Source organism: Pedobacter cryoconitis (assembly GCF_014207135.1).
Taxonomy (GTDB): Bacteria; Bacteroidota; Bacteroidia; order Sphingobacteriales; family Sphingobacteriaceae; genus Pedobacter; species Pedobacter cryoconitis_D.
Genome location: NZ_JACHCC010000001.1, coordinates 288,358 through 346,028 on the forward strand (window position 1 = coordinate 288,358; position 57,671 = coordinate 346,028).

Annotated in this window: 39 protein-coding genes (2 of these 39 only partly in view); 19 read left to right on the plus strand and 20 right to left on the minus strand. The window is 39.1% G+C overall.

Annotation, left to right across the window (positions count from 1 at the left end):
* Window positions 1-200: the 3' portion of a glycosyltransferase family 4 protein gene (locus tag HDF25_RS01115; protein WP_184621908.1), read on the plus strand. 967 nt of this gene lie to the left of the window's left edge; only the last 200 of its 1,167 coding nucleotides appear in the window; the start codon falls outside the window, past its left edge; its stop codon occupies window positions 198-200.
* A gap of 3 nt (window positions 201-203) precedes the next feature.
* Here the strand turns inward: HDF25_RS01115 and HDF25_RS01120 are convergent, their stop codons facing one another.
* Entirely contained in the window at window positions 204-1,031 is an 828-nt protein-coding gene (locus HDF25_RS01120) for a glycosyltransferase (protein WP_184621910.1), read from the minus strand.
* Between the two features lie 198 nt (window positions 1,032-1,229).
* Between HDF25_RS01120 and HDF25_RS01125 the strand changes: the two genes are divergently transcribed.
* Together HDF25_RS01125 and HDF25_RS01130 are read left to right on the plus strand one after the other, a co-directional pair.
* Window positions 1,230-1,805, plus strand: coding sequence for a gluconate 2-dehydrogenase subunit 3 family protein (locus tag HDF25_RS01125; RefSeq protein ID WP_184621912.1), 576 nt, complete (start codon window positions 1,230-1,232; stop codon window positions 1,803-1,805).
* A gap of 7 nt (window positions 1,806-1,812) precedes the next feature.
* Window positions 1,813-3,504 carry a GMC oxidoreductase gene (locus HDF25_RS01130; protein WP_184621914.1) on the plus strand — a complete coding sequence of 564 codons (1,692 nt, stop codon included), beginning with the start codon at window positions 1,813-1,815 and terminating at the stop codon, window positions 3,502-3,504.
* Window positions 3,505-3,507: 3 nt separating this feature from the next.
* On the opposite strand, the gene HDF25_RS01135 is transcribed toward HDF25_RS01130, so the two are convergent.
* Genes HDF25_RS01135 through HDF25_RS01150 form a run of 4 tightly spaced genes read right to left on the minus strand, consistent with a single transcriptional unit; the run spans window position 3,508 to window position 7,081 of the window.
* Window positions 3,508-3,924: a hypothetical protein gene (locus HDF25_RS01135; RefSeq protein ID WP_184621916.1), complete on the minus strand. Its 417-nt coding sequence runs from the start codon at window positions 3,922-3,924 to the stop codon at window positions 3,508-3,510.
* Between the two features lie 4 nt (window positions 3,925-3,928).
* A complete protein-coding gene (locus HDF25_RS01140) occupies window positions 3,929-5,368 on the minus strand; it encodes a GMC oxidoreductase (RefSeq protein ID WP_184621918.1) in 1,440 nt (479 codons plus the stop codon).
* Window positions 5,369-5,412: 44 nt separating this feature from the next.
* Window positions 5,413-6,444 carry a UbiA prenyltransferase family protein gene (locus HDF25_RS01145; protein WP_184621920.1) on the minus strand — a complete coding sequence of 344 codons (1,032 nt, stop codon included), beginning with the start codon at window positions 6,442-6,444 and terminating at the stop codon, window positions 5,413-5,415.
* Window positions 6,392-7,081 (minus strand): HAD family hydrolase, encoded by a 690-nt coding sequence (locus HDF25_RS01150; RefSeq protein ID WP_184621922.1) that lies wholly within the window; start codon window positions 7,079-7,081, stop codon window positions 6,392-6,394. The genes HDF25_RS01145 and HDF25_RS01150 overlap by 53 nt, the downstream gene beginning before the upstream one ends.
* Window positions 7,082-7,255: 174 nt before the next feature.
* Between HDF25_RS01150 and HDF25_RS01155 the strand changes: the two genes are divergently transcribed.
* Both HDF25_RS01155 and HDF25_RS01160 read left to right on the plus strand, forming a co-directional pair.
* On the plus strand, window positions 7,256-8,758 hold the full coding sequence (locus HDF25_RS01155) for an ArnT family glycosyltransferase (RefSeq protein ID WP_184621924.1): 1,503 nt from the start codon (window positions 7,256-7,258) through the stop codon (window positions 8,756-8,758).
* Between the two features lie 224 nt (window positions 8,759-8,982).
* On the plus strand, window positions 8,983-9,852 hold the full coding sequence (locus tag HDF25_RS01160; RefSeq protein ID WP_184621926.1) for a beta-1,6-N-acetylglucosaminyltransferase: 870 nt from the start codon (window positions 8,983-8,985) through the stop codon (window positions 9,850-9,852).
* On the opposite strand, the gene HDF25_RS01165 is transcribed toward HDF25_RS01160, so the two are convergent.
* A complete protein-coding gene (locus tag HDF25_RS01165; protein WP_184621928.1) occupies window positions 9,832-10,920 on the minus strand; it encodes an acyltransferase family protein in 1,089 nt (362 codons plus the stop codon). The genes HDF25_RS01160 and HDF25_RS01165 overlap by 21 nt on opposite strands.
* A gap of 236 nt (window positions 10,921-11,156) precedes the next feature.
* Here HDF25_RS01165 and HDF25_RS01170 point away from each other — a divergent pair, with 236 nt between their 5' ends.
* Both HDF25_RS01170 and HDF25_RS01175 read left to right on the plus strand, forming a co-directional pair.
* Complete coding sequence (locus HDF25_RS01170; protein WP_184621930.1) at window positions 11,157-12,521, plus strand: oligosaccharide flippase family protein; 1,365 nt, start codon at window positions 11,157-11,159, stop codon at window positions 12,519-12,521.
* 18 nt (window positions 12,522-12,539) lie between these two features.
* A complete protein-coding gene (locus HDF25_RS01175) occupies window positions 12,540-13,424 on the plus strand; it encodes a glycosyltransferase family 8 protein (RefSeq protein ID WP_184621932.1) in 885 nt (294 codons plus the stop codon).
* A 212-nt stretch (window positions 13,425-13,636) separates the two neighbouring features.
* Here the strand turns inward: HDF25_RS01175 and HDF25_RS01180 are convergent, their stop codons facing one another.
* From HDF25_RS01180 to HDF25_RS01205, 6 genes are all read right to left on the minus strand, one after another.
* Window positions 13,637-14,911, minus strand: a complete 1,275-nt coding sequence (locus tag HDF25_RS01180) for a hypothetical protein (RefSeq protein ID WP_184621933.1) — start codon at window positions 14,909-14,911, stop codon at window positions 13,637-13,639.
* A 469-nt stretch (window positions 14,912-15,380) separates the two neighbouring features.
* The gene (locus HDF25_RS01185; protein ID WP_184621935.1) at window positions 15,381-16,370 is read right to left on the minus strand and encodes a UbiA family prenyltransferase; all 990 of its coding nucleotides are present in this window, start codon (window positions 16,368-16,370) and stop codon (window positions 15,381-15,383) included.
* The gene (locus tag HDF25_RS01190; protein ID WP_184621937.1) at window positions 16,360-17,433 is read right to left on the minus strand and encodes a hypothetical protein; all 1,074 of its coding nucleotides are present in this window, start codon (window positions 17,431-17,433) and stop codon (window positions 16,360-16,362) included. Before HDF25_RS01190 ends, HDF25_RS01185 begins: the two co-directional genes overlap by 11 nt.
* Before the next feature lie 13 nt (window positions 17,434-17,446).
* Entirely contained in the window at window positions 17,447-18,418 is a 972-nt protein-coding gene (locus tag HDF25_RS01195; protein ID WP_184621939.1) for a glycosyltransferase family 2 protein, read from the minus strand.
* Window positions 18,408-19,589, minus strand: coding sequence for a glycosyltransferase family 4 protein (locus tag HDF25_RS01200; RefSeq protein WP_184621941.1), 1,182 nt, complete (start codon window positions 19,587-19,589; stop codon window positions 18,408-18,410). Before HDF25_RS01200 ends, HDF25_RS01195 begins: the two co-directional genes overlap by 11 nt.
* A 9-nt stretch (window positions 19,590-19,598) precedes the next feature.
* Window positions 19,599-21,407, minus strand: a complete 1,809-nt coding sequence (locus tag HDF25_RS01205) for an ABC transporter ATP-binding protein (protein WP_184621943.1) — start codon at window positions 21,405-21,407, stop codon at window positions 19,599-19,601.
* A gap of 294 nt (window positions 21,408-21,701) precedes the next feature.
* Between HDF25_RS01205 and HDF25_RS01210 the strand changes: the two genes are divergently transcribed.
* Entirely contained in the window at window positions 21,702-23,309 is a 1,608-nt protein-coding gene (locus HDF25_RS01210; protein ID WP_184621945.1) for a hypothetical protein, read from the plus strand.
* A gap of 15 nt (window positions 23,310-23,324) precedes the next feature.
* On the opposite strand, the gene HDF25_RS01215 is transcribed toward HDF25_RS01210, so the two are convergent.
* The 5 genes from HDF25_RS01215 to HDF25_RS01235 all read right to left on the minus strand — a co-directional run bounded on the left by HDF25_RS01215 (window position 23,325) and on the right by HDF25_RS01235 (window position 28,141).
* A complete protein-coding gene (locus HDF25_RS01215) occupies window positions 23,325-24,140 on the minus strand; it encodes a methyltransferase, TIGR04325 family (RefSeq protein ID WP_184621947.1) in 816 nt (271 codons plus the stop codon).
* A gap of 10 nt (window positions 24,141-24,150) precedes the next feature.
* Window positions 24,151-25,257, minus strand: coding sequence for a DegT/DnrJ/EryC1/StrS family aminotransferase (locus tag HDF25_RS01220; RefSeq protein ID WP_221450828.1), 1,107 nt, complete (start codon window positions 25,255-25,257; stop codon window positions 24,151-24,153).
* The gene (locus HDF25_RS01225; protein ID WP_184621949.1) at window positions 25,235-25,606 is read right to left on the minus strand and encodes a sugar 3,4-ketoisomerase; all 372 of its coding nucleotides are present in this window, start codon (window positions 25,604-25,606) and stop codon (window positions 25,235-25,237) included. The genes HDF25_RS01220 and HDF25_RS01225 overlap by 23 nt, the downstream gene beginning before the upstream one ends.
* A complete protein-coding gene (locus tag HDF25_RS01230; RefSeq protein ID WP_184621951.1) occupies window positions 25,590-26,450 on the minus strand; it encodes a beta-1,6-N-acetylglucosaminyltransferase in 861 nt (286 codons plus the stop codon). The genes HDF25_RS01225 and HDF25_RS01230 overlap by 17 nt, the downstream gene beginning before the upstream one ends.
* A gap of 155 nt (window positions 26,451-26,605) precedes the next feature.
* Window positions 26,606-28,141, minus strand: a complete 1,536-nt coding sequence (locus HDF25_RS01235) for a hypothetical protein (protein WP_184621953.1) — start codon at window positions 28,139-28,141, stop codon at window positions 26,606-26,608.
* A gap of 107 nt (window positions 28,142-28,248) precedes the next feature.
* On the opposite strand from HDF25_RS01235, the gene HDF25_RS01240 reads away from it, so the two are divergent.
* Window positions 28,249-29,160: a glycosyltransferase family 2 protein gene (locus HDF25_RS01240; protein ID WP_184622600.1), complete on the plus strand. Its 912-nt coding sequence runs from the start codon at window positions 28,249-28,251 to the stop codon at window positions 29,158-29,160.
* 6 nt (window positions 29,161-29,166) lie between these two features.
* Window positions 29,167-30,336: a glycosyltransferase family 2 protein gene (locus HDF25_RS01245; protein WP_184621955.1), complete on the plus strand. Its 1,170-nt coding sequence runs from the start codon at window positions 29,167-29,169 to the stop codon at window positions 30,334-30,336.
* Here HDF25_RS01245 and HDF25_RS01250 read toward each other — a convergent pair.
* From HDF25_RS01250 to HDF25_RS01260, 3 genes are read right to left on the minus strand one after another with little or no spacing between them, the layout of a single operon-like run.
* Window positions 30,297-31,052 (minus strand): 4'-phosphopantetheinyl transferase family protein, encoded by a 756-nt coding sequence (locus tag HDF25_RS01250; protein WP_184621957.1) that lies wholly within the window; start codon window positions 31,050-31,052, stop codon window positions 30,297-30,299. The genes HDF25_RS01245 and HDF25_RS01250 overlap by 40 nt on opposite strands.
* Window positions 31,053-31,054: 2 nt before the next feature.
* Entirely contained in the window at window positions 31,055-35,119 is a 4,065-nt protein-coding gene (locus tag HDF25_RS01255; RefSeq protein WP_184621959.1) for a non-ribosomal peptide synthetase, read from the minus strand.
* A gap of 1 nt (window position 35,120) precedes the next feature.
* Window positions 35,121-41,630 carry a polyketide synthase gene (locus tag HDF25_RS01260; RefSeq protein WP_184621961.1) on the minus strand — a complete coding sequence of 2,170 codons (6,510 nt, stop codon included), beginning with the start codon at window positions 41,628-41,630 and terminating at the stop codon, window positions 35,121-35,123.
* A 776-nt stretch (window positions 41,631-42,406) separates the two neighbouring features.
* On the opposite strand from HDF25_RS01260, the gene HDF25_RS01265 reads away from it, so the two are divergent.
* From HDF25_RS01265 to HDF25_RS01305, 9 genes are all read left to right on the plus strand, one after another.
* Window positions 42,407-42,994 (plus strand): TetR/AcrR family transcriptional regulator, encoded by a 588-nt coding sequence (locus HDF25_RS01265; protein ID WP_184621963.1) that lies wholly within the window; start codon window positions 42,407-42,409, stop codon window positions 42,992-42,994.
* Between the two features lie 167 nt (window positions 42,995-43,161).
* Window positions 43,162-46,284, plus strand: a complete 3,123-nt coding sequence (locus HDF25_RS01270; RefSeq protein WP_184621965.1) for a hypothetical protein — start codon at window positions 43,162-43,164, stop codon at window positions 46,282-46,284.
* A 6-nt stretch (window positions 46,285-46,290) separates the two neighbouring features.
* The gene (locus HDF25_RS01275; protein ID WP_184621967.1) at window positions 46,291-49,725 is read left to right on the plus strand and encodes a DUF6443 domain-containing protein; all 3,435 of its coding nucleotides are present in this window, start codon (window positions 46,291-46,293) and stop codon (window positions 49,723-49,725) included.
* 12 nt (window positions 49,726-49,737) lie between these two features.
* Window positions 49,738-50,274, plus strand: coding sequence for a hypothetical protein (locus HDF25_RS01280; RefSeq protein WP_184621969.1), 537 nt, complete (start codon window positions 49,738-49,740; stop codon window positions 50,272-50,274).
* A 341-nt stretch (window positions 50,275-50,615) separates the two neighbouring features.
* Window positions 50,616-51,851 carry a Pycsar system effector family protein gene (locus tag HDF25_RS01285; RefSeq protein WP_184621971.1) on the plus strand — a complete coding sequence of 412 codons (1,236 nt, stop codon included), beginning with the start codon at window positions 50,616-50,618 and terminating at the stop codon, window positions 51,849-51,851.
* A gap of 7 nt (window positions 51,852-51,858) precedes the next feature.
* Complete coding sequence (gene ppk1 / locus HDF25_RS01290; RefSeq protein WP_184621976.1) at window positions 51,859-53,922, plus strand: polyphosphate kinase 1; 2,064 nt, start codon at window positions 51,859-51,861, stop codon at window positions 53,920-53,922.
* Complete coding sequence (locus tag HDF25_RS01295; RefSeq protein WP_184621978.1) at window positions 53,919-54,788, plus strand: SdiA-regulated domain-containing protein; 870 nt, start codon at window positions 53,919-53,921, stop codon at window positions 54,786-54,788. Before ppk1 ends, HDF25_RS01295 begins: the two co-directional genes overlap by 4 nt.
* 61 nt (window positions 54,789-54,849) lie before the next feature.
* Entirely contained in the window at window positions 54,850-57,213 is a 2,364-nt protein-coding gene (locus HDF25_RS01300; protein ID WP_184621980.1) for a GAF domain-containing protein, read from the plus strand.
* A gap of 4 nt (window positions 57,214-57,217) precedes the next feature.
* Window positions 57,218-57,671, plus strand: partial view of a BamA/TamA family outer membrane protein gene (locus HDF25_RS01305; RefSeq protein WP_184621982.1) — the 5' portion only. 2,138 nt of this gene lie beyond the right edge of the window; the window shows 454 of its 2,592 coding nt (coding positions 1-454); it begins with the start codon at window positions 57,218-57,220; the stop codon falls past the right edge of the window.

A 57,671-nucleotide genomic window follows, 5' to 3' on the forward strand; every position in this document is an offset into this window, starting at 1 on the left:
TTACAGATGGGAAAAACGGCTTGCTGATCCCGACTTCATCTCCGGATGCGATTGCAGAAGCCATCTTAAAATTAGCTTCAGATCATCAGTTACGTGAAGAACTGGGAAAGGAAGCAGGTGCTTTGATTAAAGCTCAGTTTGATATTGGTACCATGACCAGGAAAGTTGAAGCGGTTTACCAGAACGTACTTACGTTATAGTATTTAGCTTTTCTTTTTTACATGATCCAGGCTTATATTTTTGACCAGACGGTCATAAGTAGCTTTATATAGACCACCGTCCAGCTGAATTCTTCTGTCTGTAGTCCATACAATACTTTTGGTAGATGTTACCCAATGGAATCTGCCATATCCCTTCTCTCTTAATTTGATTGCCAGCCATCCATCTTCATTTGTTCCCGGAGGGTGATTAAAACCGTCTACACTCAGACATTGTAACCTGCGGCAGGCAGAATTAAAACCATATACATTTAAGGCTTCCTCTTTGAAATGTTTGCAGATTGTCCTGTTAAAATCGGCGGCATATTCGTAGAAGAAATAAACCAGTCTGGGAGTTCCGGCAATAGGTACAAAAGAAAATGTCCCATAAGTCAGACAGACCGTTGCGTCATTAATTAAAGGCGCTACCATATCATCAATCCAGGTTGCCGGGTAAATGGTATCTGCATCTGCATTTAATATATATTCACCTTTTGCTAGTTGAAGGCCTGCATTACGGGCATTCGTAATACCCTGTTTTTTCTCCGTGATACAATTGACCTGACAGGCATTGGCAAGTAACTCCGTATCATCTGCAGAATTATTATTGACTACAATAACTTCAATAGTGTGTTTCGTTACTGTCTGCGAAAGAGAGAAAAGCGTTTTTAAAATATTTTCTTCTTCATTATAGGCAGGAATGATAATTGAAATTAGAGGTTGTTCACTCTTTAGTCTGTTGAAATTTTGGGCGATACCCGGGATCTCGGCTGTCAGTGCATTTCTTCCTTTATTAAATTTCAGTATGTTTTCTGGAATGACTATTGGTCTCATGAAGTACTTGCAGCTATATGTTTTTTATCAATTGATGAAGGTAAAGATATAGACAATAAAAATACCAAAATTAAGGGCTTTTCCGATTAATTTAATTTGCGGATGGTTGGTTGAGAGTAAGTATTGCAAAAGTATTTTTTTGAAATTATGTTTTTATCTATATTTACAATGATATATTTAGCTTTTATGACTTATTAAATGGATAGAAGGACTACTATAAAAGGTCTGATTGTCTTTGTATCTCTAGGAATCTCCTCATTCTCATTTTATAAATGGACTGCTTTTAATGCAGTGGCAGATATCAGAGAGCTTCCTCAAAAACGTGCGCTCCTGGCAGAACTGGCAGAAGTGATTATTCCCAGAACTGATACCCCCGGAGCTAAAGATGCTAAAGTAGAGGAGTTTATTATCAAGATGATAGCTTCCTGTACTGATCCCAAAACGCAGCATAATTTTCTGAATGGTTTATCCGATCTGGAAACTTATACCCTGAAACATTATAACCAGGAATTTAAAAGCTGTTCTGCAAGTGAGAAGATAGCTATACTCACCTATTTTGAAGAGAAATCTTTGTACAAGGTGAACCTGCTCAATAAAATAAATTATAAGATTTTTGGGCTGCCTTTCTTTGTCAAACTCAAATTATTGACCGTAGAAGGGTATTGTACTTCTCAAATTGGGGCTACTCAGGGATTAGCCTATGATTATATTCCCCACACATTCTCTGCATGTATACCTTTAACAAAAAACCAGAAGTCCTGGGCAACTAAATAATAATCCCATGTATAAAACAGGAAATTCTGCCGCTAAATCTACTTTTGATGCCATTGTAATTGGTTCGGGCATTAGTGGGGGCTGGGCCGCAATGGATTTGTGTAAGAAAGGGATGAAGACTTTATTGCTGGAAAGAGGCAGAGATGTAAAACACATTGTGGATTATCCAACAGCTAATTTAAATCCATGGGATTTTGATTACCGTTTAAACTATACCATGAAACAGATTGAACGAAACCCGCGTCAGTCTGCTCATTCGAATGCTGGTGATGCGTTGTTTTATGTTGATGATACTGAACATCCTTATATTGAAAATACGCCTTTCAGCTGGATCAGAGGGTATCAGGTTGGAGGCAGATCTCTTACCTGGGGCCGTCAGTGTTATCGCCTCAGCGATCTGGACTTTGAAGCCAATTTAAAAGAAGGAATTGCAGTTGACTGGCCTTTACGCTATCGCGATATTTCGCCCTGGTATGATAGAGTTGAGCAGTTTATAGGGGTTAGTGGAAGTTATGAAAAACTGGCACAGTTACCTGATGGGCAATTCCTCCCGGCAATGGAATTGAACTGCATTGAAAACCATCTGGCAGATTCTATTCGTAAACACGACCACGACAGGTTGCTGACTATTGCAAGGGTAGCCAATTTAACTAAAGGGTGGGACAGCAGAGGACCTTGTCAGAACCGGAACCTGTGTTCCAGGGGATGTCCTTTCGGAGGTTATTTCAGTAGTAACAGTTCTACAATTCCAGCTGCTTTTCAAACGGGGAACCTGACCTTAAGACCTTATTCAACCGTTACCGAAATATTATATGATGAAACGAGCCAGAAGGCCAAAGGTGTGAGAATCATTGATACCCTGACTCATGAGAGTTTTGAATATTATGCAAAGATAATTTTTGTAAATGCTTCTACGATTGCTACTGCCGGATTGCTGTTAAATTCTAAATCACACCGGTTTCCGGATGGTTTTGGTAATGACAGTGGTGAATTAGGACATAATTTAATGGATCATCATTCCTCAGCGGGAGCAAGTGGCCTTCATGATGGTTTTCAGGATAGCTATTACAAGGGACGCCGGCCTTGTGGATTTCTGATTCCCAGATTCAGAAATCTCCGTTCAGAGGGCCTGGATTACCTGAGAGGTTACAATATTCAGGGAGATGGTGAAAGACAGGAGTGGAGAGACAAGACCCTTAATCCTGGTTTTGGAGCAGATTTTAAAAAACAGCTTACAACGCCCGGAAAATGGAGTATCTGGATGGCCGGCTGGGGAGAATGCCTGCCCTATCATGAAAACAAAGTGAGTCTTCATCCTACAGAAAAAGATAAATGGGGACAGCCCGTGATGACAATCGATTTCTCTTTCAGAGACAATGAAGAGAAGATGATGAAAGATATCAAAGAGACATCAGGTGAAATGTTGAGCGCCGCAGGATTTAAAGAAATTGATACTTTTAATTATCATAAACCAGGAGGTGCCACTATTCATGAAATGGGGACAGCCAGGATGGGCAGAGATCCCAGAACCTCAGTTCTCAATGGTTTTAATCAGGTTCATGCAGCCCGGAATGTTTTCATTACTGATGGAAGTTGTATGACATCTTCCGCTTGTCAGAATCCATCGCTTACCTACATGGCTTTGACTGCGAGAGCCTGTGATTTTGCAGCTGAAGAATTAAAGAAGGGCAACCTATAAGGTTTATATCTCCGGATACAATACAAAAGAGTAAGGATTGGGTACAGGACTTTTATAAGGGCTATACAGACCCAGATAGTTTACTATCCTACTTTCATCCATACGGTGAATAAAAAAATCAGTCGATAATAAATAATACTTAACCAATTCGAATATCTGATTGGAGTTTTCAGCTTTGATCCCTAAGTAATAATAAGATTTCCATTTCAGATTGGTCAGCATATTATTGGCCGAAGCATTAAAGTAATCTTCAATGTATTGTTCAACTCCTCCAGGAGCCAGTTTTAGATAATGAAACTCCTCTTTAATCAACTCTCCGGCATATTTTCTGAGAGAAGGAGAGCTGAGATATAAAATTGAGGGGAAAATTAATAATCCCGAGCCAACTCCTGCCAATGCAACAAATTTTCTCCTGTTCATAGCTTTAAAATGAATGATCCGCGGTATACAAAGACAGGGCAGCTAAAGTCAAAGTCGGATTTGAAGCACTGAATGTTGTAAATGCCCCACTTCCCAGTACGAAAACATTTCTGTACTGATGATGGATCAGGTGTTTATCTACTACACTATCTTTAGCATCATGTCCCATTCTGGTTCCACCCAAAATATGACCTTCATTAGGAAAAGGGTCCAGGTACTTTAGCTTTTCTACGGGAAGACAAGAGAGTAATCCGGGTAATTTATTTTTCATGTTTTCTATTCCTCTCCTGGTATAGTCGGATCTTCCGTTGAAATTGATAACCGGTACCAGTTTATCCGGCGAATTCGTTATATAATTTGACTCCATTGGTAAATCTTCAAAGATCATACGGAAAGAAGCCATATTCAGCCATTTCCCTCTTTCCAGCCTGATATAGTAAGGTGCATTATTCGTTTCAATCAGACAGGCTGCAAAATCTTTACGATGTACGCCATCATATAACATATATCCATTGGCATTAACCCATGTACTTCCTCCAATATTTTTCATCTGATCGAGATAGATGAGTACCTGCATTCCCAACTGTTCGCCGAATCCTTTCCCCGTTAGGGGATTATTATCCCCAGAATTTAACAGGATATTGGAATTGAAGATAGGGTTAGCGCCCAGTACAATAATTTCCCCTGCAATTTCATAATCTTTACCATCTTTTACATAATTCACTTTCTTAGCCAGATTACCCCTGGTTTCCAGGCTGAATACCTGTGCCCCATATATAATTTCAACCTGTTGGTCAGCATATACATCCATTCCGGAATTTTCTATAGTAAATTTTGCATTCACAGGGCAGACATCACAGGTTGAATTGGCCATGCAGGCATTTCTTCCATTTACCGCCCTGCTTGCCCTGGCCGTCGGCTGACTAATATATTGATTCCCGTAGGTCTGATGCATAAGGTGATCAACTGCCGTAAAACGATGCGGAGGAAGGGGATATTTTCCATTTCTGGGAAAAGGTGTTTCGTCGGGGCCAGAAACAGACATTAGTTTTTCCGTTTCCTCATAATAAGGTTCGAGATCAGTATAACTGACTGGCCAGTCCTTTTCAATTCCGAATAGCGTATTCATCTGAAAATCTGATGGCATAAATCTGGGTGTACAGCCCCACCAGCAACTCGATGAACCTCCGAATCCAGTTGTGAAAGGCCATTTCTTTTCCTGGTTTTTATTGACTACTGTATCCTCCCAATGCTCTTGTATCCCCTTGAAATTACTGATTTCCCCTCTTTTAATTTTAAGTCTTTCAGCATGTGGAAAGAATTGTCCACGTTCCAGCACAAGGATCTTTTTCTTGCCTTTATTCTTTTCCAGATACTTTTTTAAAAAGAAAGTAGAGGCAAAGCCAGTACCAGTGATAATTAAATCGTATTGGTCGTATTTCATCTGTTTAGATCTATTGTTTTTATTTGTCAGATCAACTATTTACGCTAATAATTATTGGCGTTTTTAAGGAACCAGTATAACCAAGGGATACGGATAAACATCAGCATACATAGCATAGTCGTGAAAAGAAACAGGTAAAGCATAAACCATTTTCTGGTATGCAATTTTTCTGAACCCTGCACAGGAGAGTCATTCAGTAAGCCGATTCTCAGATACCAGGAAAAGAGCAGTGCAAAAAACGGAAAGCTGAGTAATAGTTCTATTCTGTCCTTAATCAGGAATATTCCCATAAAAAAGGCACAGGTAATCGCATAGAAAAACATAGATACCAGCAGGCTGTTCTCTGTATAAAACTTGAAAGATCTGCGATACTGACCGGCAACCAAGGGGTCTCCGATTACCCGGTATTCTGCAAAACGTTTGGTTGCCATTAAAAAGGCACCTCCCATCCAGTAAGCGATTACAATGCTGGCAGGGGGAAAAGTATTGATCCAGTTCAGGTCCCATTTGCTATCCGGAATGCCCAGAGCAGGAGAAAATATAAACCAGCCCAGACAGAAACGGATAGGATTATTAATGGATTCAGTAAGTACATCAAGAAATACCCTTTCTTTACTTCTGAATGGCCTTACATTATAGATCACCCCCATAAACAGAAAAAAAGCTGATAATAGCGTAAATTTATAAGAGATCAGCGAAGCCAGAAACAAACCTGTCAGCGCCATTAATGTGTATTCAAGATAGATTAGTCTGGGATTTACCTGATGAACCACCAGTGACCTTTTCTTTTTTAAAGGATGGAATTTATCAAAATCTGCATCCAGGTATTCATTAATTACATAGTTTGAAGAGGCAATCAGACAGGCACTCGCCAGTCCCAGAATGATTTTAAGCAGTAAATGGATATTGAGAGGGGTATTGAAAACCGAAAGGGCAAATAGCATCCCCGGGAACATAAACACATTTTTTACCCAGTTATCCGGGCGTGCAATAGCAATATAATCTTTTAAGACAGCTGTTTTTTTAAGAGGGATGTCGTTTTTCTGAGTAATATTGATAAGGGTTTGATTGTTCACGATCTTTACAGTTTATGATGTTTTTTACATTTAAATAAGCTATGCCAGCATTAGCGGCACATTGACCATCTAGTTCATCTCTGTCCCCTATAAACAGACACTGCGAATTCAGTACTTTAAATGTTTGCATGATTTGAGAGAGAGCATTGGGATTTGGTTTCAGGCAGTTAACCTGGGGATCGGTAGAGGCGAGTACCAGATCTGCTTTGATTTTCAGCTGATCCAGCTTTTGCACCGCTTTGTAATCCGAATAAATAACAATCTTGATATTCTTCTCCTTTAACAACTCCAGAAACGGAGGTATTTCCTGATAATAGCAGCTTAATAAATACCGATTTGGAAATTCGAAGATCCATTTTTCAATAACCTTTTTAATTTTTTCTATAGGAACATTTACTTTCTCAACACACCACTGGTATTGTTCATTCTCTAAATCCGTGCCACAATAGCCAGCTTTCTTTTCACGTTCCGAGCGGAAATGATACAGTATTAAAAGGTCTTTGATTTGCCATGGCCTGAGAAGGTAATAACCTAATAAAGCGAAGCGCATTTTTTTTCTTAACTTGGATTGGTTATACAATGTACCATCCACATCCAGAATTAAAACTTTAAGATTTTCCCAGTTGATATTATTCACTCAGAACGATTTAAATATTATATAAATTTAATTATATTTTTACAGATGAAGGTTTTTGACAGGAATAAAGAAAGATCTGGTCATTTGAGTAGCACCATGTTATGGTGTTATCTTTTGATTAGCACTGGTATTTTGCTACGGTTATTCTTCTTTTTTTATAACCGGTCTTTGTGGATGGACGAAGTTTATCTTTCCAGCAGCCTGATTAAAATGAACTTTCAGGAGCTGGCTACCCAGACACTCGACTATCAGCAAAAGGCACCAATCGGTGTTTTATGGATAGTGAAACTACTGGTTAATCTTTGGGGTACAAATGAAATGGTGCTGCGTTTATTTCCATTGCTTTGTGGTATAGTTTCGCTCTTTGTGTTTCTTCCCGTAGTTAAATATTTCCTTCGGCCAATGGGTGTCATTGTAGCAATAGGTATCCTGGCTCTGGCACCTCCATTGATTTTTCATAGTGTTGAGATTAAGCAGTATGCAACCGAGTTACTAGCTACAATATTGCTATTTTATCTTTATATCCGTTACAAGGATAAAAATACCATTCCCGCTTTATTTTTATGGGGTTTTTGGATTGCTGTAATTATCTGGTTCTCTTACTCCGCTTTATTTATTTTTGCCGGAATGATGACCGGGCTGGGGTGTAAATATCTCATCCGGCGGAACTGGAATACTATGTTCAGGCTCATGATCCCTGTTTGCTTAGGATTGTTTAGTTTTTTATTGAATTATGTGCTGTTTACACATAGACATGCAGAATCAAAATGGATAGTCTACTGGTTTGATTTTTATCATAATTTCATGCCGTTCCCTCCCTTAAATAGGGGCGACTTACAATGGTATCCTGCTGCCCTTTATCATTTGATAGACTATCCGCTGGGCTTAACCTGGAAATTTTACACCGGTAATTCTGCGCTGCTGAAAATGATTTTTAAATTCCCCTGGATCCCAATTTTTTGTCTGTTCTATGGTTTATGGTTGTTTTATAAAGAGCGAAGAGATTTTTTGATTTTGTTATTTCCATTTCTCTTTGTTTTTCTGGCTTCTGCACTTAAATTATATCCGCTGAATGAAAGGTTCTGGGTCTTTATCAGTCCTCTGCTAATTATTTTCATTGCCAGGGCAGCAGATGAGAGCAGTTTATTCGCAGCAGGTTATAAGCTGCGAAACCTGGTGCCTGTATTACTGTTAGCCGGGCCACTTTACGGCAGTTTATTTTTCCTGATTCATCCCGATGAGTTTATCATTCATAAAAGATCTTTTGAGCGTGAGGCACTGAGTTTTGTAGACAGCAGATTCAGACCGGGCGATATCGTCTATGTTTACTGGAATAATCTGCCGGGTTATCGGTTTTACCACAATACCCACCCTTATAAATTTACAGCCATGGAGGGAAAGGATTATCGTTTGGTTTCTACTTCATATCCAGACTACCTCACTCATCTGGGGGAAGATTTTAATTCTTTTAAAGGAAAAAAGAGAGTCTGGTTGATCTATAATGATTTTTATCATACCGATATAGGCGATAAAATTGATCAGCCGGCCTGGTATTATCTGAAGGACAAGAATCCTACAGATAGATTGTTGACTTATTTCTCGAATTTGGGTGAGAATACCCCAGTTTATAATTCTTTCGATATAAAAGTTGTACTAGTTACATTAAAACCACATTAAAGTTGACAGATTATTGTTAACTTAATGGAAAATAAAACAACTTACAGGGGGTTCTAAATCTGATTTATCTTAAGTCTTAAAGTTAACCATCAGATTCTCAGGTAGAATAAATACCCTTAAAAAAACATTTACAGATTAATAATTATATAGGATTAAGATTATATTAGGGCGCTTTTTTGGATTATGATTTGATTATCCATACAGAGGAATTTTTTTTATTAAATATGCGTATAGCACATATTATTGTCGCTCATAAAAATCCAGCTCAGTTAGAAAAATTGATCAGGGCCATGTACCATCCGGATTTTGACTTTTATATCCATCTGGATAAGAAGGTTGATATTGGGCCTTTTGAATATTTAAAAGAGGTTCCGCGGGTACATTTTATTAAAGACAGAACGGTTTGTAACTGGGGTGGATTTAGTCTTGTTGAAGCTGTCATTAAATCTATCGACGAGATACGGAAGACAGGGATTGCTTATGACTTTGTCAACCTGATGAGTGGACAGGATTATCCGATAAAAAAAGTTGATGAAATTTATAATTTCTTTGATGAAAGGCTGGGGTATTCCTTTATTTCCTATGATAGTTCGAGAGAAACACAATGGTGGAAAGAGGCAGAGAAGCGTTATAAGACTTTCCATTTTACTGATATGGATTTCAAAGGAAAGTATGTCATTCAGCGAATAGCCAATAAAATCATTCCTAACAGAAAATTTCCCGTATCTCTTAACTTATACGGAGGAAACAGATCTTGCTGGTGGACAATTTCTTTTGAATGTGCACTTTACTTGTCAGCCTTTTTCAAGGCTAATCCTAAAATGATTAATTTCCTAAGACTGACCTGGGGTTGTGACGAATTTATCATAGCTACTATTCTGATGAACTCCCCTTATCAGGATAAGATAGTCAATGAAAACTACCGGTTTATAGACTGGTCAGCAGGCGAAGCACATCCTAAAGTTTTTACAGAAAGTGATTATGCCAATATCATAGATTCATCGATGTTATTTGCCCGGAAATTTGACCTGGATATTGATGCAAAAGTTATCGGACTTCTGGATGCTAATGTCTTAGCGGTGAAGCCTGACTGATAAAGATTTATAAGATCTGAGTACCCATGGCTGGAAGCTGATTTCCAGGAAATAGGAGAAGATGAAGATGATTATAAACTTGAACAGCGTAAGCAAATAAATATTCTCTATAAAAGGTACATTAAGTAACAGAATCGGGAAATGAATGACGTATAAGGCATAAGAAATAGGAGAGAACCTGGCAAACCATCCGAACAGAGAATTGAATTTATACAAATTAAATTTCCACCAGATCAAACCGAGAATCAGCAGGATAAAGGCTTCCACGAAATTATAAAGATAGACAGTAACAGGATAGTCTGCATTGACTTCTGCAAGTGTTTTATGATCAAAACATATTGCTTTAACGACAGGTAAGCCCATTACTAATGACATCACCAGTAAACTGATGAGGACTGGCTTCAGGTTATGGAAACTGAAATTGCCTTTTTCAAGATAGATCTCCGCACAATAGAATCCAGACCACCATAATAAGAAGAAATTCAAAATCAGCAGGAAGTGTGAGGGACTGTAAAGGAACCCTGTCCAGGATATGGCCGATAAGCCCAGCATCCAGTAAATATCTTTGATGATCAATTGTTTTTTGTACTTCCTGAACAGGAGATATAAAGGGAAGAAAAGCATATAAAACCACCATTCATAACCTAGTGACCAGAGCGGGAGATTCCCCAGGAAAGCCGGGACATTTACTGGTGGTTCGCCTTGAATCCTTTGTAGCTGAAAAATATTAGCCAGGAGCGATTTGAAGTCGGTATAGGAAAAGATATACCCATTCAGATAAAAAACTACAGCAGAAATCAGAAAGGTAACCAGAAGGATGGGGTAGATTCTTAAAAATCTTTTACTGAAATAGGTGTAAAAGTCCATTTCTTTATTCTTGGCCATTGCCAGACAGATCACAAATCCAGAAAGCAGAAAGAACACCAGGACTGCTTCTCTTCCAAAATAGAAAAAGAGGGTGACCGATGCTGGTGTTACCTGGTCAAGTGGAGTAAATAAAATAAAGTGATGGATCAGGATGTAAAGGGCTACAAAACCACGTATAGCCTCAAGTTTAAGAATTCTCATGCCGAGCGTAAAATTCGGGCTAAATTATATATAATTTGTTGTTAATTATTACCCTTTCGGGAGATTTGGTGCCTTTGGCTTGACTTTTGGTAAGAGGAGGTAGAATGATTTTAAATGAATTGGTTTTGTTGATTATTGAGGTTTCATCGAAAAGCGCTGGTCAAAGGTGGTTTTTCCTGAATTTTATCGCATCTTCACCCTTATATTAAAAAGCTTTGAGCAACCTGCAATAGTCTATGTCCTTTATAAAAAAAATATTATCCTCATTTAAGAATATACACTTTCAATCTTTGCTTGGGAATGGTGTAATGGCAATCTTTGGAATGGTTACCATTGCTATTCTGTACCGGGCGCTTTCAGTAAAGGATATTGGTGTGTACGTATTCTTTATGACCATACTGGGTTTAATTGATACCCTCAGGTCTGGGTTCTTAACCAATTCCTTTATCAAGTTCTACTCAGGCACCGAAAAAGACAGAGCCCAGGAAGTCGCAGGTTCGGCATGGGGGCTGGCTTTACTGATTACCGGGGGATCAATCCTGATTAATATTCCTACCTATATTTTCTCCAGTTATATCACTAATGAAGGAATGATCCTGTTCCTGAAATACTTTTCATTAATCTCACTGGCAACTTTACCTTCATTTATGGCCAATCTGGTCGTACAGGGAGATAAAAGATTTGACAGGTTGTTATGGCTGCGGTTAATTAACCAGTTTCTTTTTACAGGTATAGTGATTACCCTGACAGTATTAAAGCTTTCTACGCTTAAAACAATTATATTAACTTATATCTTCTCTAATCTTATTGCCAGTTTGGCCTCGATGTTCCTGGGATGGACAATGATTGGGACGATCACTAAGTTTACTAAAAAAACGTTTCTTGAGCTCTTTCATTTTGGAAAATATAGTGTGGGAACAAGTGTAAGCTCGAACCTTTTTAAGGTTACTGATACATTCTTTATCAATTTCTTTTTGGGCCCTGCCGCACTGGCAGTTTACAATTTAGGTGGAAGATTGCTTCAGATCATTGAAATCCCTCTTCTGAGTTTTGCGGCTTCAGGTATGCCAAGTTTATCGGGGTATTATAACAGGGGGCAGAAACAAGAAATGATGTATGTGATGCAGAAACTTGTAGGTATGCTTTCGGTAGCGATTTTTGTTATTGCAGTGGGCTCTATTATTTTTGCGGAGCCTATTATTCTGCTGATTGGTGGTGAGAAATACCTGCATACTGAAGCACCAAACCTGTTCAGGATATTTATGAGCATGGCGATTTTATATCCGGCGGACCGCTTCTTTGCGTTGACACTTGATGTCATTCATAAACCGAAAATAAACTTCTATAAAATATTGGTGATGCTGGTGGTTAACCTGTTGGGTGACTATTTCGGACTGATGATTTTCAAATCTGTTTATTCTATCGTGTTTGCTAATATTTTGCCTATTTTAGTTGCTATTATCATCGCTTATGTTCCATTGAACAAATACTCTAAATTTAACTTCTGGCACATCTATGTGGTTGGTTATAAGGAAGTAATTTTATTTGTTAAACAAATTTATACAACCCTGACGGGGAAAGAAAAACCTGTAAATAATTAAGAATTTATCATTCTTTATATGAATAAAAATAATAATATTTCCATAGTTGTAGCAAGTGATAATCATTATGCTATACTCATCGCGGCATTATTGAAATCAATTGATTTAAATCATAAAACTGAAGAACATATTGATTTTCATATTATCGATGACGGTATCTCTGCGAAGTTTAAAACTCAGCTGAATTCTATCGTTGATCCGGCGAGGATAACGATAAAATGGTTCAAGAGTAAGGAAATTATTCCGGCGGATATTGTTATTCCAGTGGATAGCTCTGCATTTCCGTTAACAGTTTATCTGCGTGTCTTCTCTCCTTATGTAGTTGACCAGGATGTAGATAAATTAATCTACCTTGATGTAGATACTATTGTTCAGGATGATATCTCTAAACTATGGCATACTTCTTTGGGAGACTATACTGTTGGAGCTATCCAGGATGTAGGTAAAACTGTAGATTGTCAATGGGGTGGGATTCCAAATCACCTTGAACTCGGGCTTGCGCCTGATACGAAATATTTCAATTCGGGAGTGCTGATGATTAATGCGAAAAAATGGCGTGAAGAGCAGATCTCTGGCCAGGTGATTAAAGCATTAAGTACTTACAAGGAACATGTAAGGTTAGCAGATCAGTATGGTTTGAACGTTGTCCTGGCCAATAAGTGGAAAGAACTGGATCCAAACTGGAACTGGTTCGCCTTTGCAGATAATGATAGTCCGTCTATTGTTCACTTTTTAGATATCAAGCCAATTTTTACGTCTTATAATTCTAAAGAAGTTTACAGACAGGAGTTCTTCAGATATCTTTCATTGACGCCCTGGAAGAACTTCAAACCAATCAGCGGTAATCAGCGACATTTCAGAAAAATATATAATAAGATTAAGAAAGTGTTCCTGAAAATGTAATTACTTCTTCTTATCGTTTTAAACAATATGGTATGCAGTAATATTGGCCGGGTAGCTTTGAAGGAAGCTACATGCCAAATTACTGCATATCATATTGTTTAAAATCACAGGATATAAAAAAGGCGGATCATTTTGATCCGCCTTTTTTAATATAAGATAGTCTGTCAGTAAAACTAGCTGTTTGAACGTTTTTAAACTCCTTACAACGATTTTTATGGCTGAATGGTTAAGTTGTTCTCATTTGATATTCCGGCAGCCTGTGCAGTCGCAAAGTATAAGTTATTGGTAAGTATAGGTACGGTTACCGATTGCTGATTAACGATATTACTTGTTGGATTAGGGGCAGGGAAATTAAATCCTGTATTGTTATATACCTCACATTTTCCACCAAATAGATTATAAACATCTACCACAACACCTACCCAGTCTTTACTCAGGTCAAGATCCCCGCAGATATTATTGTAAACCTTACAGTTTGAATAGGTTGTTTGTCCCGGAGCCATCTCATCTGCAAAGGACTGTGTTTCAAAAGCAGAATATTTCCTCGAATTAACAACTGTGTTGCTGTAGATTAATACATCTTTTGGTGTAGTGCCTAAACTTCTGGCCCAAGCTCTGATTGCATTTCCCTGATGATTAGTCACTAAATTATGATGGAATGATCCGCTTCCCTTAATAGTGAAGATACCATTGTGGTTATTGTTGTTCTTATTGATATTGGTTACCGTATTATGGTGGATATTGTAATTATCAGCGTTGCCGACAAAAATAACGTTACCGCAGTCAGAATTCTGGAAGTTCAGATAAGCAATCTCCAGATTTTTGATTACTCCGGTAACTACACCATTCGCAACACCTCCGTCCATCTGAAGAAATGGGGCAGTATTATTACAGTCTATATTCAGGAATTTAAGGTTATTGCAATAAGAAGTAGGATCTCCGGCATTATAGACTTGTTGTGAGTTGTTATAGAAAACTACATAGTCCCCAATGTTCTTGAAAGAGAAGTTCTGTATCGTCAGATCATGAACTACACCGGAAATGATAATTGACCTGTGTTGCGCGTTGTCCCTGGATACAAATCCTCTGGAAATCCCCGATGTTCCTGCTCCTGATATAGTCAGATTACTGACGTTAGTTAAAGTGATATGGTCATTACTGCCGGCAATCTCTACCAGACCATCATTCTGTATTGTCACAATCCCCGAAACATTGATGTTTCTGATATTGATACTGCTGTAGACACCGCTTTTGATCTTAATAAGATCATTTGTTTTTACCCCCAGGGTACTTCCATCAACAGTCAGGTCCCCAGACCCTGTCCCGAGATTCAATACCCGGCTACCGATTACTGGTGGTGTCGTCGTCGTGTCTCCTGGCTTAGGTACTGGTGGTACCGTGGTTGTTCCTCCATCAGTTTTTTTACAAGCGGTAAAAATGATTAAGAATAAAATTGGGAGCGTGAGTAATTTTAAAGTTTTCTTCATTTTATAGGGCTGTAGTTTGGGGCTCTTAAATTTCTTATTTTGATAAAAAGTTTTTTATATAACTAGTTTTCAGGTGTTTAAAAAATGAATTTGGAGCCTTAAAAAGCGTTTTCCAATGATAATAAAAAAAACTGATTTAAAAATGCGTTTTTAAAATTGAGTAAAAAATATAATACATAATGGGCAATAATGGGGATTATTATGCACACAAACCTAATTGAATTAGATTTTGATCTTTGTTCGGCTGATTTCAATAATAATGCCAGATAGTGCCTTTATCCATTCGTGAAAGCTGTTTTCTGACCTTTTTGACACCTTCGTCAAAAAACAGGAAAATGTTAATGGAGAGTGGAGAACTCGTTTGCAATTTAGCTAAAAATGTCAGATCCGGTACCGTTCCCGGAATTTTTTGGTTTCTAAATGCACATTTTCCAGATTTAAGCATTAAGAAATCCAGAGATGCTATTTTTTACGTTTTTATCAGTTTTTTGAGAGAAATATAGACATCCTTTAAGACAAGGATCGTTTTACCAGGGAATAATACGAGATGGCAACAGAGGATAATCCAACTGTAAGGAGTGGTGCATACCGCTGTGAAAAGCAGGGCCAGTGGAAAAAATACCAGATAATAATCATTCGTCAATAACTGATGAGGTCTGGACTCAGGTGTAATAATTAAGCACAATTGATAATCTAACATAGCCTTCCGTATCCATATGACCAGAAAATATAATACAAGAGATAAAAATATCCAGCTATTCCAGATTAGGAAAAGCAATACTGAAAAAGAAACAGCTTCCAAACCAAAGATCAGTATTTCGGCTGTTATGAAGTTCTCTGGTTCGATCTTACTCGCAAAAGTCGTCGTACCCGACAGGAGATCATTTGATCTGTCATCAAACTGATGCCACAGAATCCCTCTGAGTCCATAAAATAAAGACCACAGACCGCCCGCAATAAACCAGGGCATATTTATTCCTGATGGGCCCGAGAGGCTGGATACTATGAACAGGGTAGGGAACAGATGTGCACCCATTGCATCACAAAGTAATCCCCAGATTCCTCTCTTTTTTAAACGTACTGGGGGGATAGAATACAAGCTGAAAACTATCCAGGCCATTAGATAGCAGAACAGGCTCAGATAATCGGGATAGATCATCCAGCCAAAAGCCACGCCAATAAGCAGACAAGAGCTTACTAAGATGATCCGCCATACAGGAGCTATTTTTGCCATTCTGTTCAGTTTCCCGGCAGCGGCATCTTCAGTGATATCGGTCAGATCATTGATGACACTGACATAGACAGCTCCAATAATAATGGCTGCCAATAACCATAGTAGTTTTAAGATAGTCTGGTAAAGTGATTCATGCTGAAGTAATAAGGTCGCATAACCTATAGAAAGCAGGGGAACCAATTTGTATTCCCACCATTCAGTTGCCCGGGTGAATTTAAATGACATCAGGAGCTTCGTTTTGTAATTTCCTGTAATCGGCCAGCGCTTCTATGCAATAGGCAGTAACTATTTCTTCTGATCCCCAGCCTACTGTTTTAGACGGACCGCTATAAAAGAATATATTTCTTTCCCAGTTGCCAGGTTTGCGCTGCGCTGATATAAGAAAATGAGCGGCCTGGTCAACAACAGGCTGATCCCTGTAATTAAAGTTCATTAATACGGATAAGGCAAGCGCAGTATCCAAAGCAGAATTCCCGAGGCTGCCATCGGTTTTGCCGGTTGAAAGTATACGATCTACAATGGATGCTTTTGCGGGTTCCAGCTCAGGTACTGCAGGATAGTTCCTGGCTAAAAAATAGTAGAAGGTAAATGGGTTTTTATACCATTTATCACATTCCTTCTCTTTGTTTTGTGCAATAATATCAAGCAGATAAGTGACCACAGGTTTTGTATGCTGGTTCAGGCCGAGATAAAATAAGATATTCGCATTGACTACACCATCGATATCATTTCTTTCACTCTCGTATTTTGACCAGAAAAGCAATGAACTAAAAGGACGTTTCAGCTCTCTGGCCATGACCTTCCAGCGCCTGATACTGGTGTTTATCTTTGGCCTTAAGACAAACCAGGTGTAAAATAACCCCTTATGGTCCCTGTTAGACAATAAAAGACTAATATTATCTTCAAATTCTACGCCGAGAGATTTCAATACCCAGGAAGCAAATACAGTATCGTCAGCATCTGGCGGGCTTAACTTGAAAAGCGGGTTCCATTTGGTGAAAAAATTCCATACTCCTCCACGCATTATCTGGTAGCTGAGGAAATTTGAAGCCAGTAGAAGTAACTGTGCAACTTTTGGCGTCTCTCTGAGTTGCAGCAGGCAGGATGAAATTAAAGCAGTAGGGAAAACCGTACTATCCGGGACACACCATTCCGTCATTTTATCATCCGGCGCATAATAGCAGCAGAACTCTCCGTTTGGTAGCTGATGTTCATGGAGATAACTGATCCCCATTTCAATACTATCATTTAGTGCTTCGATGTTGTTTTCAGGCCCAGGTATATTCATTGCAGCTTCAGTACTAAGTTACCTTTTCAGTAAATGCTTTATATTTTCTGTTTAGCCCAGCCAGTAAAATGTCAGGGATCATTTTCAGCGTAAAGGAAGTGTCTACAGCCATAGACTGTTTAATCAGGCGATAAGATTCTTTCAGGTTATATTCTCTGATCAGTTCATGTTTTGCCAGTTCAACCAGACTGGCAATATATCTCCTTTGCAGAAGGACCAGTTCCCCAGGTCTGAGCTGGTTATGAAACTTTTCCATAATGGTCTTGGTATCCGCGATAAACAGAAACTTAAGGACTTCACTTCTTTTTCTGCCGTCATAGATATTGATATTATCAATACGTTTCCTCCACAATTTATCTAAAGTGAAGGCCGCAAGACACTCTTTTGATAAAATAACATCCAGATACATACACCAGTCATCGCCGATATTGATCCGCTCATCCCAGCCCGATACTATAGAAGACTTTCTGATGACTACAGATGAAGAAGGAGAGGGGCAGGCTTCAATATAGATGCTTCTTAATTCGGTATAAGTCAGGTTTATCCACCGGTCCTGGGTTTGTTTGATATAAGGTTTTAAAAAAGGGTCACCGCTTAAGAAATCCCAGGCATTTCCGATTTTTGCATCCTGCGTCCAGTTAGCGAAAACAAAATCAAGCTGATCCCTTTCCAGTTTTTCAACGCAACGCTCCAGGAAATCCGGGTTCCACATATCGTCCGAATCCAACGAGGCTATGATAACCCCATTTGCATGTTTTAATCCATTATTTCTGGCGGCGGCCTGTCCGGCATGGGGTTGGATAATATAGGTTGCACCAGGAAATTCTTTCATCAATACTTTGGTGTCGTCTGCTGATCCGTCATCAATCACAATTAATTCTATAGGCGCATAAGTTTGCTGCAATACACTGTCAATTGCTGTTCGCAATTTATCAGCCCTGTTATAGGTTGGAATAATTACAGATATTAAAGGATTAACGGGCATTTAAAATATCATTTAATAGATTAGCAAATTGTCTTTCGGGATATTCGGGAATGTGTCCGGAGATATATTGAGCGGCTCTTGTTCCCATCAATGCCCATTCTTCTTTACGGCCCCATGCTTTTTCCATAGCTTCATCCAGGTCTTTTTCATTAGGCTCTGCAATAAAACCGGTTACTCCATCCTCAATGAATTCTGAATTTCCACCAGCATTGGTCGCAATAACCATTCTCCCCAGGGACATAGCCTCGACAATAGTGAGTGGTAAGCCTTCGCTCCTGGAGGGCAGGATCAGTGCATGATGAGTTGACCAGATCGCTTTTAAATCATCATGGTAACCCTCAAAACTTACATTGTCAACCCCTAGTAAACGGGATAACTCAGTCAGCCCATCACAATCAGGTCCTTTCCCGATAAAAGAGATGGTTATTTCTCTTGATTTCCATTTGGGCTGTGCCAGCACTCTCAGCAGGATATCCTGTCCTTTGTCAATCACAAAGAGCCGGCCTACACAAGCCAGGCGGTAACCATTTGAATTTTCAGGAAAAGGTAAAGGAGATACGGAAACTTTTACTGGGTTAAAAACCAGTTCACTCGTAGGCAAGCGGATGCCAAACTGCTCTTCCGTTAGTTTTTTATTATGTTCTGATACAAAAAAACACTTCTCCGCTTTTAATAGTACATTTTTCATGTAAGCACGGTCACCGGGCTGAGGCCAGTAAAAGCTAACTGCTTTATGAGAAACAATGACATAACGAATGTCGAGTTCCAGACAAATAGCTGCAAAAGCAAGCCCGTCAAAATTAATCCCCTGAGAGATTAATACTAAATCCGGCCGGTCGTTTTTCAGGTATCTGCTTAACCGGGCTACAGGTTTGTTCAATTTATAAGTTAATAACCCCATTTTATCTCCCAGGTGGATAAAAGTATCGGTCACTTTAAAGAAGAATTTATTTAAGAATGATAAGCTGGGCTCCAGTTCCTTCAATATTACGTTTTGCGTAATCAGGTGAACAAACTCCGGATGATCTTTGTTGATTTTGTTTTTATAAACAGTGATAGGGCTAACTCCCCGGTCTTTTAAAATAGGAAGAATTTTGGCCCATAGCTCTTCGCTGCCTCCCCAGTCATCCAGGCAACAGGTAACAATCGCTATTTTTTTATCTTTGCCCAAAATTCCTTTTTAACCTTCTAAGTTATTTTTAAATAAACGGGAGTAATCACCCTCCATTTCCAAAAGCTCTTTATCAGTGCCTTCCTGCAGAATTTTTCCGCCCGAAAGGACATAAATATAATCGGCATACCTGACCGCAGAGTGCCTGTGACTGATCATTACTGCGGCTCTTTTCCCTAAAATACTTCTGAAGGAGTCCAGTAATTTCTTTTCAGCTACAGCATCCATTGCACTGGTTGCTTCATCAAAGATGAGAAAATTTGCATCACTGTAAAACGATCTGGCGATAGCTAATTTTTGCCACTGACCAATACTGACTTCTTTTCCATCTTCAAACAGTCTGCCCAGTATCGTATGATAACCATCAGGGAAATCGCGGATAAATTCATCTGCTCCAGCGTTAATTGCAGCATTGACGATATCCTGCTCGTGTACTGTTTTTTCCAGGTCGCCAAAACGGATATTATCCCTGGCGCTCACATTATATTTATAAAAATCCTGGAATACCGTACTTACCTGTTTACGATATTCTGTTGTTTTAAACAAACGGATATCTGTTCCGCCCAATGTGATTTCTCCTTCGGTCGGATCATATAACCTGGAAAGCAATTTGATCAGTGTACTTTTTCCGGCACCATTAAGCCCTACAATGGCTATTATTTTTCCTGCAGGTATTTTCAGTGAAATATGCTGCAATGTAGGTTGCAGACTATGCGGATAAGTAAATGAAACATCTTTTAATTCCAGGTCTGGTTGCCCTTCTGCAGGAATAGAAACAGGGGACCCGGTATCCTGGGAATTGTTCTTCAGGTCAAATAATTCAAAAATACTATTGACGAATGCATTATTCTGATAGACAATAGAAATGCCACCTGAAATATTCTGCATAATTGAAAACGATTGTGGGAAGGCAACCAGAAAAAGTGTGATATCACCAATACTTGTTTTTCCATTAACGGTACCAACTGCAATTACACCAATGCAGGCAAAAAAACCAATACTTGCAATGGCTGTAGTCAGCACTTCTCCCTGGGTTCTTTTATGGCTGATAGCTAATTTTTTGTCTAAAAGCTCCAGTCGGATTTTAAGATAAAGCGCTTTGAAATAGTTGCCCAAATTATAGCCCCTGATTTCTTTAGCTGCCGTTTCGGAGGTAATCAGTGTACTCAGATAACCGGATTGGCGTTCTATGGCTGTATGTGTAATTCTCCAGTAGTTTAATTTATTGGCAAAGTGTATTCTGATCATCAGCGTGGGCAGCACAAACAAAGCCAGTATAGGTAATAAATACCAGTCGATGGTCAGTAGAATTGATCCCACTGCCAGCAGGCTCATACAATTTTTTGTCAGCTCAATTAAAGTGGTGACAATCAGGTTTGGTTTGTCAGCCCCTGCATCTTTGGCTCTTTTCAGAATATCAAAATAATCGGGGCTTTCATAATAGGCATAATCAAGATTGACAGCTGCTTCATGTATTCTGTCATCCATAAATGCGGCAACCCTCGATGCCTGTACTTCTGTGATATAAGCAGATAAACCTTTGACCATAGCGTAAAGGACTGCCGATGCACCTGCAGCAATTACATAATTTCTGATCATATGTTCATGTGCAACCGAGGGCATGTGGTTTTTTGAAACCGCATCTACCAATAATTTCAGCAGATAAAGAGAGAGAAAGAAGAGTAACGTTTCGGCAATAATGGCGACGATTGAAAGTATGGTCCATCCTTTTGCAATTGACCAGATCAGGCCGAGAGTCCTTTTAAGATTGAGATTACTGCTGAAATTTCTAAATTTTTGGTTTAGTGTATTAACCATGAAAATTATAGTTGTTACTACGTGATCAAATTTATACAAATTTTCCAGCAAACCACAATCAGTTTCATGTGTTTGTGTTATTGTTTCTCTTTTGTCATCGGGATCTTTTGATGATTAAAAAGCTGAATTTTTCTGTTACCTAATAGAATTTTACGAATAGGATCAGGAGCTCAACGTACAGGCTATTCTAGTTCTATTCTATGGATTTTTCGTTATCTTACCTTATATTAGTTCGTTATAATGCAATCACTGGTAACATCTGGTGGTATATTATATTTATAGATAAGAAAATTTATGAACTTAACTTCTGTAGCCAGATATTGTATTCTCCTTACAATATCTTCTCTTCTGATCTGCTGCCGTCCTGAAAATGCACAGCAGCTTAATGTAAATCCACTGAAATACAAAAAAATAAAGATGAAAAACTTGCTGGGTATTAATGCCTTTGAGTGGGATTTTCTTCAGGATCCGCATAATCCAAATGACGGCAGTAAAATTTATGAGCCTAAAATGGATATGATGAAATCGTTTACTGCAGTAAGACATTATATGGACTGGGAGAAGCTGGAAGATAAACCAGGCATCTATTCTTTTAATCCAACAACAAGAGGTGGATGGAATTACGATGCAATTTATGCCCGTTGTAAAATGGAAGGGATTACCGTGCTGGCCTGTCTGAAAAATACACCCGACTGGCTGTTTAATACTTACCCTGCAGGACAGCGTGATGTGGATGATATCCCTGTTAAGGGAGGCGTAGGAAAAGAAAATCCTGATTCCTATGTAGAACAGGCAAAAGCTATTTTCCAGTTTGCGGCAAGATATGGTTCTAATAAAAATATTGATACCTCATTGATTACCTTAAACCATACACCCCGTTGGTCTGGTGATGTGGTTAATCAGACGAAAGTCGGATTGAACCTGATTAAATATGTGGAATGTAATAATGAACCCGATAAATGGTGGAAAGGTAAAAAAGCTCAGCAGACAGGCCGTGAATATGCTGCAAATTTATCGGCTTTCTATGACGGTAATAAAGGGAAAATGGGAAAAAATGTCGGCGTGAAAACTGCCGATCCGAATATGAAGGTAGTGATGGGTGGACTGGCAAAGGCCGATGTAAAGTTTGTCAGGGAAATGGTAGAATGGTGTAAAGAAAACAGGGGATATAAACCAGACGGAAGTATTGATTTATGTTTTGATGTGATTAATTATCACCTGTATTCAAATGATAACACCGGATGGTTTGCGAAATTTAAATCAAATAAAAGAGGTGTGGCACCCGAGACCAATACCATGGGAGAGATTGCAGATAGCTTTGTCGCCCTTGCCGGAGAACTGGGAAAAAATATGGAAGTGTGGACTACCGAAACAGGATATGACCTGAAAGAAGAGAGTATCCAGGGAGCCATCCCTATCGGGGCTAAATCTGTATTACTTACACAGGCAGATTGGATATTACGTACTTCACTGATGTATGCCAGACATGGAATTAACCGCGTGTTTTTCTATCAGGCTTATGATTCTGATGCTCCGGGGTCAGATTCAAAGAATCCCTTTGGAACGTCAGGTTTGCTTAACGAAGGAAAAAGAAGACCTGCAGCCGATTACCTTTTGCAGGTCAATAAATTAATGGGTGAATATGTTTATGACAATACTATTTATCAGGATCCATTGGTAGACATATATAAACTCAATGATAAAACTATGTATGTGCTGGTCATTCCTGATGAACACGACAGGAAGGGAGAGTATACCCTTGATTTACATCAGGCGAAAAAAGCGAGGATTTATACCCTTAAGCCTGGTGCAGACAGCATGACTGCGAAAGATTACAATACACAAAATGGTAAACTGAAGGTCGCTGTTACAGAAACACCGACCTTTGTAGAGGCCTTATAAAGAATTTACAAAATGTTATTGACGGAGCTCCCACAGAGCTCCTTCATAACGAAAAGGCTCCAGCTGAACATAATACTTTTCATTCGCAGAAATGAAATCGTATTTTTTCTCATAGTTTTCACACAATTTATCTTCTATTCTGGCCCTGTTTAAGAAATAACAGGGATAAGAAGCCTTAACTCCATAAAAAACCGGTGGAACATGCTGTATGGTTATTCTATCGTTGTTTTTTCGGTTATAACCGACAAAATCCAGCATAACATAGGGAATACCCAGTTGTTTGACTTCATCTAATAAGTGATAAGGCTTTTCCAGGTACTGAAGTACATTACAGATTAGAAAAAGCTGAGGATCATTTTCAGCCATGCATTCTGCTATAGTCGGATAGAATTTGATATGCTCGTTTTCGAAATGCTTCTTTCCGGCTTCCACAAATTTTGGCTGCTCAATGATGCACCAGTTGATCTTCTTTAAATGTTTCAGATAAGGGTAATTCTGATAATAAGTAGTGCCCAGAGAGCCCCCGAAATCAATTAGCGTAAGTTCATTATCATTTTTTGAAGCGATATAAAGCAACGTTTTCAATAAAGGGAAATTCATCTGTACAGCATCGTAAGTTATGCCATCCCTTTCATAAGCAATCTCATTATTCTTTACTTTGAGCGTAGTCTCAATAATCCGGTTTAAAATATGTTCCTCATCATAGCCAGTGCATTTCTGCTGAGCTTCCTCATAACTTTTGTAATCGCCTTTCCACCCGTATCTGAAGCTGTACCACCTCAGATTAAGTAATAAAGGAGGAGCAAGTTCTTTCCATAAATAGTGTAACATATGATTCAGATTAATTTGATGCCTGATATTGATTCAGAATTTCTATCACATGATAAATATCATCTTCTGTATGGGCAAATGAACAGGGAAGGCTCAGTGTAGTGCGATGAATTTCGGTCGAAATAGGATAACTATGTCCGCTTAAATAGTCCTTCATCGCAATCTGATCCTGAGGGGCAACAGGATAATGAATTTCAGTTGCAATATGATGATCAGCGAGATATTGTTTTAGTTTATCCCTTTCAGGATGAAGAACATTATAAATATGATAAACATTGAAGAAATCAGTATCCAGTTTAGGCTTGACAAAAGTCTCATTTAAGTGTTTAAAATATATTTCCGCCAGTTTCCGCTTATGCTGGTTAATCTCATCCAGATGAGGAAGTTTAACCCTTAGAAAAGAGGCCTGTAGTTCATCCAGTCTAGAATTATAACCCACTACACCGTTATGGTATTTCTTTTCAGAACCATAATTCCGCAATTGTTTTAATTTCAGATAATCAGTTTCAGATTTGCAGATGATTGCTCCTGCATCACCCAGGGCACCCAGATTTTTAGTCGGATAGAAGCTGAACGCACCAAATTCACCAAATGTACCGGCCAGTTTGTTTTTATATCTGGCACCATGTGCCTGCGCACAATCTTCTATGACTTTAAGTCCATGACGTTCCGCTATTTCCAGAATGGAATCCATTTCACAACACTGACCGTACAAGTGTACAACCATAATAGCTACCGTATTTGCTGTGACAGCCTCGCTGATTTTTAAAGGATCAATATTATATGTTCTGCTATCGGGTTCTACTAAAACAGGGATCAAATCGCAATGAATAATAGCCAGTATAGTAGCAATATAAGTATTTGAAGGAACAATGACCTCCATTCCTTTTTCAAACCCACAGCATTTCAGGGAAAGAATCAGTGCATCCAGTCCATTAGCTACGCCGACCGTATATTTCTCTCCATGGTAAGCACTGAATTCCTCTTCAAAAGAAGACACCTCTCCACCCAGGATATACCAGCCTTTAGCCAGGAAATCGGCGAACTTACTTTTTAGTTTCTCTTCAAATGGACTATTCAGTGTTTTTAGATTTTCATAGGGAATCATACGGCTCATAGATATAATCTTTTGGGTCAAATGCGGTTGAAGCTAATACTAAGAGAATTGCATCAGCTGAGAAGTCATGCATTACATGCCAGTCTTCGGGCAGTAAGATCAGACATTTTTCAGGGCTGTCCAAATCAAAAACCTCGGTGGTTTTATGATTGTTATTGGTGATTTTACAACTGCCTTTAATACATATTGCAGCCTGATGGGTTTCGTGATGTCTGTGTCCCCCTCTTTCAGTATTATCAACCGAGTAAATGTAGAATAAACGTTTAATCTCAAATGGAATAACCTGGTCCAGTACAGTTAGAATTCCTCTGCTGTCTTTAAAGGTTTGTATGTTAATTATATGTGCCATGTTTCAATAGGTTTTTGTCAATCAGATCCAGAATTTCAGGACTTTCCACCTGATTAAATTTTCTGGCAAACAACATCTCTGTTCTGGTTAACGGGTCAATATCTGTTTCATCCAATACTTTTGGGTTTGCCCCCCCGGCAGACCAGTCTATATACCGGTAATTGTTATTGATGACTTTGTGTTTATAAGGAGAATTCAGTAATATCGTTTGAAATACAAATTCATCACTGGCCCAGCAAAGCGCGAAAAAATCTCTTAGCCGGTGATCTTGTTCTACTTTATTTACCACATACATAGCTGTTGCCGGACTTAACATCCAGAACATAGATTTACCATAGGGATGTAAGCCATAAGGTAGTTTCCTTTTTGGGAGTAATCTGTTGATGATTCTTTCCAATGTATGTTTTCCCGGAAAATTATGGTTTGACAGAAAGTAGTTTTCCATCCTGATCAAGCCCTCTTTCCAGTCATTTTTGATATCTCTGAAGCTCAGAAATTCTTTATCAGTATTTTTTTCAAAAAAATCATTGATCACACTGGCTGGTTTTATAGGATAGTCCTGTCCGCTCAGAAAATTTATAAATTTATACTCGATACCCGTTGCCACAATTTCCTTTATACTTTCAAAGGTAGCTAAAACCGTACTAAAACCTGCCCATTGAACATTTACCCTATTATTAATAAAAAAAACATTAGGTAAAGACCCTAGAAAAAGATGAGGATTAATATCAAATTTTTTATCTACATGAATGTAGAAATCAAAATTCTCATGATACATATTTCTGATCATTCTCTCAGTCTGTCTTGGATTGGTATAAGTTAGGATCAGATGGGCAATGCGCATATTTTAGCAGGTTTTCTCCTATCTTGAAATTATAGTGCCAATAATGACCAGATTAGAAATTAAAAGAGAATTTTATTTATTTAATATTTTATATCCAGTTTGTCAGGCTCATTTATAAGTATAAAAATGCAGGACAGGAAATGTTGTTCCTGTGACTAGTGCCGGATTGGATTTCCAATATAAGAACACACGCGTAATAAAGGTTGGCCTGCCTGTTTTGCATCTCCTGATTGTATTCTGTAATAGAATGTTTGTGCAGGAGTAACTACGTTTTCCAGAACCAGCTGCCATGATTTACCCGAGCCTTTTAATTCGATAATTTTATTCCCTGGTATTTCATAACCCTGTTTTTTTGTTTGTACCACCGGTTTATCATAACTGAAAGAAATGATATTACCCTTAGCAGTTATATTGACTATCTGAGGGGGCAGGGGATCAGCGAAAGGGCTGATTACTTTTGACCTGTCAGTCTTATAAATGTTGATTAATCCCGTTGATGGATTAAAAGTGACATCACCGGCACCATCACCCTTTACCTTAGTTATAGTGCCTCCTTTTACTTTTAAACTTAAATTCCGGTAAATCACATTAGGATCAATCCGGTCCATATCCAGGATGATTTTATAATGACCAGTCTTCGCATCATAATGTTGTTCTGTAATAATCACTTTTGTTTTTGTTTTTTCATAATCCATCAACTCTTTTGAAGAAGCTACCCAAACATTGTCATGATTGGCGGGGTGGTTTTTTATATACGTTAAAAACTCAAAAAAGTTATCAGCGCCCTCTTTTTTATCTCCAAAAGGACCATGGCTAAAGGCTGCACCGACTAGTTTTTTTTCCTGATTTGGATTATTAAATATGTAATCAATATAAGCTTTTGAACTTTTCAGCTCCGCTGCGTTCCACTGATCGCCCAGGTTCGTTCTCGAGATTAATGCCTTGTTGAAATTTTGCGTTTTCATAGGTATATAACTTCCCCAGCTCATGTTTTCATTTCCCGGACTATTGTTACCATCTGGCACTGGCTCTCCAAACTCTGAAGAGATCAGATGATAACCAAGTTGTAGACCATTTTCCACATATCCCTCATCATTCCCCGGCGGTACAAGTTCTGTCATGCGATAATGCGTATGTGCCCACATGTTTTTTTCAGCGTCTTTAATCGCTTTCAACTTGTCCGTTCCGCCATGCAATAAAGAGTGGTTCATATAAGCATGGCCTTTCGAAATGATTTCATTAATCTGGGCCCAGCTGGTTACATTTTTAGTATCTGTGGTATGACCCTCATTGGGATTGATTGCAAATGAATACTTATAACCAATGTCCTTGCCCGTCCCATCCGTATAAAAGAATCCCGGATATTTTTTACCATTGACCACACCACCACTTAAAATTTTAAAGACAATCGTGTAATCAGATAATAAAGCATCATCTTTCATTAGCATCAATCCTTTATCTTTATCATAGGGTAAATCAGTAAAGAAAAAAGAAGGATGTTGGCTGTTTTTTAATTCAATATCAAGCTTTACATACCTTGAGGTATCACCAGGATCAATTTTTGGCACTACTATAGCAGACGGCTTTACCGGATCTGTAGTTTTTACCGGATGGTTGCAATAAGGAATAGTCATACCAGCGAATATTCCGATATATTTCAACGCTTTAGTGAAGATACTGATGGCTAACATTTTTAAAATAGCTTATGAACAGGTCCAATTTCTTAAAAATATATGAATAATCACTGAATTTGACGAATTACTCCTGGAAATCAATCAAAACACTACTTTTACATCAGATGAAACTCACTTCTATTATAACTGTTAATTTTAATCAGCCGGCAGTTACTATTGCTTTCCTTGAATCTGTTAAGGCCAATACCCTGCAAGATGCTGTAGAAGTAATTCTGATTGATAATGGCAGCAATGAAGATTGCGAAAAGGAATTTGGAAAAATCTATCCTGAGTTGATTTATATCCGGTCAGAAAAGAACCTGGGTTTTGCAGGCGGAAATAACCTTGGAATAAGAGTGGCAAAGGGTGATTTTTTACTCTTGCTGAATAACGATACTGAAATAACAGCTAATCTCATTCCGGAACTATCTGCCGAACTCGAAAATAATCATGAAATCGGAATGGTTTCTCCCTTACTGCTCTATTATGATCAGCCTGAAATAATCCAGTATGCAGGTTTTACACCTATGAATTACCTGACATGCCGGAACCACGGAATTGGCAGTATGGATACTAACCGGGGACAGTACGATCAGGTGAGCAGAGAGACCGGGTTCTGTCATGGAGCTGCGATGATGTGCCGGAGGGAAGATTTAAAGACAGTTGGTTTGATGGAAGAGCAGTTTTTCCTGTATTATGAAGAACTCGACTGGTGTGAGAAGTTTAAAAGAGCAGGGAAAAAGATCTGGTTTACCGGCCGTACACATGTCTTCCATAAAGAGTCGATGAGCGTAGGGAAGGAAAGTATGATCAAAACCTATTTTATGACCAGGAACAGAATGTTGTATATCCGCCGCAATACGGGTTGGTTAAACACCTTGATTTTTAGTTTTTATTATATTGGCATTGCCAGTCCCAAACAAATTATACTCTATCTGAAAAAAGGCAGAAGAGACTTAATTAAATGGGTTTTTCGTGGAATAAGCTGGAACCTTACACATTCAAAAGACAGCGAGGAGCTGGGTTTTAAAATTTAAACGCCGATGATTATAATTTTCTGGATCAGTATTTTTCTGATCGTCTATACATTTGTTGGATACGGTTTTGTCCTATACATATTGGTTAAGCTCAAGAGACTCTTTAAGAAACCATTTGTTTTTAGCAAAGGTGCGATTCTACCCACTGTGAGTATTCTGGTTGCTGCTTATAACGAAGAAGATATCATTGAAGAAAAGATAGAAAACACCCTTAAGCTCAATTATCCGAAAGCAAAAATACAACTGATTTTTATTACTGACGGTTCTTCAGATCGGACGGCTGCTAAAGTCGGAGCATTTAAAGAGGTTTTATTGCTGCATGAAGATAGCCGGGCTGGAAAGATGGCTGCGATCAAACGGGCTATACCCTATATTAATGGCGATATTACCATATTTACAGATGCCAATACCTTTTTGAATACAGAGGCAGTCAATGAGCTGGTTAAACATTATCAGAATCCATTGGTTGGTGCGGTAGCAGGTGAAAAGCGGATCCTGGTAGAAACAGCGGCTGATGCGAGTTCGGCCGGAGAAGGGTTCTACTGGAAATATGAATCGAAGTTAAAAAAATGGGACTATGCTTTATATTCAAACGTAGGAGCCGCTGGTGAATTATTCAGTATCAGGACAGTATTATATCAGCCCGTTGAAAGCGATACCATTATAGACGACCACATGATCGCCATGCGGATAGCTGAAAATGGCTTTATTATCGCTTATGAACCTGATGCATATGCCATGGAAACGGCTTCGGCCGATGTTAAGGAAGAGCTCAAACGGAAGATCAGGATTGCAGCTGGTGGGATACAATCAATTCTGCGTTTAAAGAAGGCTGCGAATCCATTTCATCAACCCATCTTTACCTTCCAGTATATCAGTCACCGCGTATTAAGATGGACAATCACTCCCTTTCTTTTGATACTGGTTTTTCTGCTTAACGGGATTATTGCCTTAAATACCCCTTTTATTTTTTATAAACTACTGTTTGCTATGCAGGTTGTTTTTTACCTGTTAAGTCTGACCGGTTTATATTTTGAACGGAGAAATATCCGTTTAAAAGTCTTATTTATCCCTTATTATTTCTGCATTATGAATTATGCAGTTCTTGCCGGGATCATTAGATATTATCAGAAAAATCAGAGTGCTGCGTGGGAAAAATCAAAAAGGAAAAGCTGATTTTCCAGAGGTGCAGCACTTTCCGCTGTAGCAATACTTAAAAAATAATCACCTGGTATTTTCATCGTGTTCAGGTCCCAGTTATCGTTTATCCCCAGGATTCCGGCAGGGAGGGGATTATCTTTATCCAGACAAGAGAATTCATGCATCGTATCAGTGAGACCTGAACCGGTTCCTTTTAAAAAGGCTTCTTTTCTTGTCCACAGACAGAAGAAATCATCCACGGGATGCTGACTTTCATTTAGCCAGGTTAATTCTTCCTGTGCAAATGAGTAGGAAGCAATGTCCATATAATCAAAATCGGGTTTTACAAATTCCAGATCTACGCCTATTTCCTGAGTTGAAATGGCGATTGCAATCCTTTGATGGGAATGAGAAACATTGAAATATATACCGTTACCTTCAAACAATTGTGGTTTACGGTTTTTATTCGTTGTAAACTTAATCTTTTCCGGCTCACAGCTATGGTAACGGGCCAGTAATAAACGTAAAATGGCACGGGTAACTATATAACGTTCAGTATCCTTTTGCTGATAATACCGCTCTGCGCGTAGCTTTTCTTCGACAGAAAGCAATTTTTTAAATTCTGCTATACGGTGCAGATACTGATCTGTTTCAAGGTTCCACAGATAGATGTTTCCTGGTGTCAGCGTTTGCGGTGCCTGTCCGTAACTTTCAGGACAGGCTATAGACTGACAGGATAAATGATAGCCCATGTTTAAGATTCTTTATCCAGTACTTGTTGTAAGGTTTTGGCGAATCCTTTATCATGTGGAGCCAATAGCATCGTTTTATGATCTCCACTTACATCATGGACTTCTACGCCTTTCATCGCATACTTCTGCCAGCCAAGATATTTATAATCTTCTACAAAATAGATATTATCAGTTGCCCTGAACAAATGTATTTTTTCATCAAAAGGGGTCAGTTTATAATTCATATAAGCGATATCATACTTCTCATCAATTCTTCGCATAATCTCGTAGATGCCACTCTGCTCTTCCTCTTTTTCCTGATGAGAGATGCCAAACAATTCCATGAGTTTATATTTGAATATGTTTTTCTGATAAATCAATGTAGGGAGAGGTCTGTTAATCAGCGATCTGACAATCCATTTCAGCTTAGGGATCTGCATTTTTAATCTCTTCAGAAAAATGTCCCGCGTTGATCCATGAAGATCGAGATTCCTTGCATTGGTATCAAATATACCCAGCATTTTAATTTCATGCCCCATTTCTCTCAGTTGTCTGGCCATTTCTATGACTACATAACCTCCGAAAGAATAACCTGCTAAGGCATAAGGGCCACTCGGGTTCTGTTCCAGGATACTTTCGACGTAATTACGTGCAATATCTTCCATATTATCCATAGGGACTTCTACACCATCCAGACCCTGTGCCTGAATACCAAATACAGGCTGGTCGTCATCAAGCAACAGGCCAATTCCACTAAAATTAAGGACATTATATCCTGCGCCATGAACGATGTATATTGGTGTTTTAGTACCGGAAGGTTTAATCGGAACTAAAGATGTGTAATTCGTGAGTTTGCTTTGTCCATCCAGCAATTTTCCTAAAGTCCGGACAGTAGGGTATTCAAATAAGGTAGCCAGCGGTAATCCATGGCCATTTGCCTTTTCTATCTGAATCATAAACTGAATGGCAATCAGGGAGTGTCCACCCAGTTCAAAGAAATTATCATCAATTCCTATTTCTTTAACATTAAGCAGCTCTTCCCATAACCTGACAATGGTGATTTCGGTTTCAGTTTGTGGAGCGGTGTATTTACTTAAATCGCCGGCATGTAAATGATCAGGAGCAGGCAGGAGTTTTTTATCTATTTTACCACTGCTGTTTCTCGGAAATTCCATTAGCCAGACAAATACAGAAGGGATCATATATCCCGGTAGTTTGTTCTGAATCTCATTCCGGACAAAAGGAGTATCCTGTTTACCGGTAGAGGAAGCCAAATAAGCTACCAGTCTTTTCTGTCCGTTATGATCTTCTTTCGCGGTAACCACTACCTGGGCTATACCAGGGATATGACTCAGCACAGCTTCCACTTCCCCAATCTCAATTCTATGCCCCCTGATTTTTACCTGTTCATCATTACGGCCCAGGAATTCAATATTACCATCAGACAAAATATTTGCCAGATCTCCTGTGCGATAAGCACGGACTTGTTTTCCATTAGGTAAATCAAGCATGACAAACCGCTCTTCAGTCAGTTCAGGCTGATTTAAATAACCTTCGGCCAGACAGGCACCGGCAATGCATAGTTCACCTGTTTTTCCTTGCGGGAGTATATCCAGGCTTTCATCTACGATATAGGCTGAAGTATTGGCAATCGGAGTCCCGATAGTTGGCAACATTGGCCAGTTAGCCGGTTTACCACTTAGTTTTAACTGAGTGACGATCACATGGCACTCGGTAGGCCCGTACTGATTGTAAAGAATACAATTAGGGATAGCGGTAAAAAACTGTTCTATCTGTGGAGTGATCTTTAATTGTTCTCCGGCAGTCATCACCTCTTTTAATGACTTAGGGAATTTCTCCATACTGGTTGCCGTTTCAGCAAGGAACTGTAGCGCGACAAAAGGGAGATATACTCTGCTGATTTGTTCCCGCTCAATTTTATCCAGCAAATTATCCGGATTCAGGCGTAACACATCGTCTATTAAGATCAGGTGTCCACCAGAACATAACGTACTGAAAATCTCCTGGAAAGATACATCAAAAGTCAATGGCGCAAATTGCAGGGTTTTACTTCCGACAGTAGCAATGGAGTTACTCATTTGCCATTGAGCCAGATTAACAAAAGCCAGCTGCGGGACATATACACCTTTCGGTTTTCCGGTAGAACCCGAAGTAAACAGGACATAACCATTCGGATTACGGAAATTGATTTCCTGGACAGGTAAACTGTAGGTCAGATCATAATCTATAGTCTTCAGATTCAGTTTCTTGAAAAACTTGCTCTCTACCGAACCCGCAAGACAAAACTGAATTTCTGATTCCTCAATAATCTGGCTTAATCTGGCCTCCGGGTAGGTTGGATCCAGCGGTAAATAGGCTTTTCCTGCTTTCAGAATAGCCAGGATACCTACAATCATATTGATTCCCCGGGTAGTACTCAAACCAATAATTTCCTGATCCGGTGCCCGGTGCAGGATTGCCCTGCTCAGATTATCTGCCCGGATATCCAGGTTGCTGTAACTGATCGATTCATCCTGAAAAGTAATAGCTGTCTGGTCTTTAAACTTGCTGGCTGCATCTTCAAATAAACCCTGAATAGTGAGCTTTTTTAAATCTGCTATTTCATGACTATAGTCATTGGTTAGGGTTTTTAAAACAGCTGTACTTCTTTTGAAAACGGGGTCTGAAAGGAAATAAGGAGAATTTTCCAGGAGCAGGTTTTTTAGTTTCTGTTCCGGATGGGCGACGACAAATCTGAGTATTTTCTCAAAACCGTTCATCATTTGTTTCACCGTTCCGTCTTCAAATAACGCAGTATTAAATGACCATTCCAGTACAAAATCATCTGCTGAACCTCCGGCATTAATAAACAGCTCAAAGCTTTCAAATGCTCTTGGGTTATTCAGCAACTGATAATCCAGGTTCTCAAAAGAGACTCCGTCGTCCATACCCATGTCCACATTAAAAACTACTGGTACCAGTGGAATTCTGGATGGATCTCTGGAGATCTTAAGATTACGCAATAAGTTTCCCCAGGTCATTTGCTGGTGATCAAAAGCATCCAGTATAGCTGGTTTACGCTGACTCAGGTATTCTTTAAAACCAAAATTTTTATTGGGGTAACTTCTTAGCGGTAATAAATTTACGCAATGTCCGACCAGGTTATAATGTCCGGTAACAGACTGACCTGAAGCTGGCAGGCCTACCACTATATCTTTCTGTCCGGTTAACAGATACAGGAAAACTTCAAAGGCCGATAAGATCGTGATGACCAAACCACATCCTTCTGTTTTGCCAACGTCCTTTAACTGATGAATGAGAGTCCTGTCAATTTTGAAATCCAGTCTTTTGCTTTTGAAAGTTCTGGTCTGCGGACGCCGGTGATCCACAGGCACATCCAGTACAGGGATTTTATGCTGATACTGATTGAGCCAGAAAGCCTCGTTTTTCTGATGTTCAGTACTTTTTGAAAAAGCCAGCTCACTATAAGCAAAATCAGTCAATGAACTCACTTGAGGTAATATCGGTGTCATTCTTTTGGCCAGAGCCGAATAGATTTTACTGATATCCTGGAGAATGATACCCAGTGACCAGCCGTCACAAATAATATGATGAGCGGTAAAAGTAAAATGATATTCCCGGTCCGAAAGTTTAAGTAATGAGGTTTTAAATAATGGACCGTTTAAAAGATCAAAGACAAATAATGCGTCATCCTGAACTTTTTTCCGGAGTTCAGCCAGCTGATCTTCTGCACTCCATGCAGAGATATCAAGATAGGACAGGTCATTAACGATCCTGTCAAAAATAAGCATCTTAGAACCGTCACCACTAAAAGCCGATCTCAGGGCTTCATGGCGTTCGACGAGTCTGCTGATAGTCTCTTTGAGCAGCTCAGGATCAACTTCACCTTTCAGACGCAGGGAAATAGATTCATTATAAGCTCTGTTCGCATCATTTCCGCCTAGCATACAGGAAGTCCATAGTTCTGTCTGAGGCTCTGTGGAGGGTGCAGTATGTGTTATTTCCCCTCCGGAAAAGGGGTTAAAGTCTACTTTTTTATAAATTAAATTTTGTTTAGGATCTATCATTTTAACGAATTGATTCAACCTGAAGATATTTCTCCGGATTTTCCGGATCAACGATAAACCAGGCAGGATTTCCCGACTGGTCTCTTCCAAGCCTGGCCCCCGGGACAGGTGGTTGAAGATGAGATAAAGGGGCAGAGTCATTTAAAGGGATCAGATCTGCCTTCATCAATTCCAGTACACTTTCTTTAAACATTCCGGCAATCTGCAGGATTTCTTCCTGTGTATGAGCTTCTGTCAGAAAACAAGGGAAGCCATCCCAGATATGAATTCCTTTGTACCTCAACAGGGTAAACAGCAATTCACTGTATGGATATTCCTCTTTAAATTTTATTTTCCACAGCGAGCCAAAATGGGCTGCGAACAACGGAAGCCCGAGTTCTTTAGCTATATTATTTAATAAACCAGCCAGATAAGCTGTATTCTGATTTAAATTCAGCTGAAATTCCGGTCCTTTTGCTTTCATATACTCCAGACTGGCTTTTCCGGCCGCCAGTGCCAGCGGATGTCTTACGAATGTTCCTGCAAAATAGGTTACACCAGTTTCGGGGAAAGAGGTGTCACCATATTGCCAGAAACCACCATCCAGTGCATCCATATATTGTTTCTTTCCGGCGATTGCACCAATAGGCAATCCACCACCTATTACCTTTCCATAAGTTCCCAGGTCGGCTTTAATTCCGAATAGTGCCTGAGCACCACCCTGATGTGCCCGGAAACCTGTTATGACTTCGTCAAAAATCAGTACAGTTTCAGACTGAAGTGTAATTTTTCTGACTTCTTTAAGGAAATCAACAGGTTGAAATTCAGGTCTTCTGCTCTGTACAGGTTCTACCAGAACAGCTGCAATTTCATTCGCCCTTTCCCTGATTATATTTAAAGCCTCATCTGTTCCATAATCAAGGATCAGCATATTCTGTACCGCTTCGGGCATAATTCCCGGAGCCGCAGGAAAACTTTTTAATTTTTTAGTACCCCTGATAATCACCTCATCATTAATTCCATGATAAGAACCTGAAAAGGCTACAATCAGCGATCTGCCGGTTACTGTTCTGGCTATTCTCATTGCCCCCAGAACAGCTTCAGATCCGGTATTACATAAAGCGGCACGGTCAAAACCAGTGAATTCGCAAATGAGTTTACTTACTTCGCCAGCCAGCTCGTGCTGCGGACCAATCTCATATCCTTTTTCTACCTGTTCCAGGATCGCATTTTTAAGTATTGGATGCTGATAACCCAATAAATTTGAGCCGAAGCCATTCAGTGCATCTATATATTCGTTTCCGTCAATATCCCAAAGATGACTTCCCAGCGATTTATTGGCAACTATAGAATATACAATTTCTTTAGTGTAAGGCTTAAATCCCGAAACTACCCTTGGATCTGCCATATAAGATCTGTGTTTCTGGGTATAAGCTTTACTGGCTGCTGTTTTCTGATTGTATTGTTTTGTTAACTGGTCTAAAAATTCTCTCTGTTCAGGTTTTAACTCTGCCGCATTTTTTTCAATCCGGGCAGTTGCACCAAACGGTTTTTTAATCTCTGCCTGCTCCTCAGCCGAGAGTTCTGCAGTGGGTTTCACAGGCTGAACAAGTACAGGAGAAGGAGTCGTTGCATTTGCAAGACTAACTGGTGCAGCGCCACTCATGAGCTCCACCTGCCGGGTCAGTAACTGGAGCTGCTGGGCAATTAAACCCAGTGGCGTATCTGCAGGTGCAAAACCGGTGGACTGGACAGTCTGATTAATCTGCTGAATAGCTGGTGCAGATGTAATTTCTTCAGGTAAATTCTGATCTATATAAACGGCTAGTGCCCCAATGGTAGCATATTCTTCATTTAATTGTCTGAAAGTAATAGGTAAGGAGAATTCTTTTTTAAGCGTAATCGCTACCTGAGTCAGCAGTAATGAATCCAGGCCGATTTCAATAAAACTCTGGTTGGGTGTCACTCCATCCATCTCAATTCCGGACGCATTTTCCAGTAAATGTTTTATTTTTTCAATCAGCGTATCTTTCCTCATGACCGTAAATGTATTTGTATTTTGTGTATTAATAATTGTCGTTGTTTTCGGTTCCGTTTTTGGACTGACCCAGTATCTCTTTTTATGATAATTATAAGTTGGCAGATCAATCTTCCTTCTTTGCTGATTATGATAAAATGCTTTCCAGTCTGGATTCAGGCCTGACAGCCAGATTTTTCCAAGGGCATTTAACAGCGCATCATAGGAACCTGTGATTTCTTTTTTGTCCAGACTTGCCACTGCAGTAAAAGGAGTTTTAGCTTCATGCTGCCAGATCAGTGTGGTACAGGTGTTTCCCGGGCCAACCTCAATAAATACAGGATTATCCAGTTCCAGCAGAGTATCCAGCGCAGGTGAAAATTGAACTGTTTTTCTCAGGTGTTCCGCCCAGTAAGCAGGGTTCTGCGCTTCCGCATCTGTCAGAAACTGACCGGTTACTGTTGAAACAATAGGTTTTTGAGGCCTGTTTAATTTAACCTGAGCCACAATTTCAGCAAATTCATTCAGGATAGGATCCATCATAGCAGAGTGAAAAGCGTGACTGGTCAGTAATTTTTTATGTAAAATATGCTTTTCATCCAGCAACAGCTGAAAAGCTTCAATTTCTTCTGCCCGGCCTGCAACAACACAAAGTTTAGGGCTATTAATTGCCGCAACTGATAAGCTGGCCGGAAGAATTTTTTCTACCTCCGAAACAGCAGTACGAACACTCAGCATAACTCCACTGGCAAGCTGACTCACCAGGTTACCCCGGGTTGCAATTAACCGAAGTCCTTCTTCAAGTGTAAAGACGCCCGCTAAATGTGCGGCAACATATTCGCCGATACTGTGACCGCAAAGTACAGAAGGTTGTACACCCCAGCTCATCCATAGCCTTGCAAGAGCATAAGAAGTTACAAATAGGGCAGGTTGTGTATACCTGGTATTATTCAGATCGATACCGGCCTGTATGTTGTCAGCATCAGCATAAATAATGGTTCGGATATCCTTGTCAAGGTAGTTTGCTAAAATTGCTGCACATTGATCAACGGCGTTACGGTATACCGGCTCATTTTCATAAAGCTCAGTACCCATTTTAAGATACTGGGCACCCTGACCTGGAAACAGGAACACCGTTTCGCCTGGCAGGTTTTTTAATTTTGCGGAAACAACAGCATTTTCAAGACTGGCCGCTAATTCATTTGTTGTGCCTGCAACTACAAAGGCCCGGTGTAAGAAATCTTCCCTTGTAGTTTGTAATGTATAAGCCATATCTGCCAGATTGAGACTGGCTGATAGCTGCCCTTTTAAAGCTGCCCCGTAAGCCAGTAAACTTTCTTCTGATTTGGCCGACCAGGTCAGGAGATTTTTTAACCTGCCTTTGTCCTGATTAATTTCTTGTATATGATCTTGTTCTTCTACAATTACATGGACATTTGTACCGCCTACACCAAAAGAACTGACTCCCGCTCTTCTAATAGTTGTACTATCCCATGTTTTGAGCTGATTGTTTACGTAAAAGGGTGAAGCTGCGAAATCTATATCCGGGTTGGGTTTTTCAAAATTGATAGAAGGAGGGATCTCCCTGTGATATAAGGCAAGGGTTGTTTTTATCAGACCAGCAACTCCTGCAGCAGCCGTCATATGGCCCATATTACTCTTAATAGAACCTATCGCACAAAATTGTTTTACAGTTTGTTCACCAAAAGCCTGTTTCAGACCTTCGATTTCTATAGGATCACCTAATGGTGTGGCTGTTCCATGCGTTTCTATATAAGAAAGAGAAGAAGCTTCTATTGCGGCATCATCGATGGCCATGGCTATAGCGGCGGCCTGTCCGTCTGTGCTGGGGGCCGTAAAACTTCCTTTACCACCACCGTCATTATTAACACCGATACCTTTAATCAGGCCATAAATTACATCTCCATCAGCAAGTGCATTGCTTAATGTTTTTAAAAGTACAACCCCTGCTCCATCACTGAATACTGTACCTGTGGCTTTTTCATCAAACGAACGGCAGTGTCCATCTTTGCTTAACATCGCGCCGTCCTGGTAAATATGTCCACTGTGGATAGGAGAGGTAATGCTGGCACCACCGGCTATAGCGACATCACATTGGTTTTTTCTCAGGCTTTCCACGGCCTGAGATACAGCGAGCAATGAAGTAGAACAGGCTGAGAAAACACTTACTGCTGGTCCTTTTAAATCCAGTTCATAAGCTGTTCTGGAAGAGATATAGTCTTTTTCATTCACTGTCATGACCTGGAAACTTCCAACCTGGTCAATCAGTTCAGTATTTCCCATGACATTATGGGGGTAATAACTGTTATTTCCTGACCCTGCAAATACCCCGATCAATCCATCATAAACGGCGGGCAGATGTCCGGATTTTTCCAGCACATCCCTGCTGATTTCCAGAAATATGCGTTGTTGCGGATCCATCAGCTCTGCCAGTTTCGGATTAATCCCAAAAAATGCAGGATCAAATAAATCGGCACCATTGAGAATACCCCTCGCTTTTACATATTGAGGATCATTTTTTAATTCTTCACTTACAGAAGAATCAAGTTCTTCCTTTTTAAAGAAAGTAGTGGTTTCTTTTCCATTACGTAGTACTTCCCATAACTCGGCTATAGTATCTGCACCTGGAAACTTTCCGGCCATACCGATAATAGCTATCGGCTGTGCCGGGTCATGATGACCAGTTCTGCTTCTTTTCTTTTCCTGTGAGCTGGATTTAGTATCCAGATAACCAGTAAGTTTAGCGATTTCAGGAAACTGGTAAAGTTTGGTGACCGGTAATTCAATATGTTGTTCTGATCTCAACAGAGAAACTGTTTTTACAGCTAACAGAGAATTTCCTCCCAGCTCAAAGAAATTGTCATGCATCCCGACAACATCCAGTTCCAGGACAGTGGCCCAGATAGAAGCAATCTTTTTCTCCAGACTGGATTTTGCGGGTTTATAAAGAACAGCTAAATCAGGTCTTTTACGTTCTGGTAAAGGCAATGCCTTTTTATCTACCTTTCCACTGTGTGTTTTGGGCAGGGCTTCCATCTGAACAAATGAAGAGGGGATCATATAATCCGGCAGATTATCTTCGAGTTGTTTTCTGATCAGCGTGGTATTGGTCTTTTCATGATCAGTAACTAAATAAGCCAGTAATCTGTTTTGACCGCTTAAATCAGGTTTTGCGATAACGATGGCCTGTTTAACTCCATCGATATGATTTAACTGAACTTCAATTTCTCCTAATTCAATTCTGTATCCCCTGATTTTAACCTGATCGTCTTTTCTGCCTAAAAATTCTATGGTTCCGTCAGCTTCATAACGTGCCAGATCACCAGTCAGATAAACTCTGGTCTGAACATGATCAACCAGAATCCATACAAATTTCTCTTCTGTTAATTCTGGTCTGTTCAGATAACCATATGCAAGGTTCAGACCGGCAATACCTAGTTCTCCGGTTTCACCCTGTTCAAGAACATTCTTGTCCTGGTCTAAGATATAAATTTGGGTATTGGAGATTGGAGTACCAATATTCGGCAATAAAGGCCAGTGTTCTGGTGTTCCAATTAATTTCAGTTGGGTAACTACATGACATTCTGTAGGGCCATACTGGTTAAAAAGAGTACAGCTTTTCAGCTGTTCGAAAAAATATTTTACCTGCGGGGTGATTTTGAGCTGTTCGCCGGCTGTCATCACCTCTTTCAGGCTTTGTGGAAACTGTCCGCTACCAGCAGCAGCTTCTGCGAGAAACTGAAGCGCTACAAATGGCAGAAAGATCCGGTCTATATTGTTATTGCTGATATATTCCAGCAGATTTACGGGGTCAAGTCTTAAATCATCATTGATCAATACCAGGGTCGCGCCAGTAGTGAGGGTACAAAGTATTTCCTGAAAAGACACATCGAAAGTCAGCGGAGCAAATTGTAAAGTCCTGGTGTCTGGCCCTGCTGCTGAGTTTTGCTGTTGCCATTCAATCAGGTTTACCATTGCTTTTTGCGTCATATATACACCTTTCGGAGTACCGGTTGAACCTGAGGTATACAATACGTAAGCATTAGGATTTTGTTTTGTAATTGTATGATATGCTTCATCAGCTGAATCTGTTTTTCCGGATAAATCAGTCAGTCCTGTTTGTTTGAAAAAATCAGTTTCTTCTGCTGGGGAGATACAGGTTTTTATACCCGAAGCTATGACTGTTTGCTGGAGCCTGTGTACCGGATATGCCGAATCTAAAGGGAGATATGCTTTACCAGCTTTCAAGATGGCCAGTAAAGAAACAATCATTTCTGCCGATCTGTTTGTACTTATCCCAATTAGGTCTTCATCCGGAGTTGATAAAGTTATTTTTTGACATAATTTATCTACTTTTTCAAAAAGCTCCTGATAGGTAATCTGCTCTTGTCCGGTATTGAGGGCAATGTAAAGCGGAAAACTTCTGGCTGCACGCTCAAAAAGCGTGTAAACCAGGGGAGATAATTTCGAATCAATAGAATCTTGTTTAGTCATGTTTTGTATTAAATCTAAGCTATTTTAGCTTGTTTGAGATAAGGTTTTCAAAATAGGGCATTATATTAATCTGGTACAAATCTGTGTCGTATTTAAGTATCGTTGGGTATAAAAAAGATAATAGAAATCAGAATAAGAGTTCTAACCGGCGAATTTACGCATAGAGAATTTTTTTAACTTATGATACTGTTTTTTTTTGAATATCTTTTTATTCCCTGTTTAGCGTATAATTACCATTACTCAGATGATAACAGAAGTTATCATGGGCTGAATGATGACCGGTGAAACGGTACAGTTGGTGATGGATTCCCAACGTTCCTTTGATAAATCGGATTGTCATTTGGAGAATGCTAATGAGTTCGCGTTAAACTTTACCTTTAAAGGGTATTGATTCAGGAAAATTAAATAGTATTTTGTTAAATCATTGGTCTGTACTATTGCATTTCAATTTTATTATTTACGTGATCTTCTCTGTTTTTGGGACAGGTTATCCAGCCTGTCAGCTTGTAAATTTAAGTAGGTGTTTATTTATCCTATCCTGCGGAATAATTATACAATTATCGTTCCTCTTCTTATTATAAGAAATAGTGCCTGTTGGTAAATAGTTGCCAGTCACAGTTTAAAACATGTTGTCATTATATTGTTACCTCCTGGAAAGCTTATTTTTTAAGGTTTTGGAGGATATTTTTATGCAATAGGGTATTATTTTCCCCATTTAAAATCAATACTTTTGGAATACGAACGAATTATATTCTAATTAATGAACGCAATTATTTATGGATAAAGATGAAATTGTACTCAGCGAAATACTGGTAGCTGCCAAATCGTTATTTGGAAAATTTGGATTAAAAAAAACGACAATTGATGATATTGCCGCTGCAGCAGGAAAAGGTAAGAGTACCCTTTATTATTACTTTCCAGGGAAGAATGAAATTTTTGCAGCAGTAGTCAAAGATGAGATGAAGTCTGTCATCCGAAAATTGCGCGAAACAGTCAATGGATTATTATCCGCTGAAGATAAACTGAAAGCTTTTTTAAATGTCCAGAGTATTGCGATCCAGGAATTCAGGAGCCTGTATAAGGTTATTTTTGAAGATATGATCGAATGCAGAAGGATGTTGTTGCCGCTGCGATTAAAATATGAAGAGACGCAACTGGGCATGATCAGTGAAATTATTCTTGGGGGTACACAAAGTGGTGAATTCAGGGAGCTCTCTGCCGAGAGTATCCATAAGATGTCTTTTGTCCTGATTGTTGCTTTCAGGGGTTTGCATTTTCCATTATCTATAAATCCTTCCGAGGTACAGTCGCATGAGTATTTCGATGAGCTGGTGGATATGCTGATCGAGGGGATAGGGAAATAGATTCCAGGGTTAATTTCTTTAAATTTATATAGAGGTTATATATTGTAATAATGATAATCAAATGTTAATGATATTTAATTAATATTGTAGATTGTTATTTTAAGTAAGACTCCCAATGTCTTTTTATTTAAAATAATACCCTAACTGCCTCAACTGCAATATATTTAATGAAGATTATTCCTACTATCTGTGCTTCCTTTCTGCTCTGCTTTTCTGCATCTGCACAGGATGCCCCTTTTGAAAAAATCGCTCCGGTATCACCTCAGGCTGCTTCTTTAGGTAAATTTCTAGAAATACCAGTTGGTAATTATACTGGAATTCCAAGAACTGATATACCTGTTTTTACTATTCAGTCTAAGGAAATATCTGTTCCGATCAGTCTTGATTATCATGGTGGTGGAATTAAAGTGTCAGAAGTTGCCTCGAATGTTGGACTGGGCTGGGCATTGAGTGCCGGTGGAAGTATTATTCAGCAAACAAGAGGTCTACCTGATCAGGGGGCTGGTGGATTTCTTGAAAATTATGCAGTAGTCAGGGACTTTTCAACTTTTTCAGGTCTTAAGATTCAAGAGGTTGCTGAACAGGTTGTTACGCAGGGTTCGTTAGATACAGAACCTGATATTTTTTTCTACAACTTTAATGGCAAAAGCGGAAAATTATTTTTTGATACGGATGGCCACACTGTTCATACGATACCAAGGTCAAAAATAATTGCAACTTATAAACCTGGCGCTGCATCCAGTTGGGAGATTATTGCTGAGGATGGATTTAAATATGTTTTTGCGTCCGAGGAAGTCTCGGAGAATGTAACAATAGGGATTCCTTCATCTAATAGATCCAGCTCATGGTATCTGACTGAGATAATTTCACCCAATTCTACTGATACTGTTAAATTTAATTATAGATCAGAGAGCTTCTCTTCAACTAGTATCAATTCTGGTGTGGCTTACGTAGGGCCTATTAATACAGAAGCAGGTAAGTGTCCAGGCCCTTCTAAATCAACAACCAGGAATTACACTTCTACGAAGGGGAAAGCATTAGATTTTATAACTTTTTCTGCTGGAAAAGTAAAATTTATTCCTGAAGGGAAGGAAAGATCAGATCTGCCAGGTGCTTTTGCAATAAGCAGTATAGTGGTTTATGATAATAAAGATGTTCTGATTCGTAAGATTGATCTTTCTTATTCTTATGGTATTAATCAGACTACCAAAAGGCTTTTTCTTGATCAGGTGAAATTTGTAGATCTAAGTGATACGGGAAATCATATGATTTATGGTTTTGAGTATGATTCTAAAAACAACCTTCCGGCATATGATTCTTATAGCCAGGATCATTGGGGATATTTTAATGCTGCAAATAATTTAACAACTGGATTTGTACCTACCACGCAGCTAACTAATTATAATAATGAAACATATACTTATCCTGGGGCTGACAGAAATCCCTCAAGTGGAGCAATTTCAGGGACTTTGATAAAAGTGAAATTGCCAACTGGAGGTACTCAGGAATTTCAATACGAAGCGAACACAATTAGTGGAAGAATTATAAATACAGTCCCAATTAAATATATAGGAGGAGCTAACATACATGGTGAATTAGATGAAAATAATGCACCAAAGTTAGAGTATAAACTATCTTTCTCACTTAAAGATGATAATAGAAAGGCAGAAATTACTTTTAAAAACGGACCAGTTAAAGGTCAAGGGACACCAGGACCATTGGGTACAATAACTGGCCCAGATAATTATAAGTTAACGATGTCTTACGCTGAAACAAGTAAGGTAGTCACCTTAGGTAAAAAGGGGCAGTATACCTTTACTGTAAATTTCAACAGTTGGCCGGAATATGTAGACAAATTTAAGTTTAACATATTATATCTGGCTACACCTGAAGATTTCTTAAAAGATACGGTGTTTAAAAATGAGGTAGTCGGGGGATTAAGGATCAGTAGAATTCAGATAAAAGATCCTGTTACTCAGAGTGTATTTGTCAAAAAATATCTTTATTCAGATTTTATTAAACCAGATTTAAGTAGTGGTGCTCTTGTTTCAAGTCCTAAATATGCTATGGAAGTTGACTTGGGGCCGTTGTATGAATGTCAAATGACAAGAATCTCATCTTATTCGAATCTTCCATTAAGTACAACCGGAGGAGCATTTGTTGGTTATAAACATGTTATTGAACTGATAGGAGAAAACGGAGAAAATGGTAAAAATGAATACTTTTATACAAGTCCCTCTGGGACACCCGATAAAGTAGTTCCCAGACCCTATGCGGTCACTTCAAGAGAACATCACAGAGGCAAACTGACAGAAGAACTTAATTACAAATTTGAAAATAACAAATTTGTCTTAATTAAGAGGATACAAAACGATTATGCAGATATTGGTCAGCAGACTTTTCCTGCTATAAAGTTTGTAGGACAAGTACCTGCATTTCTAAATAATGTAATATTTTCTGGAGGAATAAAAGGTGCTTATGTATTCTACGATACAGAAACTGATTATTATAATTTAGTCGGCCAAACTACAAGACTTTATAATGGCACAGATCTGCCAGTTACAACAACTCAATCTTATACTTATAACGATAATAATCAGATCATAAAAGAGGTGTCAAATGACAGCAGGAATAATTTGAATACTCAGATATCTTCTTACCCCCCTGATATGGTAGCTAAAGGGATAGAAACTCCATATAAGGAGATGGTAAACCGGAATATGCTTAATACAGTTATTGAGAAAGAGAACCAATTAAATGATATCTCATTAAAAAAGAATATAACTGTATATGCTAAAGGTATATCTGATGATAATCAGTTGATTTTGCCGTCAGAAATACAAACTAAATTTAAGGATGAGCTTCCTGAGACTCGATGGAGATATAATCATTATGATAAAAATGGAAGCCCTGTAAGTGTATCTAAAGAGAAAGGTGTTAAGATAAATTACTTATGGTCATATAATGGACAGTATCCTATTGCAGAAATTAAAGGAGCGGATTACACAACTATAGAGAACAAACTGGGGGCTAAGAAGATCGCGGACTTCAGTGAGCGTATTAATCCTGATATTAATGATGTACGTGCTTTTCTTGCTCCCTTGTTTACCGATTTCCCGAACCTGGAGATTGTTTTCTATTCTTACAAGCCACTCGTTGGGATGCTTAGTCAGACAGATGCTAAAGGGCAGACGACCTATTATGAATATGACGGATTTCAACGATTGAAAAATGTGAAAGATCAACAGGGAAATATTATTAAAAATACTACTTATCGTTATAAAGATTAATGCCTCATGAGAAAATATTTATATTCCGTTGTCCTGTCTTTTTGTGTTTTGTTTCTGGGTATTCATCAAAGTAAAGGCCAGGTAACCAGAAGTCTGAAGTTGAACAAGTATAGTAATGAGACTGAGATTACAGCTATCGAAGATATAGAGTTACAGCCTGGATTTGAGATTCCGGAGGGAAAAACTGTCAATATCTTTACCGGGATTAATTTTGATAATTGGGTGGCTTTATCCAGTAAACCAAGTTCTGACCAGAACTATATATTGAGCCGGGTCTTTAGAAGGGCGGGTATTAAAACTGATACTGATGCAAGTTCAAATACCTATAATACTGCCGAGGTTAATCAGACCATTCAGTATTTTGATGGACTGGGGCGTCCTTTGCAGACAGTAATGGTACAGGCAAGTCCAAAGTTTTATGATGTGGTGCAGCCGGTGACTTATGATGCTTTTGGCCGGGAGGATAAAAAGTATCAGCCTTATGTTATTGAAAGTAACGGCGGAACTTACCGAACTGATGCACTGAAGGACCTGAAAGACTTTTATGCTAACCCGGGTGCTGGAATTGCTGTCACAGCTTATCCTTATGGACAGACTGTTTTTGAACCGTCTCCATTGAACAGGGTTGTTGAACAAGGAGCACCTGGTGCCGACTGGCAGCCGGTTTCCGGAAGTAATATCGGACATACTCAAAAAATGGAGTATGGAACGAATGACGATGAGGTAAAGCTATGGATGGTGACTACGAACGGAGCTTCAGGAACAACTAATTATGGGGCAGGTAAATTATATAAAACGACCTTCAAAGGTGAAAACTGGAAAGCTACAGATTTAAAGGCTGGTACAACAGATGAATATAAGGACTATGATGGTCGTATAATCCTGAAGCGAGTTTGGGAAACTGATAAGAGAGGCCTGTCTACTTATTATGTCTATGATGATCTGGGTAATTTGCGTTATGTATTACCTCCAGCAGTGAATGAAAACGGACAAAGTACGGTGAGCAGTTTTGTGGAAAGTGATGATGTCTTTAAACAGTTTATTTATGGCTATCATTACGATGGACGCAGACGTCTGGTTGAAAAACAGTTGCCAGGTAAAAAGTGGGAGTACATGATTTACAATGTACTTGACCAGATTGTATTGACTCAGGATGCTAACCAGAGGGCTATAAACCAATGGGTGTTTACCAAGCATGATGCATTTGGAAGGATAGTTGGCTCAGGTCAGTATACAGATGCGAGTAAACGTGATGCAATACAAGCGACTGTGAATATACAAACTGTCCTGTGGGAGACCAGAAAAACAAACGATACTGGTTATGATAATCTTTCTTTTCCGCAAACAGCCAGTCTGGCTGATTATTACTTGATCAACTATTATGATGATTACGGCTTCCCCGGTGTCGGAACTACTGATCAGCCTTCGGGTAATCAGGTTGGGGCAGAGCGAGTGAAATCATTACTGACAGGGAGCAAGATCAGAGTATTGGGAACAGAGACTATGTTGCTTTCTATCTATTATTATGATACTGAAGGGCGTATAGTCCAAAGTAAAGTTGAGAACCATCTGGGTGGAAAAGATATCATTGACAATACCTATAACTTTGCAGAAGAGTTAACAGCAAGTAAGCGTAGCCATACAACAAAAGGTAATGTAGTAACAGTTGCTAGCCGTTATTTCTATGATCATATGGGGCGTAAGATAGCCACAACTGAAAGTATCAATGGCCAGACAGAAGTGATACTGAATAAACTGGATTATACAGAGACTGGTCAGCTATTGAGTAAACAATTACATAGTATCAATAATGGTAGTTCTTATCTTCAACAAACCACTTATGGCTATAATGAAAGAGGCTGGTTGACTAAAAGTATGGGTGATCAGTTTAACTTGCAATTGAAATATAATGATGGAGATGTACCGCAGTGGAATGGTAATATTGCAAACCAGATCTGGGGCAGGAGTAAAGGAACTTTAGATAATACGTTTGCTTACAGTTATGACTCGTTAAACAGATTGACTAAAGCAGTATCTCCAGGGCTTGGAGAGAGTATCAGTTATGATGTGACGGGTAATATCAAGACCTTAGACAGAGAGGGTAAAGGAACTAACACTTATAGTGGTTATACCGGTAACCAGTTGACTAAAATAACTGGTTTTACCAATAGTGAATATAGTTATGATGATAATGGCAATTTAACGTATGATAAAGAGAAGAACATTAATCTGACTTATAATTATCTGAATTTGCCACAGACTATCACAGGCAGTCAGAATTTAAGTTATACCTATGATGCCACAGGGAATAAACTGAAGAAAACTAGTGGTTCAGAAACTACGGATTATATCCGTGGTGTTCAATATACAAATGGGGTAATCGACGTTGTTGCAACAGAAGAAGGGCAGGCGAGAAACAATCAGGGTAACTACAGTTATGAATATAACTTGTCAGATCACTTGGGTAATGTAAGAATGACCTTTAACAAACATCCGGTTGAAAATATATTAGCTATACAGCAGAGTGATGATTATTATGCCTTTGGATTAAGGAAAAATTCAAAACTTGGATCGAATAAGTATCTTTATAATAGTAAAGAGTTACAGGATGAATTAGGGCAGTACGATTACGGTGCCAGGTTCTATGACCCGGTAATAGCTAGGTGGAATGTTGTGGACGCATTAGCAGAAAACCATTATTCAGTAACACCATATAATTATGTATTAAATAATCCTATAAATACAATTGATCCACTTGGATTAGACACAGTCCCCGTTAATAAAGTTACTCCAGAAGTTTGGCATAATTTTGATACTGCAGGAGACAATATAAGTTTGAATGAAGTTGGTGTTACAGCAAAAAGAGGAGGGGCAAGGGCTCAATCTGCTTATAATGGTGTAGTAGGTGAAGTCCAAAGCAACTATCGTAAGAGTACTGGTGGACTCTTTATGGGATATCCAGACAATTTGCAAGGAGTAGCAACTACTGTTTTCCATGAGAGATATATCGCACATAATGAGATAAATCCTTTTTCTGGTCAGGGTAGGGTTGTTGGTTTGGAAGACGCAAACTGGATTATTGATTTTGCTGTAGGTGGTATCTATAGTTTGACAAAGACAGGGGCGGCCGTAGCTGCCGAAGAAGGAGGTCTAAATTTGTTTAAATTCGGATCTCCACAAGCAGAAGCATCAACTGGGTGGAAAACTGGTGATAGGTTTTTGAAAATGTTTGATCAGGGTTCTCCTAAACTAAATTGGAAACAAAATTCCGGATTTTTAAGACGAGAAATGGGTGCTGGAAATCCTATTTTTGATTCTTACTTAAAGGCCAATGGAACTCTACAAGAAACAAGAGGATTCTTAAATGCAGAACGGAGTCTCTTGCAAAGTCGTGGATGGAGTTTTAACCCAAATCGTGGTGCGTGGATGCCACCTAATTAAATAAATAACAAAATGAAATTTAACCAGATAATCCTTGAGAAGCTAGGTGTGCTTTTTCAAAAATGTAATTTAAATATCATTGAACAACGAGATAATTATCTAAAACTGCTGTCAAAATATTTAGTAATTATTATTGCTCATAATCAACTTGAAAATTCTAATACTATTTGGTTAGGTAGAAATGATGATAAAATGGATAAAGTGGAGGTTGATAATAAGGTGCTTAAGTTGTTTTTTGGTTCTGATTTAAAGTTAAGCGATGTCTCTGTTGAGATTTTTGTAAAGAACCTTGTTTTGTTTTTTGAAAATGAAGCACAGCCCCTACTGAGAGGAGATATAGATAGAATAAATAAATTAGAAGAGTTTGATTTGGAGAGAAGTCAAAAATATACACAGGGATTATTAGATAAACAGAGTTTAGTAGCTGCTAATAAGGCTTGGGATGAAGGAGACTACAGAGAGTTTATTAAGTTGATAGATGAGACTAATAAAGATGAGCTGCCTTCATCTTATCAATTGAAGTATAAAATTGCTGTTCAGAAATTATAGTTTCAGTTCCAAAGCGGATTATACAAAATTACCCATCTGATATACCAAAACTATCCTCTAATTAATGATGTAGGCCCGGGCATAATGCCGGGCTTTGTTGTTTATTGGATATTACCGTTACTTGCTATTATAGTCTTCTTCGTTTTAATGATTGTAAATAGTACGATGTCACTAAAACATCCTTAGTCATAGAATTATCTAATAATCCGTTCCCCTCCAAACAATACCTCTTTCCTGGTTTTAAATCAATATTTTTGAAACGGTAAGTGTTTCTCTAAACTATCAAAACAGATACTTTGATGGTATTGGGAATTAACAATTTAAACCGCCATATTTATAAGATGAATTACCTGGATATATTAGATCAGGTCAGAGCGCATGTCTCGAGCTTGTTTCATACTAAAAAAGACGAGAGATTAATCTACCATAACCAGACACATACCGAACAGGTTGTCAAAGCTGTAGTCAAAATAGCCAGCCATTATCAATTGTCTGATCATGACTTCTTTATCGTCAATGTTGCCGCCTGGTTTCATGATGTCGGTTACCTGATTAACTGTCAGTCACACGAAGAAAGAGGAGCAGCCTTAGCCAAAGAATTTTTGAGTTCAAAAGGGGTAGAACCCGCTATCACAGATTTAGTAACCAACTGTATTCTCGCTACAAAAATGCCACAGCATCCTGTCGGTTTGCTCGAAGAAATTGTCTGTGATGCCGATCTGTTCCATCTGGGTGGTGAAAACTTCAAAGAAAGAAATAAGCTGATGCGCAAAGAAGCGATGGCTTTCACAGGAAAGGAAATCGATAAAAATGAATGGCGCTCAAAAACCATTATACTTTTTGAATCCCATCATTATCACACCGACTATTGTCAGGACTTACTTTCTGCAAAAAAAGAGATGAACCTGAACGAGCTCAAAGAGAAATTAGAAAAAGACAATCATCAGGAGAAGGAAAAAGAAGAAGAGAACATAGATCCGGTAGCTCTGGTTACCAGTAAAAAAGAAGATAAAGTGGCAAAAAAAGAAGATAAAAAGAAAAGTAACCGGCCTGATAAAGGGATCGAAACCATGTTCCGGATTACTGCCGGTAATCATCAGCGGCTAAGTGATATGGCCGATAATAAAGCCCATATCATGATCTCGACCAATTCTATCATCTTATCAGTTATCCTGAGTATACTACTGCGCAAACTTGAAGATAATCCGCATTTGATAATCCCAACTTTACTACTACTGATTATATGTGTGGTGACTATGGTATTCTCTATTCTTGCTACGCGGCCTACAGTCCCTCCGGGTACATTTACTGCCCAGGATGTCCATGATAAAAAAGTAAACCTGTTATTCTTCGGTAATTTCTACAGAATGACCCTACCAGACTATACTGCTGGTATGGAAGAAATGATGGAAGACAGAGATTTTCTCTATGGTAGCCTGATCCGCGATTTATATTCACAGGGTGTAGTCCTTGGGCGTAAATACCGCTTGTTAAGGATTGCCTATAACGTTTTTATGTTCGGTATCATTGCTTCTGTTCTTGCATTCGTTATTGCCATTGCGGTTGTAGCTATATAAACACAACATGAAAGAATATGTCTTTTTTAACCGTGACCTGAGCTGGCTGAGTTTTAATGAGCGGGTGTTGATGGAAGCAGAAAACGAGCAGGTTCCCTTGCTGGAACGCATCCGGTTTCTGGCTATTTATTCTTCCAATCTGGACGAGTTTTACCGGGTACGTATGCCTGTGCTGATGGCTATTGACAATTTTGATGAAAACAGCGGATTAAACAATAATTACTATAAAGCTCAGTTTTTAATCAACCAGCAACAACAGCGGTTTGGTCATTTACTAGCCAATCAGCTACTACCCGCGCTGAAAGCAGAAAATATCCACTGGTTATACAATGAACCTATTCCCGAATCCATTACAGATGAACTGGCAAGAATCTTCTTTAATGAGGTACTAGCCTATATCAGGCTATTCCGTATAGAACAAGATGAAAATGCTTTCTTCGCCGAAAATAACCGGTTGTACCAGGCTGTAATCCTTTCGGACGCTGCCGGAATCGAGCGACTCGAATTGATTACAATTCCATCTGAAGCCTTACCCAGATTATACGCAGTTAATAAAGACGACCAGAAATACGTGGTTTTCCTCGATGATATTATCAGGAATAATCTCGCTTATCTTTTCCCTGGTGAAGCTATCAAAGGTGTATTTAACATCAAAGTCACCCGGAATGCCGAGCTGAATATCAAAGAAGAAATTGATGACCTTGACGAAGATATTACCGCCGAACTAGAAAAAGAACTGAAAAAACGTGATCTCGGTATTGCCACCCGTTTCTTATGCCAGCCTGGGATACCCCTGCGCCATCTTTACCGGATGATGTATGCGCTGAACCTTTCCAAATCCTCAATCGTAGAGGGAGGTTTTTACCATAATATGAAAGATCTGAACAGCTTCCCGCTGAACGGAACTGCGCTGAATTATCCGAAATGGCCAGCCTTGCCAGTGCTGTTACTCAAAAAAGAAGATACCTTATTTAGCCAGATCCAGAAAAAAGACCTGATGGTACATGTACCTTATCAGAACTATGACCTGGTCCTGAGATTCTTTAATGAAGCTGCCAATGACAGTTTCGTGGAAGAAATTTACGTGACCCTTTACCGTGTGGCAGATAATTCAAGGATTGTCAATGCACTGATGTCTGCGGCAAAAAATGGTAAAAAGGTATCAGTGATGGTAGAGCTCAAAGCGAGATTTGATGAAGCCAATAATATCAAATGGGCCTCACAGATGAAGGCTGCGGGTGTAAAAATTATTTATAGCAATAAAGAACTCAAAGTACATGCTAAAGTAGCCCTGGTCAAAAGAACCATCAGAGATCAAAGTCAATATCTTGGTTTACTGGCCACCGGTAACCTGAATGAATCTACAGCCAGATTTTATACCGACCATATCTTACTGACAGCTAACCAGGATATGCTGGCTGAACTGAAACAACTTTTTGGTTTCCTAAGCAAAAAGAAGAAGAAACCAATGCCGGAAGATACCATCAATTTCAAACATTTGCTGGTTGCTCAGTTTAATCTTCAGCAGCGGTTTATTTCGTTGATTGACCGGGAAATCCAAAATGCTAAAAAAGGCTTGGCTTCGGGTATTACCATCAAAATGAATAACCTCGAAGAAAAGATCCTGATTGCCAAATTGTACGAGGCTTCAAACGCAGGTGTAAAGATTCAGCTGATTGTAAGAAGCGTATGCTGTTTAATTCCCGGTATACCAGGACAGAGTGAAAATATTATCGTCAAACGGATTGTAGACCGTTACCTGGAACATGGACGTATCTTTCTATTCCATAACAATGGAGAACAGGAGCTTTTCATGGGATCGGCCGACTGGATGAACAGAAATATCTACGGAAGAATAGAAGTCTGTTTCCCCATCTATAGTGAAGAATTAAAAATAAGACTGATAGAAATCTTAAATTTACAGTGGAGGGATACCGTTCAGGCTGTTGAACTCAATGAAGAACTACAGAATAACTATTGCCAGGGTGAAATTCAGAGCTGTTCACAGCAGGCGATTTATGAATTTTTAAAAGAAAATACCGTATCAACTATTGAATATAAAACATCATGAAACTGTTTTTTAAAAGACTGAGTTATCTTTTTCCTGTACTTATTCTGATCGGGTTTTATGCTTGTAAACCGGCTAAACAGAATTTTAGCAGTCCGAAGGGATATAACCTGAACAAGCCGGAGAAATTTACGATGCCCGAAAGTCTGCAGGAGATTTCAGGTATTGCCTTTTATAAAGGTAAAAGCGATACAGTCTATTCCATTCAGGATGAAGACGGCCGGCTTTTCAGACAAGCCTGGGGAATCAAAAAACAAAAACATGCAGTCTTTGGTAAAAAAGGAGATTATGAAGATCTCGCTATCCTGAATGAGACGGTGATTATCCTGAGAAGTGACGGTGTACTTTATACTTTTCCTTTTAGCGAAGCGACCAAAGACAAAGTAACCAATATCAAAGAATGGGATGATTTGCTGCCTGACGGAGAATACGAGAGTATTTATGCAGACCAGCAGACCAACCAGATTTACCTGCTTTGTAAGAACTGTAAAGGAGATAAAAAGGGACAGTTTATGTCCGGTTCTATTTTTACCTATAACCCGGTAAAAAAAGAGATGATTGCTTCCGGTGAGTTCTCTATGGATCTGAAAGATCTGATTAGCAAAGGACATATCCTGAAAACAGGGATGAAAGCTTCGGCACTGACCAGAGATCCGCATTCCGGAGAATGGTATATACTCTCTTCAGTGAACAAATTGCTGGTGGTTGCTACACCCGACTGGAAAGTTAAAAGTGTGCACCGGTTAAACTCTGCAACATTTGTTCAGCCCGAAGGACTGGCCTTTGATCAAGAGATGAATTTATATATATCCAATGAAGGTGACGAACTCAGCTCCGGTAATATTCTGAAATTCAAGTTTAAACCCTGATCTGAAAAAATTATGATCCGGTAAATAATTACCAGATCCAAGACGCTTATAATTATAAAAAATGCAGGCAATAACCATTGACTTTAACAAATATGTATGCGGGAATGAGCAGAATGGAATGAAGGCCGATGTCAGGCTTTCATTAAAACCATTTATTACATTTCTTCAGGAAAGGATGATTACAGAAAAAACAGCCAAGATAAATTTCTATAATTATCTGCTGGAGCAATTTGCAGTTTTTCCTGAACTCAAAGATCCCATTCCTGTTGAAAATGTAAACAAGTACAACCACCTGTTTGAACTGATATATACAGCTTTGTCACCTATTATTAACGATGAGCGTGAACAGCTTTGGGCATTGAGTAAACCTATCTGCCCTTGTTTCTATTATGGAACAAACTCTTTTTATAATGTGCTGCTTGATAAGCAACAAGAGCATTTGAACACCGATTTGTCACTGCCTTCTCAAAAAGAAATGCAGGATACGATGCTCAGAAATTTATACAGTCTGATCCTGCAGAAATTTTATCATTTCAGTTTCGGTACTGACCAGCATATTATTAAATCTATCCTCGACAAGGAGACCCAATTACTGAGATACTACAAGTTGAATATCGATACCCGGTTTATAGAGGTTAAAAACAAAATGCCTTTGCCCGAGCTGACGATCCAGCATATCAAAGAGTATATGCAGGATGAAAGCAGTAGTTTAGAAACGCTGAGTACTTTACTACCATCCGAAATGTTTAGTATCGAAGGTATTTCCATTGTAAGTCTGGTGGATATTACTTCCGAATATGCGCTGGAATCTATCAAAAATACAATTATCGCCCATAACGAGTGCCAGGTGGGCTGGAGCAGCTCGATGATCTCGACTGCGCTTAAATCACTGGCTGGACACAAAGATATAGAGTTTAGCTTATTGCCCTATCTGAGGCTGAATAATAAGACACTGGTTTATCACCATCAGGGTTTTCAGAGTATCATCGATCAGCAGGCAAAACTGAGCGGGATGGGAGAAGAAGCTTACGCTGCTCTGGTTAATACATTTGTAGAACATCCGCGCCGGTTGATTTTCCCTTCGATCAGCGAGGAAGACCAGTTGGCCTATCCTATGCTGAAGCTCGTTGCCGATGCAGGAATCAGATCCTATGGCCTTTTTCCTTTATACTATAATGCAAAACTGGTTGGTTGTTTAGAACTCTACACCAAAGATGAAACTGCATTTAATGGCAGCACTTTATCCCGTATAGAAACGGCTTTACCTTTACTGGCGCAGCTTTATCAGAATATTATTATTGATTTCAATAATGAGATTTCTGCTATTGTGACTGATAAATTTACAGCTTTGCAGTCCTCTGTCGAATGGCGTTTCTACCAGGCGGCTTATAATTATATGAACTCGGGTGCCTGGGAAAAGAAACTGCCTATAGAACAGGTTTATTTTAAAAATGTACATCCTTTTTATGGGGCAATCGATATCCGGAATTCAAGTATTGAGCGGAACCTGATGATCAGAAAAGATCTCTTTGCTCATTTTGAAGTCCTGGAAACTACGCTGGCAAATCTGAAAACAATCATCCCTGAAGTAATGGAAGATGATTTTCCGAGACAGCAATCGTCCTGGGACCATAAAGGTTTCGACGAGATTTCTGATCGGGAGATCATGAAAACTGATGATTATCTGCAACATCAGCTGCCACCTTACCTGAATGTACTGAAAGACATATATCCACAGGCAAAGGGAATAATTAATGAATATTTTGAGCTCACAAGCCCTGGAGGTAAGATATTCCAGAACAGGGACAGTTATGAGCTCAGTATGCAGACAATCAACCGTGCAGTCAACAAGTATCTTGATCAGTTCAATGCAGAATTACAGCAGGAGTACCCTTGTTACTTTGAAAAATTCAGAACTGACGGAGTTGAGTTTGACATTTATCTGGGGCATTCCATTGCACCTGATTTGGAATTTAGAGATGGTCTGCTGGCTGATTTTCGTTTAAGACAGCTAAAAGCCATTGCCGAGATCACCCGTATCACTGCGGGGCTCAGATCTGCATTACCTATACCAATGGAAACCACACAGCTGATCTTTGTCTATGAGAAAATTATAGACATCAGCTTCCGTTTGGATGAACAAAGATTTGATGTGGAGGGAAGTTATAACATCCGTTACCAGATGGTCAAGAAGAGGATTGATAAGGCGCATGTCAAAGACAGTACAGAACGTCTGACTCAGCCAGGTAAAATAGCCATAGTCTATTTTAATGGCGCTGAGGCAGATGAATATATGGGTTATATCAGTACGTTACAGAAACAAAAAATACTAACAGAAGAGGTAGAATTCCTGGAAATAGAAGAATTACAGGGGGTGGAAGGATTAAAGGCATTACGTGTAGAAGTCCTGATCAAAACAGATTAATTAAATGAGTATATTTTCCGGCAACTATAAGTTAAAGACAGGTCCTGCAGTATTCTTACTTGCAATTTTTTTGGTTTTCCCCTTCCTGAGCAGCGCACAGCAGCAAAGGACAAAGGATTCAATTACCATAGCAATCTCTCCCGTTTATGATTCTGTATCTAAAACACATCGTTTTTTCCTGGGAGAGAACTACCGAAAATTATGGGCTACGCCAGTAAGGATGAGAATTGTCGACTTACAAAAGGAACATGGAGGGATGAAAGTCATTCAGCTTGGTGGAGGGATGCAGACCCGTTCCTTACGTCTGGAAGATGCTTCGGGAAGAGAATGGGCACTCCGTACAGTGCAGAAATATCCGGAAAGAGGTCTGGCAGAAAAGCTGAGAGCAACTATTGCCAAAGATATTGTGCAGGACCAGATTTCGACAAGTCATCCTTTTTCTGCCTTGGTTGTACCGC

Coding starts and splice junctions, on each gene's coding strand:
- HDF25_RS01120 (WP_184621910.1), bottom strand. CDS start 1,031: ATGAGACCAATAGTCATTCCAGAAAACATACTGAAATTTAATAAAGGA.
- HDF25_RS01125 (WP_184621912.1), top strand. CDS start 1,230: ATGGATAGAAGGACTACTATAAAAGGTCTGATTGTCTTTGTATCTCTA.
- HDF25_RS01130 (WP_184621914.1), top strand. CDS start 1,813: ATGTATAAAACAGGAAATTCTGCCGCTAAATCTACTTTTGATGCCATT.
- HDF25_RS01135 (WP_184621916.1), bottom strand. CDS start 3,924: ATGAACAGGAGAAAATTTGTTGCATTGGCAGGAGTTGGCTCGGGATTA.
- HDF25_RS01140 (WP_184621918.1), bottom strand. CDS start 5,368: ATGAAATACGACCAATACGATTTAATTATCACTGGTACTGGCTTTGCC.
- HDF25_RS01155 (WP_184621924.1), top strand. CDS start 7,256: ATGGACGAAGTTTATCTTTCCAGCAGCCTGATTAAAATGAACTTTCAG.
- HDF25_RS01160 (WP_184621926.1), top strand. CDS start 8,983: ATGCGTATAGCACATATTATTGTCGCTCATAAAAATCCAGCTCAGTTA.
- HDF25_RS01165 (WP_184621928.1), bottom strand. CDS start 10,920: ATGAGAATTCTTAAACTTGAGGCTATACGTGGTTTTGTAGCCCTTTAC.
- HDF25_RS01170 (WP_184621930.1), top strand. CDS start 11,157: ATGTCCTTTATAAAAAAAATATTATCCTCATTTAAGAATATACACTTT.
- HDF25_RS01175 (WP_184621932.1), top strand. CDS start 12,540: ATGAATAAAAATAATAATATTTCCATAGTTGTAGCAAGTGATAATCAT.
- HDF25_RS01180 (WP_184621933.1), bottom strand. CDS start 14,911: ATGAAGAAAACTTTAAAATTACTCACGCTCCCAATTTTATTCTTAATC.
- HDF25_RS01185 (WP_184621935.1), bottom strand. CDS start 16,370: ATGTCATTTAAATTCACCCGGGCAACTGAATGGTGGGAATACAAATTG.
- HDF25_RS01190 (WP_184621937.1), bottom strand. CDS start 17,433: ATGAATATACCTGGGCCTGAAAACAACATCGAAGCACTAAATGATAGT.
- HDF25_RS01195 (WP_184621939.1), bottom strand. CDS start 18,418: ATGCCCGTTAATCCTTTAATATCTGTAATTATTCCAACCTATAACAGG.
- HDF25_RS01205 (WP_184621943.1), bottom strand. CDS start 21,407: ATGGTTAATACACTAAACCAAAAATTTAGAAATTTCAGCAGTAATCTC.
- HDF25_RS01210 (WP_184621945.1), top strand. CDS start 21,702: ATGAACTTAACTTCTGTAGCCAGATATTGTATTCTCCTTACAATATCT.
- HDF25_RS01215 (WP_184621947.1), bottom strand. CDS start 24,140: ATGTTACACTATTTATGGAAAGAACTTGCTCCTCCTTTATTACTTAAT.
- HDF25_RS01220 (WP_221450828.1), bottom strand. CDS start 25,257: ATGAGCCGTATGATTCCCTATGAAAATCTAAAAACACTGAATAGTCCA.
- HDF25_RS01225 (WP_184621949.1), bottom strand. CDS start 25,606: ATGGCACATATAATTAACATACAAACCTTTAAAGACAGCAGAGGAATT.
- HDF25_RS01230 (WP_184621951.1), bottom strand. CDS start 26,450: ATGCGCATTGCCCATCTGATCCTAACTTATACCAATCCAAGACAGACT.
- HDF25_RS01235 (WP_184621953.1), bottom strand. CDS start 28,141: ATGTTAGCCATCAGTATCTTCACTAAAGCGTTGAAATATATCGGAATA.
- HDF25_RS01240 (WP_184622600.1), top strand. CDS start 28,249: ATGAAACTCACTTCTATTATAACTGTTAATTTTAATCAGCCGGCAGTT.
- HDF25_RS01245 (WP_184621955.1), top strand. CDS start 29,167: ATGATTATAATTTTCTGGATCAGTATTTTTCTGATCGTCTATACATTT.
- HDF25_RS01250 (WP_184621957.1), bottom strand. CDS start 31,052: ATGGGCTATCATTTATCCTGTCAGTCTATAGCCTGTCCTGAAAGTTAC.
- HDF25_RS01255 (WP_184621959.1), bottom strand. CDS start 35,119: ATGATAGATCCTAAACAAAATTTAATTTATAAAAAAGTAGACTTTAAC.
- HDF25_RS01260 (WP_184621961.1), bottom strand. CDS start 41,630: ATGACTAAACAAGATTCTATTGATTCGAAATTATCTCCCCTGGTTTAC.
- HDF25_RS01265 (WP_184621963.1), top strand. CDS start 42,407: ATGGATAAAGATGAAATTGTACTCAGCGAAATACTGGTAGCTGCCAAA.
- HDF25_RS01270 (WP_184621965.1), top strand. CDS start 43,162: ATGAAGATTATTCCTACTATCTGTGCTTCCTTTCTGCTCTGCTTTTCT.
- HDF25_RS01275 (WP_184621967.1), top strand. CDS start 46,291: ATGAGAAAATATTTATATTCCGTTGTCCTGTCTTTTTGTGTTTTGTTT.
- HDF25_RS01280 (WP_184621969.1), top strand. CDS start 49,738: ATGAAATTTAACCAGATAATCCTTGAGAAGCTAGGTGTGCTTTTTCAA.
- HDF25_RS01285 (WP_184621971.1), top strand. CDS start 50,616: ATGAATTACCTGGATATATTAGATCAGGTCAGAGCGCATGTCTCGAGC.
- ppk1 (WP_184621976.1), top strand. CDS start 51,859: ATGAAAGAATATGTCTTTTTTAACCGTGACCTGAGCTGGCTGAGTTTT.
- HDF25_RS01295 (WP_184621978.1), top strand. CDS start 53,919: ATGAAACTGTTTTTTAAAAGACTGAGTTATCTTTTTCCTGTACTTATT.
- HDF25_RS01300 (WP_184621980.1), top strand. CDS start 54,850: ATGCAGGCAATAACCATTGACTTTAACAAATATGTATGCGGGAATGAG.